Source organism: Amaricoccus sp. W119 (genome assembly GCF_047275745.1).
Lineage (GTDB): Bacteria > Pseudomonadota > Alphaproteobacteria > Rhodobacterales > Rhodobacteraceae > Amaricoccus.
On the sequence record NZ_JBKQWU010000021.1, the window covers coordinates 1 to 54,112 of the forward strand.

General features: G+C 68.3%; 58 protein-coding genes and 1 pseudogene (1 of these 59 cut by a window edge). 37 read left to right on the top strand and 22 right to left on the bottom strand.

Annotated elements, in window-relative coordinates; genetic code table 11:
* From ACLJK8_RS12330 to ACLJK8_RS12340, 3 genes are all read right to left on the bottom strand, one after another.
* Nucleotides 1–184: hypothetical protein (locus ACLJK8_RS12330; protein WP_413150572.1), on the bottom strand; the 184-nt coding region annotated here is incomplete at its 3' end.
* 148 nt (nucleotides 185–332) lie between these two features.
* The gene (locus ACLJK8_RS12335) at nucleotides 333–656 is read right to left on the bottom strand and encodes an FYDLN acid domain-containing protein (RefSeq protein WP_413150573.1); all 324 of its coding nucleotides are present in this window, start codon (nucleotides 654–656) and stop codon (nucleotides 333–335) included.
* A gap of 92 nt (nucleotides 657–748) precedes the next feature.
* On the bottom strand, nucleotides 749–958 hold the full coding sequence (locus ACLJK8_RS12340; protein WP_413150635.1) for a hypothetical protein: 210 nt from the start codon (nucleotides 956–958) through the stop codon (nucleotides 749–751).
* On the opposite strand from ACLJK8_RS12340, the gene ACLJK8_RS12345 reads away from it, so the two are divergent.
* From ACLJK8_RS12345 to ACLJK8_RS12355, 3 genes are all read left to right on the top strand, one after another.
* The gene (locus tag ACLJK8_RS12345; RefSeq protein WP_413150629.1) at nucleotides 909–2,174 is read left to right on the top strand and encodes a polyhydroxyalkanoate depolymerase; all 1,266 of its coding nucleotides are present in this window, start codon (nucleotides 909–911) and stop codon (nucleotides 2,172–2,174) included. The genes ACLJK8_RS12340 and ACLJK8_RS12345 overlap by 50 nt on opposite strands.
* A 37-nt stretch (nucleotides 2,175–2,211) precedes the next feature.
* Nucleotides 2,212–2,961 carry a M48 family metallopeptidase gene (locus ACLJK8_RS12350; RefSeq protein ID WP_413150574.1) on the top strand — a complete coding sequence of 250 codons (750 nt, stop codon included), beginning with the start codon at nucleotides 2,212–2,214 and terminating at the stop codon, nucleotides 2,959–2,961.
* An 80-nt stretch (nucleotides 2,962–3,041) separates the two neighbouring features.
* Entirely contained in the window at nucleotides 3,042–3,665 is a 624-nt protein-coding gene (locus ACLJK8_RS12355) for a GntR family transcriptional regulator (protein ID WP_413150575.1), read from the top strand.
* Nucleotides 3,666–3,784: 119 nt separating this feature from the next.
* Here the strand turns inward: ACLJK8_RS12355 and lpdA are convergent, their stop codons facing one another.
* The 11 genes from lpdA to ACLJK8_RS12410 all read right to left on the bottom strand — a co-directional run bounded on the left by lpdA (nucleotide 3,785) and on the right by ACLJK8_RS12410 (nucleotide 15,458).
* A complete protein-coding gene (gene lpdA, locus ACLJK8_RS12360) occupies nucleotides 3,785–5,173 on the bottom strand; it encodes a dihydrolipoyl dehydrogenase (protein WP_413150576.1) in 1,389 nt (462 codons plus the stop codon).
* 36 nt (nucleotides 5,174–5,209) lie between these two features.
* Nucleotides 5,210–5,611: an MAPEG family protein gene (locus tag ACLJK8_RS12365; RefSeq protein ID WP_413150577.1), complete on the bottom strand. Its 402-nt coding sequence runs from the start codon at nucleotides 5,609–5,611 to the stop codon at nucleotides 5,210–5,212.
* A 1-nt stretch (nucleotide 5,612) separates the two neighbouring features.
* Nucleotides 5,613–5,858 carry a hypothetical protein gene (locus ACLJK8_RS12370; protein ID WP_413150578.1) on the bottom strand — a complete coding sequence of 82 codons (246 nt, stop codon included), beginning with the start codon at nucleotides 5,856–5,858 and terminating at the stop codon, nucleotides 5,613–5,615.
* 108 nt (nucleotides 5,859–5,966) lie between these two features.
* Nucleotides 5,967–6,305 (bottom strand): hypothetical protein, encoded by a 339-nt coding sequence (locus ACLJK8_RS12375; RefSeq protein ID WP_413150579.1) that lies wholly within the window; start codon nucleotides 6,303–6,305, stop codon nucleotides 5,967–5,969.
* A gap of 4 nt (nucleotides 6,306–6,309) precedes the next feature.
* Nucleotides 6,310–7,881 carry a 2-oxoglutarate dehydrogenase complex dihydrolipoyllysine-residue succinyltransferase gene (gene odhB, locus ACLJK8_RS12380; RefSeq protein WP_413150580.1) on the bottom strand — a complete coding sequence of 524 codons (1,572 nt, stop codon included), beginning with the start codon at nucleotides 7,879–7,881 and terminating at the stop codon, nucleotides 6,310–6,312.
* A 4-nt stretch (nucleotides 7,882–7,885) separates the two neighbouring features.
* The gene (locus ACLJK8_RS12385; protein ID WP_413150581.1) at nucleotides 7,886–10,864 is read right to left on the bottom strand and encodes a 2-oxoglutarate dehydrogenase E1 component; all 2,979 of its coding nucleotides are present in this window, start codon (nucleotides 10,862–10,864) and stop codon (nucleotides 7,886–7,888) included.
* 173 nt (nucleotides 10,865–11,037) lie between these two features.
* Entirely contained in the window at nucleotides 11,038–11,925 is an 888-nt protein-coding gene (gene sucD / locus ACLJK8_RS12390; protein ID WP_413150582.1) for a succinate--CoA ligase subunit alpha, read from the bottom strand.
* A 2-nt stretch (nucleotides 11,926–11,927) separates the two neighbouring features.
* Entirely contained in the window at nucleotides 11,928–13,124 is a 1,197-nt protein-coding gene (gene sucC, locus ACLJK8_RS12395) for an ADP-forming succinate--CoA ligase subunit beta (protein WP_413150583.1), read from the bottom strand.
* Nucleotides 13,125–13,422: 298 nt separating this feature from the next.
* A complete protein-coding gene (locus tag ACLJK8_RS12400; protein ID WP_413150584.1) occupies nucleotides 13,423–14,166 on the bottom strand; it encodes an SDR family oxidoreductase in 744 nt (247 codons plus the stop codon).
* Entirely contained in the window at nucleotides 14,166–15,128 is a 963-nt protein-coding gene (mdh, locus tag ACLJK8_RS12405; protein WP_413150585.1) for a malate dehydrogenase, read from the bottom strand. The genes ACLJK8_RS12400 and mdh overlap by 1 nt, the downstream gene beginning before the upstream one ends.
* A gap of 183 nt (nucleotides 15,129–15,311) precedes the next feature.
* The gene (locus ACLJK8_RS12410) at nucleotides 15,312–15,458 is read right to left on the bottom strand and encodes a hypothetical protein (protein WP_413150586.1); all 147 of its coding nucleotides are present in this window, start codon (nucleotides 15,456–15,458) and stop codon (nucleotides 15,312–15,314) included.
* Between the two features lie 252 nt (nucleotides 15,459–15,710).
* Between ACLJK8_RS12410 and ACLJK8_RS12415 the strand changes: the two genes are divergently transcribed.
* The 8 genes from ACLJK8_RS12415 to ACLJK8_RS12450 all read left to right on the top strand — a co-directional run bounded on the left by ACLJK8_RS12415 (nucleotide 15,711) and on the right by ACLJK8_RS12450 (nucleotide 22,088).
* The gene (locus ACLJK8_RS12415) at nucleotides 15,711–16,598 is read left to right on the top strand and encodes an HpcH/HpaI aldolase/citrate lyase family protein (protein ID WP_413150587.1); all 888 of its coding nucleotides are present in this window, start codon (nucleotides 15,711–15,713) and stop codon (nucleotides 16,596–16,598) included.
* Between the two features lie 40 nt (nucleotides 16,599–16,638).
* Nucleotides 16,639–17,199 (top strand): NnrU family protein, encoded by a 561-nt coding sequence (locus ACLJK8_RS12420; RefSeq protein ID WP_413150588.1) that lies wholly within the window; start codon nucleotides 16,639–16,641, stop codon nucleotides 17,197–17,199.
* A 5-nt stretch (nucleotides 17,200–17,204) separates the two neighbouring features.
* Nucleotides 17,205–17,408, top strand: coding sequence for a DUF1737 domain-containing protein (locus ACLJK8_RS12425; protein ID WP_413150589.1), 204 nt, complete (start codon nucleotides 17,205–17,207; stop codon nucleotides 17,406–17,408).
* 27 nt (nucleotides 17,409–17,435) lie between these two features.
* Nucleotides 17,436–18,494 carry a MaoC family dehydratase gene (locus ACLJK8_RS12430; protein WP_413150590.1) on the top strand — a complete coding sequence of 353 codons (1,059 nt, stop codon included), beginning with the start codon at nucleotides 17,436–17,438 and terminating at the stop codon, nucleotides 18,492–18,494.
* Between the two features lie 204 nt (nucleotides 18,495–18,698).
* Nucleotides 18,699–19,088: a succinate dehydrogenase, cytochrome b556 subunit gene (sdhC, locus tag ACLJK8_RS12435; RefSeq protein WP_413150591.1), complete on the top strand. Its 390-nt coding sequence runs from the start codon at nucleotides 18,699–18,701 to the stop codon at nucleotides 19,086–19,088.
* 12 nt (nucleotides 19,089–19,100) lie between these two features.
* On the top strand, nucleotides 19,101–19,481 hold the full coding sequence (sdhD, locus tag ACLJK8_RS12440; RefSeq protein WP_413150592.1) for a succinate dehydrogenase, hydrophobic membrane anchor protein: 381 nt from the start codon (nucleotides 19,101–19,103) through the stop codon (nucleotides 19,479–19,481).
* A gap of 11 nt (nucleotides 19,482–19,492) precedes the next feature.
* Nucleotides 19,493–21,301 (top strand): succinate dehydrogenase flavoprotein subunit, encoded by a 1,809-nt coding sequence (gene sdhA, locus ACLJK8_RS12445; RefSeq protein WP_413150593.1) that lies wholly within the window; start codon nucleotides 19,493–19,495, stop codon nucleotides 21,299–21,301.
* Nucleotides 21,302–21,311: 10 nt separating this feature from the next.
* Nucleotides 21,312–22,088, top strand: coding sequence for a succinate dehydrogenase iron-sulfur subunit (locus ACLJK8_RS12450; protein WP_413150594.1), 777 nt, complete (start codon nucleotides 21,312–21,314; stop codon nucleotides 22,086–22,088).
* Nucleotides 22,089–22,209: 121 nt separating this feature from the next.
* On the opposite strand, the gene ACLJK8_RS12455 is transcribed toward ACLJK8_RS12450, so the two are convergent.
* The 5 genes from ACLJK8_RS12455 to ACLJK8_RS12475 form a co-directional block, all read right to left on the bottom strand.
* Nucleotides 22,210–22,647 carry a hypothetical protein gene (locus ACLJK8_RS12455; RefSeq protein ID WP_413150595.1) on the bottom strand — a complete coding sequence of 146 codons (438 nt, stop codon included), beginning with the start codon at nucleotides 22,645–22,647 and terminating at the stop codon, nucleotides 22,210–22,212.
* Nucleotides 22,648–22,669: 22 nt separating this feature from the next.
* On the bottom strand, nucleotides 22,670–23,071 hold the full coding sequence (locus ACLJK8_RS12460; RefSeq protein WP_413150596.1) for a hypothetical protein: 402 nt from the start codon (nucleotides 23,069–23,071) through the stop codon (nucleotides 22,670–22,672).
* Between the two features lie 131 nt (nucleotides 23,072–23,202).
* On the bottom strand, nucleotides 23,203–25,170 hold the full coding sequence (locus tag ACLJK8_RS12465; protein WP_413150597.1) for a methylmalonyl-CoA mutase family protein: 1,968 nt from the start codon (nucleotides 25,168–25,170) through the stop codon (nucleotides 23,203–23,205).
* 160 nt (nucleotides 25,171–25,330) lie between these two features.
* On the bottom strand, nucleotides 25,331–26,959 hold the full coding sequence (locus tag ACLJK8_RS12470) for a BCCT family transporter (RefSeq protein ID WP_413150598.1): 1,629 nt from the start codon (nucleotides 26,957–26,959) through the stop codon (nucleotides 25,331–25,333).
* Nucleotides 26,960–26,982: 23 nt separating this feature from the next.
* Nucleotides 26,983–27,168: a hypothetical protein gene (locus ACLJK8_RS12475; RefSeq protein WP_413150599.1), complete on the bottom strand. Its 186-nt coding sequence runs from the start codon at nucleotides 27,166–27,168 to the stop codon at nucleotides 26,983–26,985.
* Nucleotides 27,169–27,479: 311 nt separating this feature from the next.
* Here ACLJK8_RS12475 and ccrA point away from each other — a divergent pair, with 311 nt between their 5' ends.
* The 5 genes from ccrA to ACLJK8_RS12500 all read left to right on the top strand — a co-directional run bounded on the left by ccrA (nucleotide 27,480) and on the right by ACLJK8_RS12500 (nucleotide 32,151).
* Nucleotides 27,480–28,775, top strand: coding sequence for a crotonyl-CoA carboxylase/reductase (gene ccrA / locus ACLJK8_RS12480; RefSeq protein WP_413150600.1), 1,296 nt, complete (start codon nucleotides 27,480–27,482; stop codon nucleotides 28,773–28,775).
* Between the two features lie 202 nt (nucleotides 28,776–28,977).
* Nucleotides 28,978–29,190 (top strand): hypothetical protein, encoded by a 213-nt coding sequence (locus tag ACLJK8_RS12485; protein ID WP_413150601.1) that lies wholly within the window; start codon nucleotides 28,978–28,980, stop codon nucleotides 29,188–29,190.
* Nucleotides 29,132–29,869, top strand: coding sequence for a helix-turn-helix transcriptional regulator (locus tag ACLJK8_RS12490; RefSeq protein ID WP_413150602.1), 738 nt, complete (start codon nucleotides 29,132–29,134; stop codon nucleotides 29,867–29,869). The genes ACLJK8_RS12485 and ACLJK8_RS12490 overlap by 59 nt, the downstream gene beginning before the upstream one ends.
* A 73-nt stretch (nucleotides 29,870–29,942) precedes the next feature.
* On the top strand, nucleotides 29,943–30,578 hold the full coding sequence (locus tag ACLJK8_RS12495; protein WP_413150603.1) for an acyl-homoserine-lactone synthase: 636 nt from the start codon (nucleotides 29,943–29,945) through the stop codon (nucleotides 30,576–30,578).
* A gap of 70 nt (nucleotides 30,579–30,648) precedes the next feature.
* Nucleotides 30,649–32,151 carry an ATP-dependent DNA helicase gene (locus ACLJK8_RS12500; RefSeq protein ID WP_413150604.1) on the top strand — a complete coding sequence of 501 codons (1,503 nt, stop codon included), beginning with the start codon at nucleotides 30,649–30,651 and terminating at the stop codon, nucleotides 32,149–32,151.
* Between the two features lie 8 nt (nucleotides 32,152–32,159).
* On the opposite strand, the gene ACLJK8_RS12505 is transcribed toward ACLJK8_RS12500, so the two are convergent.
* Complete coding sequence (locus ACLJK8_RS12505) at nucleotides 32,160–33,239, bottom strand: glycosyltransferase family 2 protein (protein WP_413150605.1); 1,080 nt, start codon at nucleotides 33,237–33,239, stop codon at nucleotides 32,160–32,162.
* Nucleotides 33,240–33,362: 123 nt separating this feature from the next.
* Here ACLJK8_RS12505 and ACLJK8_RS12510 point away from each other — a divergent pair, with 123 nt between their 5' ends.
* From ACLJK8_RS12510 to ACLJK8_RS12595, 18 genes are all read left to right on the top strand, one after another.
* Entirely contained in the window at nucleotides 33,363–34,829 is a 1,467-nt protein-coding gene (locus ACLJK8_RS12510; protein ID WP_413150606.1) for a hypothetical protein, read from the top strand.
* A 123-nt stretch (nucleotides 34,830–34,952) separates the two neighbouring features.
* Nucleotides 34,953–36,206 carry an exopolysaccharide biosynthesis GT4 family glycosyltransferase EpsE gene (gene epsE, locus ACLJK8_RS12515; protein WP_413150630.1) on the top strand — a complete coding sequence of 418 codons (1,254 nt, stop codon included), beginning with the start codon at nucleotides 34,953–34,955 and terminating at the stop codon, nucleotides 36,204–36,206.
* On the top strand, nucleotides 36,203–37,504 hold the full coding sequence (locus ACLJK8_RS12520; RefSeq protein WP_413150607.1) for a glycosyltransferase family 4 protein: 1,302 nt from the start codon (nucleotides 36,203–36,205) through the stop codon (nucleotides 37,502–37,504). The genes epsE and ACLJK8_RS12520 overlap by 4 nt, the downstream gene beginning before the upstream one ends.
* On the top strand, nucleotides 37,501–38,484 hold the full coding sequence (locus ACLJK8_RS12525) for a glycosyltransferase (RefSeq protein ID WP_413150608.1): 984 nt from the start codon (nucleotides 37,501–37,503) through the stop codon (nucleotides 38,482–38,484). The genes ACLJK8_RS12520 and ACLJK8_RS12525 overlap by 4 nt, the downstream gene beginning before the upstream one ends.
* 1 nt (nucleotide 38,485) lies before the next feature.
* Nucleotides 38,486–40,177, top strand: coding sequence for a hypothetical protein (locus ACLJK8_RS12530; protein ID WP_413150609.1), 1,692 nt, complete (start codon nucleotides 38,486–38,488; stop codon nucleotides 40,175–40,177).
* A 75-nt stretch (nucleotides 40,178–40,252) separates the two neighbouring features.
* Nucleotides 40,253–41,107 (top strand): glycosyltransferase family 2 protein, encoded by an 855-nt coding sequence (locus tag ACLJK8_RS12535; RefSeq protein WP_413150610.1) that lies wholly within the window; start codon nucleotides 40,253–40,255, stop codon nucleotides 41,105–41,107.
* A gap of 132 nt (nucleotides 41,108–41,239) precedes the next feature.
* Nucleotides 41,240–41,893, top strand: coding sequence for a 3-oxoacid CoA-transferase subunit A (locus ACLJK8_RS12540; protein WP_413150631.1), 654 nt, complete (start codon nucleotides 41,240–41,242; stop codon nucleotides 41,891–41,893).
* Entirely contained in the window at nucleotides 41,893–42,561 is a 669-nt protein-coding gene (locus tag ACLJK8_RS12545) for a 3-oxoacid CoA-transferase subunit B (protein ID WP_413150611.1), read from the top strand. Before ACLJK8_RS12540 ends, ACLJK8_RS12545 begins: the two co-directional genes overlap by 1 nt.
* Before the next feature lie 29 nt (nucleotides 42,562–42,590).
* Nucleotides 42,591–42,869, top strand: a complete 279-nt coding sequence (locus ACLJK8_RS12550) for a DUF2277 domain-containing protein (protein ID WP_413150612.1) — start codon at nucleotides 42,591–42,593, stop codon at nucleotides 42,867–42,869.
* A gap of 103 nt (nucleotides 42,870–42,972) precedes the next feature.
* Nucleotides 42,973–43,596, top strand: coding sequence for a helix-turn-helix domain-containing protein (locus ACLJK8_RS12555; protein ID WP_413150613.1), 624 nt, complete (start codon nucleotides 42,973–42,975; stop codon nucleotides 43,594–43,596).
* 164 nt (nucleotides 43,597–43,760) lie between these two features.
* A complete protein-coding gene (locus ACLJK8_RS12560) occupies nucleotides 43,761–44,330 on the top strand; it encodes a 2Fe-2S iron-sulfur cluster-binding protein (RefSeq protein WP_413150614.1) in 570 nt (189 codons plus the stop codon).
* The gene (locus ACLJK8_RS12565) at nucleotides 44,327–45,274 is read left to right on the top strand and encodes an FAD binding domain-containing protein (RefSeq protein WP_413150615.1); all 948 of its coding nucleotides are present in this window, start codon (nucleotides 44,327–44,329) and stop codon (nucleotides 45,272–45,274) included. Before ACLJK8_RS12560 ends, ACLJK8_RS12565 begins: the two co-directional genes overlap by 4 nt.
* A 3-nt stretch (nucleotides 45,275–45,277) precedes the next feature.
* Nucleotides 45,278–47,467: an aldehyde oxidoreductase molybdenum-binding subunit PaoC gene (gene paoC, locus ACLJK8_RS12570; RefSeq protein ID WP_413150616.1), complete on the top strand. Its 2,190-nt coding sequence runs from the start codon at nucleotides 45,278–45,280 to the stop codon at nucleotides 47,465–47,467.
* 124 nt (nucleotides 47,468–47,591) lie between these two features.
* On the top strand, nucleotides 47,592–48,467 hold the full coding sequence (locus ACLJK8_RS12575) for an SHOCT domain-containing protein (protein WP_413150618.1): 876 nt from the start codon (nucleotides 47,592–47,594) through the stop codon (nucleotides 48,465–48,467).
* Nucleotides 48,468–48,479: 12 nt separating this feature from the next.
* Nucleotides 48,480–49,256 (top strand): transglutaminase-like domain-containing protein, encoded by a 777-nt coding sequence (locus ACLJK8_RS12580; protein ID WP_413150619.1) that lies wholly within the window; start codon nucleotides 48,480–48,482, stop codon nucleotides 49,254–49,256.
* 175 nt (nucleotides 49,257–49,431) lie between these two features.
* Entirely contained in the window at nucleotides 49,432–49,857 is a 426-nt protein-coding gene (locus tag ACLJK8_RS12585; RefSeq protein WP_413150633.1) for a transglycosylase SLT domain-containing protein, read from the top strand.
* A gap of 89 nt (nucleotides 49,858–49,946) precedes the next feature.
* On the top strand, nucleotides 49,947–50,141 hold the full coding sequence (locus ACLJK8_RS12590; protein WP_413150620.1) for a hypothetical protein: 195 nt from the start codon (nucleotides 49,947–49,949) through the stop codon (nucleotides 50,139–50,141).
* Between the two features lie 42 nt (nucleotides 50,142–50,183).
* On the top strand, nucleotides 50,184–50,543 hold the full coding sequence (locus tag ACLJK8_RS12595; RefSeq protein ID WP_413150621.1) for a hypothetical protein: 360 nt from the start codon (nucleotides 50,184–50,186) through the stop codon (nucleotides 50,541–50,543).
* A 35-nt stretch (nucleotides 50,544–50,578) separates the two neighbouring features.
* Here ACLJK8_RS12595 and ACLJK8_RS12600 read toward each other — a convergent pair whose 3' ends face one another.
* Nucleotides 50,579–50,986 carry a CBS domain-containing protein gene (locus ACLJK8_RS12600; RefSeq protein WP_413150622.1) on the bottom strand — a complete coding sequence of 136 codons (408 nt, stop codon included), beginning with the start codon at nucleotides 50,984–50,986 and terminating at the stop codon, nucleotides 50,579–50,581.
* A gap of 237 nt (nucleotides 50,987–51,223) precedes the next feature.
* Complete coding sequence (gene typA, locus ACLJK8_RS12605) at nucleotides 51,224–53,041, bottom strand: translational GTPase TypA (protein ID WP_413150623.1); 1,818 nt, start codon at nucleotides 53,039–53,041, stop codon at nucleotides 51,224–51,226.
* A 164-nt stretch (nucleotides 53,042–53,205) separates the two neighbouring features.
* Here typA and ACLJK8_RS12610 point away from each other — a divergent pair, with 164 nt between their 5' ends.
* The 3 genes and pseudogenes from ACLJK8_RS12610 to ACLJK8_RS12620 form a co-directional block, all read left to right on the top strand.
* A complete protein-coding gene (locus ACLJK8_RS12610) occupies nucleotides 53,206–53,517 on the top strand; it encodes an alcohol dehydrogenase catalytic domain-containing protein (protein WP_413150624.1) in 312 nt (103 codons plus the stop codon).
* Nucleotides 53,511–53,558 (top strand): annotated as a pseudogene (locus ACLJK8_RS12615) (hypothetical protein); the annotation flags it as partial. The gene ACLJK8_RS12610 and the pseudogene ACLJK8_RS12615, both read left to right, overlap by 7 nt.
* Nucleotides 53,559–53,621: 63 nt before the next feature.
* Nucleotides 53,622–54,112, top strand: the 5' portion of a protein-coding gene (locus tag ACLJK8_RS12620) for a zinc-binding dehydrogenase (protein WP_413150634.1). 145 nt of this gene lie beyond the right edge of the window; only the first 491 of its 636 coding nucleotides appear in the window; its start codon is at nucleotides 53,622–53,624; its stop codon lies beyond the right edge, outside the window.

Here is a 54,112-nt window from a genome sequence, read left to right on the forward strand (position 1 = left end):
TTGACGCGGCCCCGATCGCGAGGGAAAAAATGATCGCCGCCCGATCGGAGGCTGACAGGCGGAACATGACCGACATCCGGACACCAGATGTCAGATCAAGTCTAAACTTATACAAATAAAGCGCTTGAGGTGTCGCCATCCAGGCCCAGGTCGATGCGAGCGGCCTTCGTTCCGCGCGGGGCATCGTGGCGCTCGCAGATGCGATCGCCTGTCGTGCCAGACCGTCGAACGACCGATGGTGACGCTGTTCCGTGTTGCGGGCACGTTTCGCCAGGATAGGCGCCGCCCCGGGCGCGCCACGGGGCGTGCGCTCGTCTCGCGCCCGGCGCGGGTCAGTTCTCTTCCTCGTTCGATCCGACGTCGGCGATATCGTCGATGTCGACGTTGTCTTCCTCGTCCTCAAGGATCTCGTCGTTCATGTCGTCATCGGAATCGATCACGTCGTCGTCGGAATCGAGATCCGGCAGATCCTCGATATCCATCGGCTCGGGCTTGGCCTTTTCGGGCCGGATCGCCTTCGGCTTCGCAGCGGTCAGGCTGTCGACCGAGAAGGTGGCGCCGCATTCGGGGCAGGTCATCGGGTCGTTGCGCAGGTCGTAGAACCGGGAGGCGCAATGCGGGCAGACGCGCTTAACGCCCCATTCGTCCTTGGGCATCAGGAATCCTTCGCGTGCAATGGAAATCGAATCCGGCGTCGCATGCCATGCGTCGGAGGCGATGTCAAAGGGGAAGGAGGCCGCGGCCAGTGCTAACCATACGACCAAAGTGTGCCCGCATCTGCCCTGTAAACGGGCGAATGCCGCTTGTCTTCGGCAACAATCGTATTATTTTTGGGTAACAAAATTTCGTGGAGTTTCGGTATGCTGTTGTACCACGCATATGAGTTGACCCACGCGGCGCTGTCTCCCATGCGCGCCGCGGCGCGAATCAGCCAGGAAATGGTGAGCAATCCGCTCAATCTGTTATCCGAAAGTTACGGGAATCGCGCGGTTTCGGCCGCTCTGGACATGTTCATCCAGGCGACGCGGCGCTACGGCAAGCCCGAGTTCGGGCTCGAAACGACGCTGGTCGACGGCCAGGAGACACCGATCGTCGAGGAGATCGTCTGGACCCGCCCGTTCTGCGAACTACTGCGGTTCCGGCGTGATTCGGCGCAGGCCGCGGCGCGGCGCGATCCGAAGGTTCTCATTGTCGCACCGATGTCGGGCCATTACGCGACGCTGCTGCGCGGTACTGTCGCGGCGATGCTGCCGGAACACGACGTCTACATCACCGACTGGGTCGATGCGCGCCAGGTGCCGCTCAGCCGGGGTGAATTTGATCTCGACGACTATACCGATTACCTGATCGACATGATCCAGACCCTGGGCCGCGATGGCGAGCGTGTGCACGTCATGGCGGTCTGTCAGCCGGGCATTCCCGCGATGGTCGCGGCGAGCGTCATGGCCATGGATCGCGATCCGCTGCGTCCGGCGTCGCTGACGCTCATGGGCTCGCCGATCGACACCGCCTGCAATCCGAAGCAGCCGAACGAACTCGCGCAGAGCCATCCGCTGAGCTGGTTCGAGCAGAACGTGGTCGTGCGGGTGCCGTGGCCGAATCCGGGTGCGATGCGGCGGGTCTATCCCGGCTTCCTGCAGCTCTCGGGCTTCCTGTCGATGAATTTCGACCGGCACATGGACGCGCATATCTCGCAATTCAAGAACCTCGTCCGCGGCGACGGTGACAGCACGGAGGCGCATCGCCGCTTCTATGACGAGTATATGGCGGTGATGGACCTCTCCGCCGAATTCTACCTCCAGACGATCGAGCGGGTGTTCCAGAAGCGGCTGCTGGCCGAGGGGGAATACCATTACCGCGATCGCCACATCGATCCCGGCGCGATGACCGATATCGCTCTGATGACGGTCGAGGGCGAAACCGACGACATCACGGGACTGGGCCAGACCGAGGCGGCGCAGAAGCTCGCGCGCGGACTCCCCGATTCGGAGCGGGACCATTTCGTGGCAGAGGGCGTCGGGCACTACGGTGTGTTCAACGGATCGCGCTGGCGCGGAATCATTCAGCCGAGGGTGCGCGATTTCATCGCGGGCCATCGGCGCGAGGTGGCGCCGGCGCGGCCCGGCCTCGTGGTCTCCGAGAAGATCGCGGCGGCGCCGCGGGCCGAGGTCTGAGCAAGCCGCCCCCGGGGCAGGGCGGGAGCGCACCCGCGTGGCGGGTATCCTCCGGGTCGGGAAGCCGGAAATCGAGGTCCGGCTCCGTCGTGACGCACGCTCGCGGCGGATGACCCTGCGCGTCGCGGGCCTCGCAGCCGGGGGGCCGGTGCTGACGATTCCGACGGCCGCGCCGATCTCGGCCGCCCGCGCATTTCTCGACGACCATGAGGACTGGCTGCGGCGCCATCTGGCAGAGCGGCCGCGCATCGCGGTCCGGGATGGGACGGTGCTCCCTTTCGGCGACGGGGAACTCGCGATTCGCGCCTTGGGCGGCTCCGCGAGTGGTTCCGCGCCGGGTCCCGTGAGCCGGCGCCTCCTGCACGCGGATGGCGTGCTCCATGTCCCGGGTCGTTCAGAGTATCTGCCTGGCCGGGTCGCCGCCTTCCTTCGCGAGGCGGCGCGGGAGGCTTGCGCGGGAGCTTGCGATCGGCACTCGACCGCGCTGGGGCGTCGCGTCCGGCGGATCAGCCTGCGTGATCCGCGTGCCCGTTGGGGCTCCTGCACGACCCGGGGCGATCTCATGTTCTCCTGGCGGCTGGCGCTGGCACCGCGATCGGTGCTCGACTACGTGGTCGCGCATGAAGTCGCGCATCTCGCCGAGATGAACCATTCGGAGCGTTTCTGGGCGGTCGTCGCGCGGCTTTGTCCCGGCTATGAAGGCCCACGCGACTGGCTCCGGCGCGAAGGCGCGCGGTTGCACGGATATGACTTCTCCCGCCCCGAAGCCGGGGAGGCGCGCACTTGACGCGCGGGCCCGCTTCGTGGTCCGCATCGGCGATGATCGACTCGCGCGAACGTCCAAGCCAGACACCGAGCGCCGGGGAAATGTCGCTCACCGCGCATGAGCGGGTTTATCGTGGACTTCGCGCGCGCGTAATGCATGGCCTTGTCGCACCCGGCGCCTCGATGACGCTCCGGGGCATCGCGGCGGAATACGGCGTCTCGACCACGCCGGCGCGCGAGGCAGTCCGGCGGCTGGTCGCCGAGGGCGCGCTGAAACTGTCGGCTTCGGGCCGGGTCTCGACGCCGGAACTGAGCAACGAACGCATCGAGGAACTGGCGAGCCTGCGCGCGCTCCTGGAGCCCGAGCTGGCAAGCCGGGCGTTGCCGCGCGCGCATATCGCGCTCATCGACCGGATGCAGGCGATCAACAACGTGATCGACGAGATGATCGTGAAGGGCGACGCGGCCGGCTATGTCAGGACCAACCTCGAATTTCACCGCACGCTCTACCTCCGCGCGCAGGCACCCGCGATGCTCGGCCTGATCGAAACGGTCTGGCTGCAATCCGGGCCGACGATGCGCGCGCTCTATCAGCGACTGCAGCGGCGGCAGGCGGCGGAGAACCATCGCAAGATCATCGCCGCGCTGAAGGCGGGGGACAATCCGGGGCTGCGTCTGGCCGTCCGGATGGATGTGACGCAGGGCCTGAGGATGCTCGCGGGCTGAGATCGCGTCGTCGATCCGCCGTGGGTGGAGAATGTCCTCACCCCCGCAGGCCAAACCATCAGGCGCGGCCGGGTCGGAAGCCGGCCGCGCCGGGGACCGAAGCCCCCGGACTCTCGCCGTCAGACGTGGATCGCGCCGTCGCCGCAGGCCAGCGCCGCTTCGCGCACCGCCTCGGAGCAGGTCGGATGCGCGTGGCAGGTGCGCGCCACATCCTCCGCCGCCGCGCCGAATTCCATCGCCACGCAGATCTCGTGGATCATCTCGCCCGCCTGCGGCCCGATGATATGCGCGCCGAGAATCCGGTCGGTTTCCTTGTCGGCGAGGATCTTCACGAAACCGTCGGCCATGAAGTAGCTCTTGGCCCGCGCGTTGCCCATGAAGGGGAACTTGCCGACCTTGTAGGCGCGGCCCTGCTCCTTCAGCGTCTGCTCCGTCTCGCCGACCGAGGCGACCTCGGGGCTCGTGTAGATGACGCCGGGGATCACGCCGTAGTTCACATGGCCGTGCTGGCCCGCGATCGTCTCGGCGACGGCCATGCCCTCGTCCTCGGCCTTGTGGGCGAGCATCGGCCCGGGCGTCACGTCGCCGATCGCGTAGATGCCCGCGACGTTGGTGCGCCAGTGCTCGTCGACCTTGACCTGGCCCCGATCGGTCAGCGCGATTCCCGCCTCGGAGAGCCCGAGGCCCTCGGCGTAGGGGCGGCGGCCGGTCGCGACCAGCACCACATCGACGTCGAGCGAGGCTTCACTCTCATCCTTGCGGAGCTTGTAGGTCACGTGAACGCCGTTCTCGTCCGGCACGGCCGATTGCACCGCGGCGCCGAGGACGAAGGTCAGTCCCTGTTTCGACAGCTGCTTCTGCAGCGCCTTGCAGATCTCCAGATCCATGCCCGGCGTGATCTGGTCGAGGAATTCGAGCACCGTCACCTTCGAGCCCAGCCGGGCATAGACCGAGCCGAGTTCGAGCCCGATCACGCCCGCGCCGATCACCGCGAGCCGTTTCGGGATTTCCGGCAGGTCGAGCGCGCCGGTCGAGGAGACGACGGTCTTCTCGTCGATCTCCACGCCCCTGAGCGGCGTCACCTCGGAGCCGCTGGCGATGACGATGTTCTTCGCATTGTGGACCGTGCCATCGACCTCGACCTTGCCGGGGCCGGCGATCTTGCCCCAGCCCTTGAGCCAGTCGATCTTGTTCTTCTTGAACAGGAACTCGATGCCCTTGGTGTTGGTCTCGACGGTGGACTTCTTGTAGCCCTGCATCTTCTCGACATCGAGGGTCGGAGAGGCGCCCATCAGGCCCATCTTCTCGAAGGTGTCATGCGCCTCGTGGTAGAGTTCGGAGGCATGGAGCAGGGCCTTAGACGGAATGCAGCCGACGTTGAGGCAGGTTCCGCCCAGCGTCTCGCGCCCCTCGACGCAGGCGGTCCTGAGGCCAAGCTGGGCGCAGCGGATGGCGCAGACATAGCCGCCGGGCCCCGCGCCGATGACGATCACATCATAGTCTGCCATTTCTCACTCCTCGCGGGCGCTTCGGCGCCGATGGTTTTAGAAGAGGGCCATCAGGATCATCACCAGCGTCGCGGCGAGACCGAGCCCGAATATGACCGACCGCCAGGGCGACCAGCCGAAAGCATAGGCGGGCACGTAGAGCATGCGTGCCACGAGATAGATCCAGGCGCAGGCGGCGGTCAGACCCGAGGCCGAGCCCGAGAGCGTCACGACGACCACCGCGACGGTGAAGAGCGCCAGCGCCTCGAAATGATTGTCGACGGCGCGCCGCAGACGCCCGGCGCGCGGCGAAAGATCCGCCGGCCTGTCGCGGGGGCCGGCGTTGTAGGCCGCCCCCGCGTCGCGGTTCATCATCGCGCCCGCGAGCCCGATCTGCGCCACCTGCAGAAGCGCCGCGAGCGCGAGCGCCAGTAGCTCGGGGGTGAGCCCGCCCGACATGTCAGAAGGCGGTCTCCAGGAATTCCGGCGAGAGACCGCGCCCGAGCTTCTCCTGGTTGTCGAGCCAGCCTTGCGCGCGGTCGCGGTCGCGGACCTCGAAGAGCATGAGCGCGCGGCCGGGCCGGTCGGCGGAGCGCCAGAACTGCAGCAGGCCGAGACCGGCGGCGGAGATGTTCTCCCTCTCGTCGTCGAACTCGGACTTCCAGGCATCGTAATCGGCGGGTTCGATCTGGCAGATCAGTTGCATCGTCCTCTCCCTCGTTCTTCGGCGGGCGCGTGATCCGCGCCTCTGCCGGAACTGAATCTAGCCCGTCCGGAACGGTACGACCATGGCAACGTCGGGGGGCGAGACGGATCAGTCGCCGGTCCCGCCACCGACATTGCCATGGCTATGCCGGAGCCGGAGGATCTGGACCGATCGCGGCGGTTCGATCAGGAACTCCGGGTCGCGCTCCAGATGATGGATCACATCGGGATCGCCTCCCGTGAAGCTCGCCATCGCCTTGAAATCGGCCCAGTACGAGACCGTGACGAATTCGACTTCCCCGTCACGGTCCTCCCGGAAGGTCTGGACGCCCATTGCCTTCTCGATCAGCGGCCGGATGCCCGCCTCGTAGTTGTAGGCTTCATAGGCGTCCGCCACCTCTGGACGGGTCCGGCCGCGCCAGATCCGGGCGATCGTCGGCGCGGCCATCGGCTCAGAGATCCATCAGCAGCCGGCGCGGGTCCTCGAGCGCCTCCTTGACGCGGACGAGGAAGGTCACCGCGCCCTTGCCGTCGACGATCCGGTGGTCGTAGCTCAGCGCCAGATACATCATCGGGCGGATCACCACCTGACCCTTGATCGCCATCGGACGCTGCTGGATCTTGTGCATGCCGAGGATGCCCGATTGCGGCGGGTTCAGGATCGGCGAGGACATGAGCGAGCCGTAGACACCACCGTTCGAGATCGTGAAGGTGCCGCCCTGCATGTCGGCCATCGAGAGCTTGCCGTCGCGGGCCTTGACGCCGAGCTCGGCGATCGTCTTCTCGATATCGGCGAAGGACATCTCGTCGGCGTCGCGGATCACCGGCACGACGAGGCCGGTCGGGGTGCCGACCGCGATCCCCATATGGACGAAGTTCTTGTAGACGATGTCCGTGCCGTCGATCTCGGCGTTGACCTCGGGAACCTCCTTCAGCGCGTGACAGCAGGCCTTGGTGAAGAAGGACATGAAGCCGAGCTTCACCTTGTGCTTCTTCTCGAACAGGTCCTTGTACTCGTTGCGCAGGTCCATCACGCCGGTCATGTCCACCTCGTTATAGGTGGTGAGCATGGCGGCGGTGTTCTGCGCTTCCTTGAGGCGCCGCGCGATGGTCTGGCGCAGCCGGGTCATCTTCACCCGTTCCTCGCGCTCGGCATCCTGGGCCGCCACGGCGGCGCGGGGGGCCGGGGCGGGCGCGGGCGCCGGCGCGGCGGCGGCCGGCTTGGGCGCCTCGGCCTTCCGCACGTCCTCCTTCATGATGCGTCCGTCGCGTCCGGTGCCGGTCACCTGATCCGGGGAGAGCCCCTTGTCGGCCATCATCTTCTTCGCCGAGGGCGCATCCTCGACATCGCGGCCCCCGGCCTTCACCGGCGCCTCGGCCTTCGCCGCGGCGGCGGACCCGGAGGAGGCGGAGGCGCCCGCGGCTTCGCCGCCGCCGATCACGCCGAGCTTGCCGCCGGCGGAGACGGTGGCGCCCGCCTCGGCCAGGATCTCGCTCAGTACGCCGGCCGCGGGCGAGGGGACCTCGACCGAGACCTTGTCGGTCTCGAGCTCGCAGAGGAGTTCATCCTGCGCGACCGCGTCGCCCACCTTCTTGAACCAGGTCGAGACAGTGGCCTCGGTGACGCTCTCGCCGAGGGTCGGAACCATGATCTCGACCGTCCGGTCGTTGGCTGGAGCCGACTCGGCCGTTTCGGAGGCCGCCTTGCCGGGTTCGGGGGCGTCCTTCGCCTCGGGCTTCGGCGCCTCGGCCGGAGGCTTGCCCGCGCCGCCCGCGGGTTTCGCCTCGGCCTTCTCGTCGATCGTCGCGAGCAGCGCGTCGACGCCGACGGTCTCGCCCTCCTTGGCGACGATCTCGCTCAGCACACCGGCCGCGGTCGCCGGAACCTCGACGGTGACCTTGTCGGTTTCGAGCTCGCACAGCATCTCGTCCACGGCGACGGCGTCGCCGACCTTCTTGAACCAGGTTGCGACGGTCGCTTCGCTGACGCTTTCGCCCAGCGTGGGCACGCGAATCTCGGCCATGGTCTTATCGGTCCTTCTTCAGGGTCAGTGCCTCGTCCACCAGCTGGTCCTGCTGGAGCTTGTGCTGTTTCGCGAGGCCGGTCGCGGGCGAGGCCGACGATGGCCGCCCGGCGTAGGTTGGCCGATGATGCTTCGCGCCGATCCGGCCGAGCACCCATTCGATATTGGGCTCGACGAAGGTCCAGTAGCCCTGGTTCTTGGGCTCCTCCTGGCACCAGACGACCTCGGCGTCCTTGAACCGGCCGAGCTCCTTGGTGAGCGAGAGCGCGGGGAAGGGATAGAACTGTTCGAGGCGCATGATGTAGACGTTGTCGATCCCGCGGGCGTCGCGCTCCTCGAGCAGGTCGTAGTAGACCTTGCCCGAGCACATCACGACCCGCTTGATCTTCTCGTCGGGCACCAGCGCCCCCGCCTTGTCCGGCCCGGTGTCGGCGCTGTCCCAGAGCACGCGGTGGAAGCTCGATCCCTTGGCGAAATCCTCGATGTCCGACACGGCGCCCTTGTGGCGCAGCAGCGATTTCGGCGTCATCAGGATCAGGGGCTTGCGGAAGCTGCGGTGCAACTGCCGGCGCAGGATGTGGAAGTAGTTCGCCGGCGTCGTACAGTTCGCGACGATCCAGTTGTCGGCGGCGCACATCTGCAGGAAGCGCTCGGGGCGGGCGGAGGAATGCTCCGGCCCCTGGCCCTCGTAGCCATGCGGCAGCAGCATCACGAGCCCCGACATCCGGAGCCACTTCGCCTCGCCCGAGGAGATGAACTGGTCGATCATGATCTGGGCGCCGTTGACGAAATCGCCGAACTGCGCCTCCCAGAGCACGAGCGCGTTCGGCTCGGCGAGGCTGTAGCCGTATTCGTAGCCGAGCACCGCGTATTCCGAGAGCATCGAGTCGACGACTTCGTAGCTCGCCTGCTTGTCGTCGATGTGGTTGAGCGGGTGGTAGCGTTCCTCGGTCTTCTGGTCGATAATGCCCGAATGGCGCTGGCTGAAGGTGCCGCGGGTCGCATCCTGACCAGAGAGGCGCACGGGATAGCCTTCGGTCAGGAGCGTGCCGAAGGCGAGCGCCTCGGCCGTGGCCCAGTCGATGCCCTTGCCCGAGTCGATCATCTGCCGTTTCGCGTCGAGCATGCGCTGCACGGTGCGATGCGGGTTGTAGCCCTCGGGAAGCTTGGTGAGCGCCGCGCCGACCTTGCGGAGCCGGCTCATCTCGACGCCGGTCTTGCCACGCTGATAGCGGCCCTCGCGCTTGCCGAGCCCGGACCAGCGTCCGTCGAGCCAGTCCGCCTTGTTCGGCCGGTAATCCTTGCCCGACTCGAACTCGGCGTTCAGATGCGACTGGAACGCCCCCTTCATGTCCTCGATCTCGCCCTCGGGGATGAGGCCGTCGGCGACGAGCCGCTCGGTGTAGATCTGGAGCGTGGTCTTGTGACCCTTGATCGCCGTGTACATCAGCGGCTGGGTGAACATGGGCTCGTCGCCCTCGTTATGCCCGAACCGGCGGTAGCAGAACATGTCGATCACGACATCCTTGTGGAACCGCTGCCGGAACTCGGTCGCCACGCGGGCGGCGTGGACCACGGCCTCCGGATCGTCGCCGTTCACATGGAAGATCGGCGCTTCGACCATGAGCGCGATGTCTGTCGGATAGGGCGAGGAACGCGAGTTGTGCGGCGCCGTGGTGAAGCCGATCTGGTTGTTCACGACGATATGGATGGTGCCGCCGGTCCGGTGCCCCCTGAGGCCCGAGAGGCCGAAACACTCCGCGACCACGCCTTGGCCCGCGAAGGCCGCGTCGCCGTGGAGCAGGATCGGCAGCACCTTGCGGCGCTCGTCGTCATGCATCTGCGCCTGCTTGGCGCGGGCCTTGCCGAGCACGACGGGATCGACCGCCTCCAGATGGCTCGGGTTCGCGGTGAGCGAGAGATGCACCCGGTTGCCGTCGAATTCGCGGTCGGAGGAGGCGCCGAGGTGGTATTTCACGTCGCCCGAACCTTCGACTTCCTCGGGCTTGAAGCTGCCGCCCTGGAATTCGTTGAAGATCGCGCGATAGGGTTTGGCCATCACGTTCGCGAGCAGACTGAGGCGGCCGCGATGCGGCATGCCGATCACGATCTCCTCGACGCCGAGCTGGCCTCCGCGCTTGATGATCTGTTCCATCGCGGGGACGAGCGCCTCGCCGCCGTCGAGGCCGAAGCGCTTGGTGCCGGTGTACTTGATCTGCAGGAACTTCTCGAAGCCCTCGGCTTCGACGAGCTTGTTCAGGATCGCCCGCCGCCCCTCCTGTGTGAAGCGGATCTCCTTGCCGTAGCCCTCGATCCGCTCCTTGAGCCAGGCGGATTCCTCGGGGTCGGAGATATGCATGTACTGGAGCGCGAAGGTGCCGCAGTAGGTGCGCTTCAGGATCTCGAGGATCTGGCGCATCGACCCGGTTTCGAGGCCGAGCACGTTGTCGAGAAAGATCGGCCGGTCCATGTCCTGGGCGCCGAAACCGTAGGATTCCGGCCGGAGTTCCGGATGCGGCGTGCCCGCGGTCAGTTTCAGCGGGTCTAGATCGGCGATCAGGTGGCCCCGGATACGATAGGCGCGGATGATCATGAGCGCGCGGAGGCTGTCGAGAACCGCCTGCTGGACCTGCGACTCGGAGAGGGTCACGCCCTTCTCGGCGGCCTTGGCCTGGACCTTCTCCGCCACCTTGCGGGCGGGTTCGGCGCCCTTCGGGCTCTCTCCCCACTGGCCGTCGAGCGCCGCGGTCAGCTCGTCGTTCGGCGCCGGCGGCCAGTCGGCCCGGGCCCAGCTCGGCCCCTCGGCGCCCCGGATCGCATCGGCGCTCGCATCTCCGAGACCCGCGAAGAATTCCGCCCAGCTCGCATCCACCGAGTTCGGGTCCTGGGCGTGACGCGCCTGAAGCGCCTCGACATATTCCGCGTTCTGCCCCTGCAGGAACGATTCATTCCGGAAGACCGTGTTCTGCGACTGTTCGGTCATGTCTCTCGCGACGGGACTTGCCCGCTCCTTTTCGTGTCCGGGCGCCCCGCGCATCGAGGTACCGGTTGTGAAGGTCCCCGCCCGGCCCGCATGGCCGGACGGGGAAAGTCCTGCTCGGCTCCGGGTCGGCCCGAGGCCACCCCCGGCGCGCGCGCCCGCAGGTCAGTCCCGGGTCATCCCCGGCCGATCGCCTTCAGGACCGCCTCGCCGAGACCGGCGGGGCTGTCGGCGACGACGAATCCCGCGGACTTCATCGCCTCGATCTTGTCCTCGGCGCCGCCCTTGCCGCCGGCGACGATCGCGCCCGCGTGGCCCATCCGGCGGCCCTTGGGAGCCGTCCGGCCCGCGATGAAGCCCGCGATCGGCTTCGCCCGGCCGCGCTTCGCCTCGTCCTTGATGAACTGCGCCGCGTCTTCCTCGGCCGAGCCGCCGATCTCGCCGATCATGATGATCGACTCCGTCTCGGGATCGTCAAGCAGCCATTCGAGCACATCGAGGTGTTCGGTGCCCTTGATCGGATCGCCGCCGATACCGACGCAGGTGGACTGGCCGAGCCCGGCGGCGGTGGTCTGCGCGACCGCCTCGTAGGTCAGGGTGCCGGAGCGCGACACGACGCCGACCGAGCCGCGCTTGTGGATGTGGCCCGGCATGATGCCGATCTTGCAGGCGTCGGGCGTGATGACACCGGGGCAGTTCGGCCCGACGAGGATCGAGCGCGAGCCCTGGAGTGCCCGCTTCACCTTCATCATATCGAGCACCGGAATGCCCTCGGTGATCGCGACGATGAGCTCCATCTCGGCGTCGATCGCCTCGAGGATCGCATCGGCGGCGAAGGGGGGCGGCACGTAGATCGCGGTCGCGCCGGCGCCGGTCTTCTCCTTCGCCTCCGCGACGGTATTGAACATCGGCAGGCCGATATGCTCGCCACCGCCCTTGCCGGGCGTCACGCCGCCGACCATCTTGGTGCCGTAGGCGATCGCCTGTTCGGTGTGGAAGGTCCCCTGCGAGCCCGTGAGGCCCTGGCAGATCACCTTGGTATTCTCATCGACGAGGATCGACATTCTCAGGCACCTTTCACGGCTTTGACGACCTTCTCCGCCGCGTCGGCGAGGTTGTCCGCGGCGATGACCGCGAGGCCGCTTTCGTTCAGGATCTTCTTGCCGAGCTCGACGTTCGTGCCTTCGAGCCGGACGACGAGCGGGACCTGCAGGCCGACCGTCTTCACCGCCTCGATCACGCCCTCCGCGATCACGTCGCAGCGCATGATCCCGCCGAAGATATTGACGAGGATGCCCTTCACGTTCGGATCGGAGGTAATGATCTTGAAGGCCTCGGTCACCTTGTCCTTCGTCGCGCCGCCGCCGACGTCGAGGAAGTTCGCCGGTTCCGAGCCGTAGAGCTTGATGATGTCCATCGTCGCCATGGCGAGGCCCGCGCCGTTCACCATGCAGCCGATCTCGCCGTCGAGCGCGATGTAGTTGAGGTCGAACTTCGACGCGGCGAGTTCCTTCGGGTCTTCCTCGGTCTCGTCGCGAAGCGCGAGCACGCCCGACTGGCGGTAGAGCGCGTTCGAGTCGAAGCCGAGCTTCGCGTCGAGGCAGCGGAGGTCGCCGTCGGTGGTGACGATCAGCGGGTTGATCTCGATCATCTCCGCGTCGCGCTCGTTGAAGAGCCGGTAGAGCTTGTTCACGAGATCGACGCACTGCTTGACCTGCTTGCCTTCGAGGCCGAGCGCGAAGGCGACGCGGCGACCGTGGAAGCCCGAAATGCCGGAGGCCGGATCGACCGAGAAGCTGAGGATCTTCTCGGGGGTCTTCGCCGCGACTTCCTCGATGTCCATGCCACCCTCGGTGGAGCAGACGAAGGAGATGCGCGAGGAGCCGCGATCGACGAGCAGCGCGAGGTAGAGTTCGCGCGCGATGTCGGAGCCGTCCTCGATATAGACGCGGTTCACGACCTTGCCGGCCGGGCCGGTCTGATGCGTGACGAGCGTGCGTCCGAGCATCCGCTGCGCTTCCTCGGCCGCCTCGGCGACCGATTTCGTGACGCGCACGCCACCCTTCTCGCCGGCGCTCGCTTCCTGGAACTTGCCCTTGCCGCGGCCGCCGGCGTGGATCTGCGCCTTGACGACCCAGATCGGCCCGCCAAGCTCGCCCGCCGCCGATTTCGCCTCCTCGGCGCGGAGTACGATCCGCCCGTCGGATACGGGCAGGCCGTAGTCCTTCAGAAGCTGCTTGGCCTGGTATTCGTGAATGTTCATCTGCCGCCCATCCCCGGCCCCAGCCGGGGCCTCAATATCGGCCGGACGGAACCCGCAGGCCCGCGCGATGGCGGCCTTCCCGTCTCGACGCCGACTTGCGTAGGCGCGGTTTCCGGGCGATGCAAACGAATTACACGCGGCCCGCGTGGTTTCGCGAGAAAACCCGACATTTGTGATCACATGAATTTTTCCTGTGATCACACTGACCCCCGATTGCATCGCGGGTTGGTGTCGGTGGCTGATTCGACATGGAAAAACCCGGACGGGTCCGCGCGGCGCGAATTTGGGGGATAGAGACTCAGCGCCCGCCCGAGACGTCGATGAAGGAGCCGGTCGTGTAGGAGGCCGCGTCCGACAGGAGCCAGAGGACCGCGCCGGCGGCCTCCTCGGCTGTCCCGGCCCGTCCGAGCGGGGCGGCGGCGCCGAGACGGGCGGCTCGATCCGGCGCGCCGCCCGAGGCATGGATCTCGGTGTCGATCAGGCCCGGCCGGACGGCGTTGACGCGGACACCCTCCGCCGCGATCTCCCTGGCGAGGCCGATCGTCAATGTGTCGAGCGCGCCCTTGGACGCGGCGTAGTCGATGTATTCATCGGGCGAGCCGAGCCGGGATGCCATCGAGGAGACGATGACGATCGCGCCGCCCGGACCGCCGCGGACGGTCGAGAGCCGCCGGGCGGCCTCGCGCGCGGTCAAGAGCGTGCCCATCACATTGACATCGATGACGCGGCGCATCCGCTCGGCGGTCATGTCGGCGAATTTCGACGCGGGCGCGACGATGCCCGCGTTGGCGACGACATGGGTCACGGGGCCGAACGCGCGGGCGGCTTCGTCGAAGAGCGCGATCACATCCGCCTCGCGGGTGACATCGCCCTTCACCACCACCGCGCGACCGCCCGCGGCGCGGATGGCGGAAGCGGTCGCCTCGGCGGCGGCCGCGTCGTCGCGGTAGTTGACCGTCACCGCCCAGCCCCGGGCGCCGGCGAGGCGGCAGACCGCGGCGCCGATGCCCCGCGAACCGCCGGTGACGACGAGGTGGGCCATCAGGCGAGGGTCGAGTCGATGCCCTTGCAGGCTTCCACGAGGCCCTTCACCGCTTCGATGGACTTGTCGAACATCGCACGTTCGGACTTGTCGAGATTGATCTCCACGACCTTCTCGATGCCGCCCGCGCCGATCACCGTCGGAACGCCGACATAGATGTCCTTGAGGCCGTAGGGGCCGTCGAGATAGGCCGCGCAGGGCAGGACGCGCTTCTGGTCCTTCAGATAGGCCTCGGCCATCTCGATCGCGGAGGCCGCCGGCGCGTAGAAGGCGGAGCCGGTCTTCAGGAGCCCGACGATCTCGGCGCCGCCGTCGCGCGTGCGCTGCACGATCGCGTCGAGCTTCTCCTGCGTGGTCCAGCCCATCTTCACCAGATCGGGGAGCGGGATGCCCGCGACGGTCGAATAGCGGGTCAGCGGCACCATCGTGTCGCCATGGCCGCCGAGCACGAAGGCGGTCACGTCCTTCACCGACACGTTGAACTCGGAGGCGAGGAAGTGGCGGAAGCGCGCGCTGTCGAGCACGCCGGCCATGCCGCAGACCTTCTCGGTCGGGAGACCGGAGAATTCGCGCAAGGCCCAGACCATCGCGTCGAGCGGGTTGGTGATACAGATCACGAAGGCGTTCGGCGCGTGCTGGGCGATGCCCTCGCCGACCGATTTCATGACCTTGAGGTTGATGCCGAGCAGGTCGTCGCGGCTCATGCCCGGCTTGCGGGCGACGCCGGCGGTGACGATGCAGACATCGGCGCCCGCGATCTGCTCGTAGGAATTCGCACCCGAGAGGTCGGCGTCGAAACCGTCCACCGGCGCGCTTTCCGCGATGTCGAGCGCCTTGCCCTGCGGCGTGCCCTCGGCGATGTCGAACAGCACCACGTCGCCGAGTTCCTTGAGCGCGGCCAGATGCGCGAGGGTGCCCCCGATCTGGCCCGCGCCGATGAGCGCGATCTTCGGTCTTGCCATGAGCCCGTTCTCTCTCGTTGAGGAAAAAACCGCGATTTGGCTAGCCGCTCGCCAAGCCATTAGCAAGACGCAAAAGCCTCCCGGCCCGGGAAGGGCGTGGGTGGAAGCGACGCGGCGACCGGGGGGGAGTGGCCGCGTTTTCTCGCAGCGTTTCAGGTGTTTGAGCGCCGATGCCCGAGACGCTCAACGGGTGGCGCAAGCCGCGACAAAATCGACCGAAGCGGCGACGCGCGACGGCCCGGAGCCGGATTCGGAGGCCTCCGCCGGTGGCGTCGCGGCGAAGAGCGCGAGGCCGATGAGCGCGCGTATCAGGCGGCAAAGCAGGATCATCCGCTGGACCTTCTCACTGTTCCGGGGGCTTCTGCCCGGGCGGCTGGGAGTTTGGCCAAGCCTTGGACGAACCTCGGGAAAATCCGCTTAACGGCCACCGCGCGCCCCGTTGGGCACCGCGGCAACACCGGGCGAGCAGCCTCCGGCGGAAAGCCACCGCCTGCCACGCGTGCCGGCGGAAACTTGCCCTTTGGTCTTGTCATCCCGGGCGCGGGCGGGCATCTTTCGCGCCGCAACAAGAGAATGTATGCGATGGAACACAACACCCAACCGTACCGGTCCGTTCTCTACATGCCCGGCTCCCGGCCGCGCGCGCTCGAAAAGGCGCGGAGCCTGCCTGCGGATGCGCTGATCCTCGATCTCGAGGACGCGGTCGCCCCGGCCGAGAAGGAACGCGCGCGCGAACTGGTGGCCGAGGCGGTCGAGACCGGCGGCTATGGCATGCGCCGGCTGCTGATCCGCGTGAACGGGCTCGACACGCAATGGGGCGAGGCCGACATCGCCCGCGCGGCGAAGGCGGGCCCGCATGCGATTCTCGTACCCAAGGTCGAGAAGCCCGAGGACATTCACCGCGTCGCCGATCTGATGACGCGGAATGGCGCGCCGGAGCGCACGCGCATCTGGGCGATGATGGAGACGCCGCGCGGCATGCTGAACGCGGGCATCATCGCCACGGCGCATCCGCTGCTCGAAGGCTTCGTCATCGGGACCAACGATCTCGCAAAGGATCTCGGCGCGGCGCATACGGCCGACCGGCAGCCGCTGATCGCGAGCCTGTCGCTCTGCCTGCTCGCGGCCCGGGCCGAGGGGCTCGTCTGCGTCGATGGGGTCCACAACGCCTTCCAGGACAAGGAGGGACTCCGCGCCGTCTGCGTCCAGGGCCGCGACATGGGGATGGACGGCAAGTCGCTGATCCACCCCGACCAGATCGCCATCACCAACGAGGTCTTCGCGCCCTCGGCCGCGGATCTGGAACTCGCCTCCGCGCAGGTCGAGGCTTTCGAGGACGCCGAGGCGCGCGGCGAGGGGGTCGCGGTGCTGAACGGGCGGATCGTGGAGAATCTGCACGTCGCCTCCGCCCGGCGGCTGCTCGCCCGCGCCGCCGCGATCGAGGCGATGAGCGAACAGGTGACCGCCTGATCCGGCGGCCAGCGATCAGGAACCGGGGAGGAGAACCTGAATGGCACTTCTCGTCATTGGACTCGCACTCTGGATCGCCGCGCATCTCTTCAGGCGGCTGGCACCCGACGCCCATGCCGGACTGGTTGGCCGGCTGGGGAAGGGGCCGGTCAGGGGACTGACCGCGGCGGTGATCGGCGTCGGGCTGATCTTCGTCATCATCGGCTTCCGCTCGAGCCCGTATGTCGCGCTCTACACGCCGCCGGGCTGGGCGATCCACCTCAACAACCTCCTGATGCTGATCGCCGTCTTCCTCTTCGGCGCCGCCAACGCGCCAAGCCGGGTGAAGCGGTACCTGCGCAATCCGATGCTGACCGGCGTCCTCGTCTGGGCGGCGGCGCACCTGCTGGTGAACGGCGATCTCGCGTCGCTGATCCTGTTCGGCGGGATGGCGCTCTGGGCCGCCGCCAGCATCGTCGCGATCGACCGGGCGACGCCGCGCGCGCCGGTGGCGCCGGTGCCGGCCAGAGCCGATCTCAAGCTCGCCCTCATCGCCGTCATCGTCTTCGCGGCCATCACCGCGCTCCACGCCTGGCTCGGCGTCTGGCCCTTCCCGAGGTAGATCCCATGCTCGCCTATCGCTTTCTCACCGAGGACGACACCTCCGCCTTCTGCCACAAGGTGACGCGCGCGCTCGATGCCGGATGGGCGCTGCACGGCGCTCCGACCTATGCCTTCGACGCCGCGCGCGGTGTCATGCGCTGCGGCCAGGCCGTCGTGAAGGAAGTGGAGGGGGTCTACGATCCTTCGATCAAGCTGGGCGATCTCTGACAGGGACTCGAGAACAGGGACCAGACCATGGACCAGACCAACACGAAGCCCGTTTCCAAGACCAATGCCGGGAATTTCTTCGAGGATTACCGCGTCGGCCAGGTAATCCGGCACGCGGTGCCGCGCACGGCGACCGAAGGGGATCGCGCGCTCTACACCGCGCTCTACCCGAGCCGCTTCGCGCTCCATTCCTCCGACGAATTCGCGAAAGCCTCGGGGCTCGCCCGGGGGCCGCTCGACGATCTGATCGGCTTTCACATCGTCTTCGGCAAGACCGTGCCCGACATCAGCCTGAACGCGGTGGCCAACCTCGGCTACGCGGAATGCCGGTTCCTCGCGCCGGTCCATCCCGGCGACACGCTGACCTCGGTCAGCGAGGTGATCGGGCTCAAGGAGAATTCGAACGGCGCGAGCGGCGTGGTCTGGGTGCGGACGACCGGGCACAACCAGACCGGCGCCCCGGTGCTGACCTATGTGCGCTGGGTCATGGTGCGCAAGCGCGACCGCGCCGCCCCGGCGCCGGAAACGGTGATCCCGAAACTCGCTCCTGCGGTGACGGCGGGTGATCTCGTGGTGCCGGAGGGGCTCGACTTCTCGACCTACGATTTCGAACTCGCCGGCGCGCCGCATCGCTGGTCGGATTACGCGGTCGGCGAGCGGATCGACCACGTCGACCGCGTCACGATCGAGGAAGCCGAGCACATGATGGCGACCCGGCTGTGGCAGAACACGTCGAAGGTGCATTTCGACGCCACGCTGCGCGAGGATGGCAAGCGGCTGATCTATGGCGGCCATGTGATCAGCCTCGCCCGCGCCCTGAGCTTCAACGGCCTCGCCAACGCGCAGATCATCGCGGCGATCAACGCGGGCGCCCATGCCAATCCCTGTTTCGCGGGTACGACGGTCCGGGCCTGGTCGGAGGTTCTCGACGCGGCCGAGACGGCGAATCCGAGTGTCGGGGCGCTTCGCCTGCGCCTGGTCGCGACCACGGCCGAGACGGAGCCCTTCGTGCTGCGCGACGATGAAAAGCGCTACCTGAAAGGTGTGCTGCTCGATCTCGACTACTGGGCCCTGATCCCGAAATGATGCGCGCCCGAGGCTTGTGATCACAGCCCGGAAGCCTGTGATCACAAAGCGAATTCACCCTTGCGTTCTCGAAAAAAACAACGGAAACAGGGATCGCTAGGCGCCGGATGGCGCGGACTCAGGTCGTGTCGGTTTCGGCTCACGAAACACGTGTTGAACTTGGTCGGACGGCGGCCGGGGCGGCGACGGTAGGGAGGCATTTGAATGGCAGACGTGAACCCCCCAAATCGGCCACTCTCGCCATTCATGATAGGCCAGGTCTACCGGCCGCAGATCACCTCCATGGTGTCGATCTTCCATCGGGTCTTCGGGATCGGCTTGACGCTCGCCGCGGTGCTTGTGGTCTGGTGGCTCCTCGCGCTCGGCGCCGGGCCGGAGAGCTTCGCGCGGGTGGACGGGATCCTGACCTCCTGGATCGGCGGGTTCATCCTCATCTGTTCGCTCGCCGCCTTCTGGTACCATTTCTGCAACGGCATCCGGCACCTGTTCTGGGACGCGGGCTACGGGTTCGAGCTTGAGACCGTGCACAAGACCGGGAAGGCTGTGATCATCGCGGCGGTGGTGCTCACCATCCTGACCATCATCCTGGCCTGAGGGGAGCGCGAGATGAGCTATCGTACCGATCAGCAGCGCGTGCAGGGACTGGGCTCGGCGCATGAGGGGGTCGGCCACTGGTGGAGCCAGCGCGTCACCTCGATCGCGCTGGTGCCGCTGACGCTTCTCTTCATCTTTCCGTTCGCCCGCAATCTCGGCGCGGATTACGAGACGGTCCGGGCCGCGTACAGCCATCCGTTCAACGCGATCGTCACCGTCCTGCTGATCGTCACGGTCTTCATCCATCTGCAACAGGGGCTGCAGGTCGTGATCGAGGATTACGTCCACGGCAAGGTCACGCGCACCGCGCTCCTGCTCGCCAACACGCTCTTCTGCTGGGCCATGGGCCTGACCGGCGTCTTCGCGGTCGCCCGCATCGCCTTCGCCGGCTGAAAGGACGCCCAATGTCTGCCTACACCTTCATCGACCATACCTATGATGTCGTCGTGGTCGGCGCCGGCGGCTCCGGGCTTCGCGCCACGCTCGGCATGGCCGAGCAGGGGCTGAGGACGGCCTGCGTCACCAAGGTCTTCCCGACCCGCTCGCACACCGTGGCGGCGCAGGGCGGCATCGCCGCCTCGCTCGGCAACATGGGGCCCGACAGCTGGCAGTGGCACATGTACGACACCGTGAAGGGGTCGGACTGGCTCGGCGATACCGATGCGATGGAATATCTCGCCCGCTCGGCGCCCAAGGCCGTATACGAACTCGAACACTATGGCGTGCCGTTCAGCCGGACGGAATCCGGCAAGATCTACCAGCGCCCCTTCGGCGGCCATACGACCGAATATGGCGAGGGCCCGCCGGTGCAGCGCACCTGCGCCGCCGCCGACCGCACCGGCCATGCGATCCTGCACACGCTCTACGGCCGGTCGCTGAAGGAAAAGGCCGAGTTCTACATCGAGTATTTCGCCACCGACCTCATCATGGCCGAGGACGGCTCCTGCCAGGGCGTGCTCGCCTGGAAGCTCGACGACGGCACGATGCACCGGTTCAACGCCAAGATGGTGGTGCTCGCGACCGGCGGCTATGGCCGCGCCTATTTCTCCGCGACCTCGGCGCATACCTGCACCGGCGACGGCGGCGGCATGGTCGCCCGCCAGGGGCTGCCGCTGCAGGACATGGAATTCGTGCAGTTCCACCCGACCGGCATCTACGGCTCCGGCTGCCTCATCACCGAGGGCGCGCGCGGCGAGGGCGGGTATCTCACGAACTCGGAGGGCGAGCGGTTCATGGAACGCTACGCGCCGACCTACAAGGACCTCGCCTCGCGCGATGTGGTGTCGCGCTGCATGACGATCGAGATCCGTGAGGGTCGGGGCGTCGGCGACAAGAAGGACCACATCTTCCTCAACCTCAACCACCTGCCGCCCGAGGCGCTGCACGAGCGGTTGCCGGGCATTTCGGAGAGCGCGAAGATCTTCGCCGGCGTCGATGTGACCAAGGCGCCGATCCCGGTCCTGCCGACCGTGCACTACAACATGGGCGGCATCCCGACGAACTACTGGGGCGAGGTGCTGAATCCGACCGAGGACGATCCGGACCGGGTCCTGCCCGGGCTGATGGCAGTGGGCGAGGCGGGCTGCGCCAGCGTTCACGGCGCGAACCGGCTCGGCTCCAACAGCCTGATCGACCTCGTGGTCTTCGGCCGCGCCGCCGCGATCAGGGCGGGCGAGATCGTCGATCCGAAGCTGCCGAACCGGCCACTGAACGAAGCTTCGGTCGAGCAGGCGATGGACCGGTTCGACGCGCTCCGCAACGCGGCTGGCGACATCTCGACGGCGGAACTGCGCGACACGATGCAGCGGACGATGCAGTCGGACGCGGCGGTGTTCCGCACCGACAAGACCCTCGCCGAAGGTGTCGAGAAGATGAAGGCGGTCGCCGATCAGATGGCCCAGATCAAGGTCACCGACCGCTCGCTGATCTGGAACAGCGACCTCATGGAGACGTTGGAGCTTACGAACCTGATGCCGAACGCGCTCGCGACCATCGTCGCGGCCGAGGCGCGGAAGGAGAGCCGCGGCGCCCACGCCCATGAGGACTACCCGAACCGCGACGACGAGAACTGGCGCAAGCACAGCCTCGCCGTGGTCGGCGACGACAATTCGGTCACGCTTAGCTACCGGCCCGTGCACCTCGACCCGCTGACCACGCACGACGAAGGCGGCATCGACCTGAAGAAGATCGCGCCCAAGGCGCGCGTGTACTGAGGAGGGTCCGATGGCCGAATTCCAGCTGCCGAAGAACAGCCAGGTGACAGTCGGCAAGACCTGGCCGAAGCCCGAGGGCAAGAACGTCCGCGCCTTCAAGATTTACCGCTACGATCCGGATTCGGGGCAGAACCCCCGGATCGACACCTATTTCGTCGATCTCGACACCTGCGGGCCGATGATTCTTGACGCGCTGATCAAGATCAAGAACGACATCGATCCGACGCTGACCTTCCGCCGCTCCTGCCGCGAGGGGATCTGCGGTTCCTGCGCGATGAACATCGGCGGGATCAACCGGCTGGCCTGCATCTGGGGCATGGACGAGGTGAAGGGCGACATCAAGATCTACCCGCTGCCGCACATGATGGTGGTGAAGGATCTCGTCACCGACCTCACGCATTTCTACGCCCAGCACGCCAGCATCATGCCGTGGCTCGAGACCTCGACCAACGAGCCGGCGAAGGAATGGCGGCAGTCGATCGAGGACCGCAAGAAGCTCGACGGGCTCTATGAATGCGTGATGTGCGCCTGCTGCTCCACCTCCTGCCCGAGCTACTGGTGGAACGGCGACCGCTATCTCGGCCCGGCGGCGCTCCTGCACGCCTATCGCTGGATCATCGATTCCCGTGACGAGGCGACGGGCGAGCGGCTGGACGAGTTGGAAGATCCCTTCAAGCTCTACCGCTGCCACACGATCATGAACTGCACGCAGACCTGCCCGAAGGGGCTGAATCCGGCGAAGGCGATCGCCTCGATCAAGCAGCTCATGGTCGAGCGGCGGCTCTGACGCGCGGAGCCCGGGTTCTCGCAGCCCGGGAACTCACCGCCAGAATGACGAGAGGCCCGGTCAGTGCTGACCGGGCCTCCTCCGTTTCAGGCTATGGGCAGAAAGCCCTCGCGGATCGCGCCTACTGGCCCTCGGTCGGCTCTCCCTCCTCGGGGCTCGGCGACGGGGTCTGCGGGGTCGGCGCTTCCGAGGCGTCGGGTTCAGCCTCGTTCGGCTCCACGGCCGCGGGCGGCATGTCCGTCGACGGCTCGGCCGGGGCGGGCGTGGCAGGCGCCGCGGGAGGCGTGGTCGGCTCGGCAGGCGCGGCGGGTTCCGCCGGTGTGGCAGGCGCCGCGGGCGTGCTTGGCTCCGCGGGCGTGGCGGGTGCCGCCGGTGTCGAGGTTTCCGACGAAGTCTCCGCCGGGGCCGCGGGCGGCGGCGCTTCCGGCGCGCCTCCGAACAGGCCGGCGAGCCAGAGAATGACGACGAGCGCCACGGCTGCGACGGCGATCCAGATCCAGCGGGGCATGCCGCTTCCTCCCTTTACCTTGGTGACCTTGGGGTTGCGATAGTCGGTCATCACCTCCTCCTGTCGCCCACCCCTAGCGCCCGACCGGCATCGGCGGGTCGAGCGGCCTGGCCTCGAGGCCGGGGTCGGTTGGGACCACCGGATCGACGGCGCCGGCGGCGCGCTCATATGTCTCGGGGGCCCGCATGATCTCCTCGACGCGCGGAACATGCGACGAATCGACGGTGGCCGAGACGACGAAATCGCCGCGCCGCACCGCGTCCTGGTAGGCGCGGGCATCGGCATCGGGCAGGCCGAGGTCTTCGATGACATTGTCGTAGAGTCCGAGATCGGCCGCGTCGTCGATCCCTGCGACACGGTCGGGCACGACATGGACGCGGGCGATATCGATGCCCTCGTCCTGCAGGGCGGCGCGGACCAGATCGGCGCTTTCGAAGCTGTCATAGACAGCGGTGACGTTGCGCTCCTGTAGCATTGGTTTCCTCCTCGCGGGAACTATGCCGGATGCACAGGCAATGCGCTCCGGAGCGGGTCGGTTCCGCGAGGGAAGGGGGGCGGCGGTTTATGGCCGGTCGCCGCCCCCGGGTCGCACGGGCGGGAGAGAGGTCAGGCGGCGGCGCGCCCCTCTCCGTCGACCAGCGCGACGATGTCGAGCATGATGCGGTTCAACTCGAAATCCTTCGGGGTATAGACGCGCGCGACGCCTTCGCCCCGCAGCGTTTCCGCGTCGGATTCCGGAATGATTCCGCCGACGACAAGCGGTACATCCTCAAGCCCGGCGTCCCTCATCCGCGTCAGGACCTCCTCGACCAGCGGCAGGTGGCTGCCCGAGAGGATCGAAAGCCCGATCACATGCACCGATTCCTCGACCGCCGCGTTGACGATCTGCGCCGGGGTCAGGCGGATGCCCTCGTAAAGTACCTCCATCCCCGAGTCGCGGGCGCGCACCGCGATCTGCTCGGCGCCGTTGGAATGGCCGTCGAGGCCGGGTTTGCCGACGAGGAACTTGATGCGCCGGCCGAGCTTGCTCGACGCCGCGTCGACGGCGGCGCGGACCTCGGCGAGATTGCTCGCCGGGGCGGAGGCGGCCTTGCCGACGCCGGTCGGCGCGCGGTATTCGCCGAAGACCTCGCGCATCGCGCCACCCCATTCGCCTGTGGTGACGCCCGCCTTCGCCGCGGCGATCGAGGGCGGCATGATATTGCCTCCGCTCCGCGCGGCCTCCTTCAGCGCCTCGATCGCGGCTTGCGCGGCCGCCTCGTCCCGGTCCTCGCGCCAGGCGTTCAGGCGGCCGATCTGATCCGCTTCGACCGCGGGATCAACGACGAGAATGCCGCCCTCGCCGGAGGTCAGCGGACTCGGTTCGCCATCGGGGTACTTGTTCACGCCGACGACGACCGTGGTCCCCGCCTCGATCCGGCCGAGGCGCGCGGTATTGGCGGCGACGAGCTGCGATTTCATGTAGTCGATCGCGGCGACCGCGCCGCCCATCTCGTCGATCCTGGCAAGCTCCTCGCGCGCGCCGTCCTTCAGCGCCTCGACCTTCGCGTCGATCGCCGGGTTGCCGTCGAAGAGATCGCCGTATTCGAGCAGGTCGGTCTCATAGGCCATGATCTGCTGCATCCGGAGCGACCATTGCTGATCCCAGGGCCGGGGCAGGCCGAGGGCCTCGTTCCAGGCGGGAAGCTGCACGGCGCGGGCGCGGGCCTTCTTCGAGAGCACGACCGCCAGCATCTCGATCAGGATGCGGTAGACGTTGTTCTCCGGCTGCTGCTCGGTCAGGCCGAGCGAATTGACCTGCACGCCGTAGCGGAAGCGGCGCTGCTTCGGATTCTCGACACCGTAGCGGTCGCGGGTGATCTCGTCCCAGAGATCGACGAAGGCGCGCATCTTGCACATCTCGGTCACGAAGCGGATACCCGCGTTGACGAAGAAGGAGATGCGGCTGACGACTTCGGGGAAATCCTCCTCCGGCACCTGACCCCGCACCTGATCGAGCACCGCGCAGGCGGTGGCGAGCGCATAGGCGAGCTCCTGCTCCGGCGTCGCTCCGGCTTCCTGCAGGTGGTAGGAGCAGACGTTCATCGGGTTCCATTTCGGAACCGCCTGGTAGCAGTATTCCGCCACGTCGGCGATCAGCTTCAGGCTCGGCGCCGGCGGGAAGACATAGGTCCCGCGCGAGAGATATTCCTTGATGATGTCGTTCTGCACCGTGCCCTGCAGCCTGGTGACATCGGCGCCCTGTTCCTCGGCGACGGAGATATAGAGCGCCAGCAGCCAGGCGGCGGTGGCGTTGATCGTCATCGAGGTGTTCATCACTTCGAGCGGGATCTCGTTGAAGAGCGCCCGCATGTCGCCGATATGGCTCACCGGCACGCCGACCTTGCCGACCTCGCCCCGGCTCAGCACGTGGTCGCTGTCGTATCCGGTCTGGGTCGGGAGGTCGAAGGCGACGGAAAGCCCGGTCTGGCCCCGGGCGAGGTTCTGGCGATAGAGCGCGTTCGACTTCTCGGCGGTCGAGTGGCCGGCGTAGGTGCGAAACAGCCAGGGCTTGTCACGTTGCGTCTCGGTCATGCTTTTCCCCTGCGTGGGGCAGTCGCCCCGCATTGTATCCCCGTATCCCGCGCGGGGGGTCCCCGCGTTTTGCTGCGGTGCAGGATACCCGGCAGCCGTCCGCGCGCAAGAAGATTTCGCGCGGACGATGGGTGAAGAAAGGTTGTTTTGCGACCAATGTCTAGCGGGGTTCGTCCATCAGCCCCTTCACGATGGCGTAGCAGGCGAGGAGCAGAACGATCGTGAAGGGGAATCCGGTCGAGACCGCCATCGCCTGCAGCGCGGTGAGTCCGCCGCCGAGCAGCAGCGCGATCGCGACGAGTCCTTCGAAACTCGCCCAGAACACGCGCTGCGGCACCGGCGCGTCGATCTTGCCGCCCGCCGTGATCGTGTCGATGACGAGGGAGCCGCTGTCCGACGAGGTGACGAAGAAGACGATCACGAGCACGATGCCGATGAAGGACGAGATCGCCGCGAGCGGCAGGGCGTCGAGCATGACGAAGAGTTGCAGCTCCAGCGGCGCGCCGACCACGGCGTCGTAGCCGTCGTTGACGATCTGGCTGATCGCGGTGCCGCCGAAGGCGGTCATCCAGAGGACCGACACCGCCGAGGGGATGACGAGCACGCAGATGATGAACTCCCGCACCGTGCGGCCGCGGCTCACACGGGCGATGAACATGCCGACGAAGGGCGACCAGGAGATCCACCAGGCCCAGTAGAACGCGGTCCAGCCCTCGCGGAAGTTGTCGTCGTCACGGCCGAACGGGTTCGAGAGCGCGGGCAGGTATTCGAAGTAGTTGACGAGATTGCGGAAGAAGCCCGTCAGGATCGAGAGCGTCGGCCCGGCGAGGATGACGAACAGGAGCAGCAGCGCCGCGAGGACCATATTGATCTCCGAGAGCCGCCGCACACCCGCGTCGAGACCGGCGACGACGCTGAGAAGCGCGACGCCCGTGATCGCGATGATGAGGAACACCATCGTCACGTCGTTGACCGGGATGCCGAAGAGGTAGTTCAACCCCGCGTTCGCCTGCTGCGCGCCGAAACCGAGCGAGGTGGCGAGCCCGAAAAGCGTGGCGAAGACGGCGAGGATGTCGATGACATGCCCGACCCAGCCCCAGACCCGTTCGCCGAAGATCGGGTAGAACACCGAGCGCATGGTGAGCGGGAGCCCCTTGTTGTAGCTGAAGATCGCCAGCGCCAGCGCCACGATGGCGTAGATCGCCCAGGGGTGCATGCTCCAGTGGAAGATGGTCGCGGCCATCGAGAGCCGCCGCGCCTCGGCATTGTCGCCGGCGGCGCCTCCGAGCGGCGCCCAGTCGGTGCGGGCGCCGTTCTCGTTCACGGCCCCGCCAAGCGCGGCGTCGAAATGCGAGATCGGTTCAGAGACGCCGTAGAACATGAGGCCGATGCCCATGCCCGCCGCGAAGAGCATCGCGAACCAGGCGGAATAGCTGAAATCCGGCGTCGCATCGCGCCCGCCGATCCGCACCCGGCCGAGCGGGGTGACGATGAGCGCGAGGCAGAGCACGACGAAGACGTTGCCGGCGATCAGGAAGAAGGCGTCGAAAGTCGATGTCAGCCAGCCGCGCAACGCCTCGAACATCGGCCCGAGGCTTTCCTGGAACGCGAGCGTCAGGATCACGAAGGCGACGATGGTCAGGCCCGAGATCATGAAGACCGGGTTGTGAATGTCTAGGCCGAACGGCCCGATGCGGGTCTGGATGTTGTCCTGTCCGATCTCGTATTCCGTCACGATGACGTTCGCCGGCCCCTCCGGCGCCGGGATGGTCGGGTCGTCGTCTGCCATGGTGAAGTCCTCCGGGCCGGTTCTCAGGCGGTGTTCAGCGGATTTGTCGTCACCCGGGCGCGGGACCGGCGAATGCCGCGCGCGGTCGAAATCGCTGCGAAACGGGAAGCGGCCGTGCCGTAAAGCGTGGCGCCTGCGAAGTTCACGCCGAGTACTGTCCGGAACCTCTTGAGCTCCGAACCGATCGGAACCATGATCTCGCCGTGCATGCCCATTCCAATTGCTCGTCCGGAACTATTGCGTCCCGGCATCGTTTCCGGTCGTGAATGGCCATACTGGGCGACGCCCGAGCCGCGTGTCTACCCCGCCCGCCGCGGTTTTTCCGCGCGGGCGCCACCTTCGCCGCGGCGCAGCGCATCGGCGGGCGTGCGACCAAAGGAGCACCGTCCAAGGGTAGATAGCCTTCATCAAAGCGGTTGCGTGCGCCGCGGGATAATGTAATGCATGCACGGGACGATCTGACGAAAGATTATTGCGCGGTTCTTGAGGTTCGGGACCGCGCGGCAGGAGGATGGACACGATGGCACCGCTTGAAGCGCTGGACACCCAACCAGATTATGATGCGCCGCAAAAGGATCTCTACGAGATCGGAGAGATCCCGCCGCTGGGGTATGTTCCCAAGCAGATGTACGCCTGGGCAATCCGGCGCGAGCGGCATGGCGAGCCCGACGAGTCCTTCAAGGTCGAGGTCGTGGACACACCGAAGCTCGACTCGAACGAGGTTCTCGTCTTCGTGATGGCCGCGGGCGTCAACTACAACGGCGTCTGGGCCGGTCTCGGGATTCCGATCAGCCCGTTCGACGTTCACAAGGCGCCGTTCCATATCGCGGGCTCGGACGCCTCGGGCATCGTCTGGGCGGTCGGCGACAAGGTGAAGCGCTGGAAGGTCGGCGACGAGGTCGTCATCCACTGCAACCAGGACGACGGCGACGACGAGCACTGCAACGGCGGCGACCCGATGTATTCGCCGAGCCAGCGGATCTGGGGCTACGAAACCCCGAACGGCAGTTTCGCGCAGTTCACCAATGTCCAGAGCCAGCAGCTGATGCCGCGGCCGAAGCATCTGACCTGGGAGGAGGCGGCCTGCTACACGCTGACGCTCGCCACCGCCTACCGGATGCTCTTCGGCCATTCGCCGCATGAGCTCCGCCCCGGCCAGAACGTCCTCGTCTGGGGCGCCTCGGGCGGTCTCGGCTCCTTCGCGATCCAGCTCGCGGCGACCGCGGGCGCCAATGCGATCGGCGTCATTTCCGAGGAGAACAAGCGCGACTTCGTGATGTCGCTCGGCGCGAAGGGCGTGATCAACCGCAGGGACTTCAACTGCTGGGGTCAGATGCCCAAGGTCAATTCCGAGGAATACAAGGCCTGGCTCGGCGAGGCGCGGAAGTTCGGCAAGGCGATCTGGAACATCACCGGCAAGGGCGTGAACGTGGACATGGTCTTCGAACACCCCGGCGAGGCGACGATCCCGGTCTCGGTCCTGATGGTGAAGAAGGGCGGCATCGTCGTCATCTGCGCCGGCACCTCGGGGTACAACCTGACGATGGACGCGCGCTATCTCTGGATGAACCAGAAGCGCGTCCAGGGCAGCCACTTCGCGAATCTCAAGCAGGCGAGCGCCGCGAATCAGCTTGTGATTGAGCGACGGATCGACCCCTGCATGTCCGAGGTCTTCTCCTGGGCGGAGATCCCGGACGCCCATGTGAAGATGCGCAAGAACGAGCACAAGCCGGGCAACATGGCCGTCCTCGTCAGCGCGCCGCGCACCGGGCTCAGGACCTTCTCCGACACGATCGAGGCCAGCCGGGAGGCATAAACTCGCGGCTGACGCGAAGGTTCCAACAATCGGCTCAACCTAGGGTTTATCCACCTGGCGTTGAGCCGTTTTCAATTGAATCAATACTTTAGCGACAACGCCCCCCACCATTTCGGGGGTAACAATATTGGTGAATTCATCGGAGCGGACAGATCTGCTATTAACCCTTCTCGCAGCCCGTTGGCGCGAAGGAGTTCCTGCGATGAAGGCCTACTGGGTGATTGATATTCTCAAGGATATCAGGCAGTTTTCGGAGAAGAGCGGAATGTTCGAGTTGGCTGAGCGGCTCGATGACGCGATCTTCGTGGCTGCCAGCGAGATAGCCCAGGCTCTCGATGGCTCGGGAACAGGCGGCGGTGTACCGGGACAAACTGGAACTTACCCTGGAGCGGTTGCAGACCACGAACTCCATTGAGGACCTGGGGGTCTGGGCCCACGAGCTGCGCGACCAGCTCGAGGTCACGCATCTGATCTACCACACCGCCAACCTCAAGGGTGAGCAGGTCGGCGCCTTCACCTATGACATCGCCTGGGTGCGCCACTACATCTCCAGGGATTACCGGACCATCGACCCGGTTGTGCTCGGCGCCCTGAAACGATTTCATCCGATGAACTGGAAATCGCTCGACTGGTCGAGCGCGCAGGCCCGGCAGATGATGCGTGAGGCGATGGCGGCCGGGCTCGGCAACCAGGGCTGGTCGGTGCCGATCTGGGGGCCGAGCGGCGAGTTCGCGATGTTCTCGGTCAACCATCATGCCACGGACGAGGAATGGGAGGCCTACACGCGCTCCTGGGCGAAGGACATCCTCCTGATCGCGAATCTCGTCCACCAGCAGGCGAAGCGGATCATCAGCGGCGAGGGCGATCCGCCCGCCGCCGATCTGTCGCCGCGCGAGCGGGAGGTGTTGGCGCGGCTCAGTTTCGGCGAGAGCCGGGCGCGGGTCGCCGACGGGCTGCATATCTCCGAGAACACGCTGCGCGCCTATATCGATTCCGCGCGCCACAAGCTCGGGGCGATGAATGTCACCCATGCCGTGGCGCTGGCGACCGCGCGGGGAATCATCGTCCCGAACGGGGTGTTGCCAAAATATTGAAGTGCCGCGCGGTCGGCCTTTCTTAAGGCGCGTCACCAAAACCTGCCTCCGTGTTCAAGACAGTGGAGGCAACATGATCCGTTTCATTTACGCCGAGGATCTCAGCGCGTTTCCTGTGCTTGCCGAAGGCATGTTTCGTGACCGCGCCGATCAGTTCAAGACGCGGCTGGGCTGGGATGTGAAGATCAACGAATACGGCTGGGAACGCGACGAATATGACGCGCTGAACCCGCTCTACGTCATCGCGGAGGATGCGCGCGGCCGCCACGCTGGATCGATGCGTACGCTGCCGACCCTCGGCCGCACGATGATCAACGAGCATTTCACCCATCTGACCGGCGGGGTCCGGATCACCAGCCCGCTGATCTGGGAGTGCACCCGCTTCTGCCTCGCGCCCGGCGCGCAGGGCCGCGTCGCGGCGGCGCTCCTGATGGCGGGGCTGGAGATGGGGCTGCGTTTCGGTCTCGACCAGGCGATCGGCGTCTTCGACGCGCGGATGCCGCGGATCTACGGCAGGCTCGGGCATAGTCCGGAGGTGATCGGCTCGGCGGGCGAGGGCCGCGATCTCATCAGCGTCGGGATCTGGCGGATCACGGAAGAGGCGCTTGCGACCATCGGCGCCCGTTCCGGCATCCGCCCCTCGGAGGCCGCGGACTGGTTCGACGCGGCCTTCTCGGCACCGGCCGTCCCGGAGGCGCGCGTCGCGTGAAAGCGGCGCTTTCGGCTGGCTTCGCCTTTGCCTGCCACGTATCACCGGCGGGACAGGTGAGAGGCCCGGCATGGAACTATCGGCGGATCAGACGCGCGCCCGCGCGCGCATCCTGGCCGCGCTCGCGCAGGCCGGGGTCGATCTCGACCTCGGGACTGTCAGCCCCGACGGGGCGAAGTCCGAGCGGATCGCCGTGCTCGGCAAGGCCGGCTCGGGCAAGACGCTGCTCCTGTCGGAGATCGTGAAGGGGCTGATGGCGCTGGGCGTGAAGCCCGTGACCGGCGATTTCGAGAGCCGGAACACCAAGGCGCGGACCTTCTCGGTGCTCGCCCCGACCAACAAGGCGGCCGGGGTGCTGCGGGGCCGCGGCGTTCCCGCGACGACAATCCATCGCGTGCTGTATACGCCGCTCTACCATCCGGACTACGAGGCGATCGCCGAATGGCTGCTCGGCGAGGGGGAGCGGCCGACCGCCGACACGCTGAGCGACGAGGCGCTCGACCGGGCGAAGGCGTTCTACGCGCGCCATCCGTCGATTCCGGGCGCGCTCGCCTCCGCCGGGCTCCGGGGCTCCGATTTCATCAAGGGCTGGAAGCGACGCGACCAGCCGCTCGACATCGGGTTGATCGACGAGGCCTCGATGCTCGACGCGACGCAGTTCGAGGATCTGAGCCAGCTCTTCTCCACTCTCGTCCTCTTCGGCGATCCGGCGCAGCTCGCGCCCGTGGGCGGCGGTGGCGACATGGTCTTCAACGCGATGCCCGAGGATACGAAGCTCATGCTCGGCCGGGTGCACCGGCAGGCGGCGGACAATCCGATCCTCGATCTCGCCCATGCGCTTGGCGATCCTGATCTGGAATTCGGGGCGTTCGAGGACATGATCCACGCCGCGGCCGGCCGGGACGACCGTGTCGTCGTCGCCCAGCGCGCCGACGCGGCGGCGATGGCGCGCGCGCCGGTGCTCGTCTGGCGTAATGCCACGCGGGTGCGGCTGATCCAGGGGTTCCGCGCGGTGCATGGCGCGCCCGCCGAGGATCTGCTGCCGGGCGAGCCGCTCATCTGCGACGGGGTCGAACTGCCGCTCAAGCATCGGCGCAAGCGGATGGACCTCGAGGCGCGCGGGCTCATAAAGGGCGCGCAGGCGATCTACCTCGGTCCCGGCCGCAAGCCCGGCTTCAGCCGCCTCCATCTGCCGGGCAGCGAGGAGGGCGATCTCAGCGTCGCCAGCATTATCCAGATCGAGGTTCCGGGCCAGGAGGAGCCGGTGATCCCGACGGCGGCCAGCATGGGCGTGCTGTTCCTGCATGGCGCTGCGGTGACGATCCACAAGGCCCAGGGCTCGCAATGGCCCGAGGTGCAGGTCTTCGCCCCGGATCTCTTCGCCGCCGCCCGGGCGGGCCGTGTCGAGGCGGGGATCGCGCTCTGGAAGCGTCTCGCCTATGTCGCCATCACCCGCGCGGAGCAGCGTCTTCACTGGGTGACGCGCTACATGCTCTCGCGCCCCGCCGAACCGCTCGGAACGGGTGATCTGATCCGCGTCGCGCCGACCCTCGCGCTCGAAGCGGGGGACTGAGGCTCCCGCTACTTGTATTCGATCAGCTTCGCGCGGCCGAGCAGCCGGAATTCGAGGACGCCGAGCGCCTCGGGGAACTTGCCGAGCACGGTGAAGACGCCGCGCTCCATCCCGGTTCGCCGCCCGCCCTCGCGCCGCGCGATCCGGAGCGCCTGCGCCGGGTAGACGGCGAGGGCCAGCCCGGCCGTGAGGAGCAGCGGCGGGACGAACGCGCCCGCGAACACGGCGCCCGCCGCGACGGTGGGCAGCACCGCGCCCCAGAGCAGCGACCGGCGGGTCTCGGCGACCCAGGGCCGCTCGGAGCCCTTGCCATGAAGCGCGGCGCCGGCGGCGAAGGCGTAGCCCGCGCGCCGCGATCGCCGCCACCACTGGCCGAAACGCGATATGGCCGCGTCGTGCCAGCACATCTCGGCGTCGAGGCGCCAGATCTTCCAGCCAAGCGCGCGAAGCCTGAGGCAAAGCTCCGGCTCCTCGCCCGCGATCAGCTCGTCGCGATAGCCGCCGGCGGCGATGAGCGGCTTGACGCGGAACAGCGCGTCGCCGCCGCAGGCTCGCGTCTCGCCCGGCGGCGTGTCCCATTCCCAGTCGCAGAGACGGTTGTAGACCGAAGCTTCCGGGAAGCGTTCCCGCCGGCGGCCACAGACCGCCGCGACATCCGGATTCGCATCGAGAAATTCGCGCGCGCGTGCCAGCCAGCCGGGTCTCAGCGCGCAATCGCCGTCCACGAACTGCAGGTAGGGCGGCAATGGCGCCTGGCGGGAACGGAGCGCCGCCAGCCCGGCGTTGCGCGCCCGCGCCGCGGTGAACGGGCGCGCGAGGTCGAGCATGACGACCTCGGCCCCCATCGCGGCCGCGAGATCGGGGCTGCCGTCCGTCGAGCCCGAATCGACATAGATGACCGGCCTAGCCTCGCCGAGGACCGAGGCGAGGCAGGCGCGCAGCCGCTCGCCCTCGTTCCGGCCGATCACGATCGCGGCCACCCGCGTGATCGCGTGGCCTTCGGCGGGTTCGCCCGCGCGGAGATCGGCGCGGCCGTTCGGATGTTCGGAAGCAGCCGGGGGCGGCGGGGCGCTTAAGCGATCGGTCATCTCGCGGGGCCAGTTTGGGGACGCAACGAATCACAGGCTAGGCCGCGGGTGATTGACGGGCCTCTAACGACGGCCCTCGAAAGACGCGGCGCCCGGACGACAGGACGCGGGAAGACCAGAGCCATGCCGAACCCGATCGCCTATCTGGCGCTGATCCTCTGGCCCGTCGTGGCCGTCATCCTCTACCGGCGGTTGCCGCTCGAACGCGCCGTGATCTGGTCGGTGCTCGGCGCCTATCTCATCCTCCCGCCGGCGGTGGCGATCGACTTTCCCCTGATCCCGCAGCTCGACAAGGTGTCGATCCCGAGCACGGTGGCCTTCCTGATCCCGGCGCTGATGCTCGGGCACCGGATTCCGATGTTTCCCCGCTCACCGCTCGCCCGCGTGCTCGTGGTGCTCTTTCTCGCCACGCCGATCGCCTCGGTTCTCACCAACGGCGATCCGATCTGGTTTGCGAGGGGCGGCCTGCCGGGCCTGCGGATGCATGACACGATCGGCACCGTCATGCTGCAGATGATCGAACTCGTGCCGTTCCTGCTCGGGCTGCGGTTCCTTCGGTCCGAGGCGGCGCAACGGGAGCTTCTCATCGCCCTGGTGATCGCCGGCCTCGTCTATTCGATCCCGATGCTGATCGAGGTGCGCATGAGCCCGCAGATCAACACCTGGGTCTACGGCTTCTTCCAGCACGACGACTTCAGCCAGATGATGCGCGGCGACGGCTTCCGTCCGATCGTCTTCCTCTACCATGGGCTCTGGGTCGCGTTCCTGACCTTCATGACCCTGATCGCCGCGGTCGCGCTCTGGCGCTGGCCACCCCCGGGATCGAGCCGGGCGCGATATCTGATGGCAAGCGGCTATCTCGCGGCGCTTCTCGTGCTTTGCAAGAGCGCCGCGGTGCTGATCTACGCGGCGGCCGCGCTGCCGCTCACACGGTTCGCGAGCGTCAGGACGCATCTGCGCCTCGCGGCCCTGCTCGGCCTGATCGCCGTCAGCTATCCGCTCCTGCGCGGCGCGGGGCTGGTGCCGGTCGATCAGATCGTGGCGCAGGCCGAGGCGATCAACGAGGATCGCGCGCGCTCCGTCGCCTTCCGTTTCGCGAACGAGGAGAGCCTGCTCGCGCATGCCCGCCAGCGCCCCCTGTTCGGCTGGGGTCCCTGGGGGCGGAACCAGCTCTACGACACCTGGTCCGGCGAGATGATCTCGGTCTCGGACGGGCGCTGGATCATCGTGATCGGGATGTTCGGCTGGTCGGGCTATCTCGCCGAATTCGGTCTCCTGGCCCTGCCACTGCTTCTGCTGGCGCGACGATCTTTCGGGAGGGGCGGGGATGCGATTCCCGTCCATGCCGGGCCGCTGGCGCTGATCCTCGGCTTCAACATGATTGACATGCTGCCGAATGCGACGCTGATCCCCTTCACCTGGCTGATCGCCGGCGCGCTTCTCGGGCTCGTGGAGGAGCGGGCGGCGGGCCCAGTGAAACGGCCGGCGGCGAGACAGCCGCTGGTAGGCCAGGCGGCGGCGAGGGCGGCGGCTCCGGAGAGGCCCGCGCCCGAGACGGCGGTGCCGGCCAGACCGCGGACAATTCTCTGATCTCCGACCGGATCTCCGCCGCGCTCTTCACCGCGCGTTAAGCGGGCCACGATAGCCGGTTCGAGGGGACGCCCGGCCGGGATGTCCGGGGCGCGGCGAGAGAGGGCAGGCGGGATGAGCGGGATCAAGATCGGCTACATGGTTCCGCAGTTTCCCGGCCAGACCCATGTGTTCTTCTGGCGCGAGATCGCGGAACTGGAACGGCTCGGCGCCGAGGTCGAACTGCTCAGCACCCGGCTTCCGCCGATCGGCCTGATCTCGCACGGCTGGTCCGGCGAGGCGATCGCACGGACCGAGTATCTCGGCCGCCCGAAACTGGCCGCCAGTCTCCCCGCGCTCGCGCGCATCCCCGCGCGGGTCTGGACCGAGGCGCGCCGGGGCGGGTTTCTCAGCGATCTCATCCTCTGCGCGGAACCGGCCCGGCGGCTCGCACGGCGCTGCGCGGCGCGCGGCATCACGCATCTCCACGCCCATTCCTGCGGACGGGCGGCGATGATCGCCGCGCTGGCGCGGCTCTGCCATGGCGGGCCGACCTACAGCGTCACGCTGCACGGTCCGCTCTCGGACTACGGTCCGGGCCAGGCGCTGAAATGGCGCGGCGCGGCCTTCGGAACCGTGATCACCCGCAGGCTGCTCGCCGAGGTCGGGGCCGAGCTCGGACCCGAGGTCGCCGGGCGCTGCGTGGTGCGGGCGATGGGGGTCGATACCGAGCAGTTTGTCCGGAATGTGCCCTATGCGCCGCCCGTGCCGGGGGCGCCGCTCCGGATCTTCGCCTGCGCCCGGCTCAACGCCGTCAAGGGACATGCCGAACTCATGGAGGCGGTGGCACTGCTCGTCGCGCGCGGCATCGATGCGCGGCTCGACATCGCCGGAGAGGACGACGACGGCGGGGTCGGCTACCGAGGGATGCTCGAGGCGCGGATCGCCGAACTCGGCCTCGGCGATCGCGTGAACCTCCTCGGGGCGGTCGACGAGGCGGAGGTGCTCGCGCGGATGAACGCGGCGCATGTCTTCGCGCTCGCCTCATGGCACGAGCCGCTGGGGGTCGCCTACATGGAGGCGATGAGCTGCGCCCTGCCGGTCGTCGGCACCGCCGCGGGCGGGGTGGCGGAACTCATCACCGATGGCGAGGACGGGGTGCTTGTCCCGCCGCGCGATCCCGAGGCGATGGCCGCCGCGATCGCTGGCTTGGCCGCCGACCCCGAACACTGCCTGAGGCTCGGACGCGCGGCGCGGCTTCGGGTCGCCATGGCCTTCGATGCGCGCCTCGGCGCCCGCGCGATCTTCGACCGGGTGGCGGCCACCGCGCGCGCGACGGCGCGAAGCGACCGCCGCGCCGTGCCGCCCGCGCATGCGCTCGCGGAGGCGCGGTCATGAGCGGGGGCATGAACGCGCCGATGGTCGGCACGCTCGCGCGGCTGACCCGCCCGCGCGTGCTCGTGATCGCCGAGGCGGCCAATCCGGAATGGGTCAGCGTGCCGCTCGTCGGCTGGTCGCTCGCGAATGCGCTCCGCGATGTCGCCGATGTTCATATCGTGACGCAGATCCGCAACCGCGATGCGATCCGGCGCGCCGGGCTGGTCGAGGGCGTCGATTTCACCGCCATCAACTCCGAGGCGCTGGCGGCGCCGCTCTGGCGCCTCGCGAAACACCTGCGGATGGGCGAGGGCCGCGGCTACACCATGGTGCAGGCGGTGGGCGCGATGGCCTATCCGTGGTTCGAGCACCTCGTCTGGCGCAAGTTCGGCGCGCGGATCCGCGCGGGTGAATTCGACATCGTGCACCGGATCACCCCGCTCACGCCGACCGTGCCGAGCCCGATCGCGGCGAAGTGCCGGCGGGCCGGAGTGCCCTTCGTGATCGGACCCCTCAACGGCGGCGTGCCCTGGCCGAGGGGGTTCGAGGCGGCGCGGCTTCGGGAGCGGGAATGGCTCTCCTATTTCCGGGGCGCGCACCGCCTCCTGCCCTACCGCGCGGCGACGCTGGGCGCGGAGGCGGTGATCGTCGGCTCGCGCCATACCGAGAGCGAGATGCCCCCGGGCGCGCGCTGCCACTACATGCCGGAGAACGGCGTGGATCCGGCGCTCTACCCCGCGCGCGCGCGGCGGGCGCGAGGGTCGCTCCGCGCCTGTTTCATCGGCCGGATGGTCCCCTACAAGGGCCCCGACATGCTGCTGGAGGCGGCGGAGCCGTTGGTGCGCGAAGGTTGGCTCCAGATCGAGATGATCGGCGACGGACCGATGCTGCGCGACCTGCGCTGGCGCTGGGAGGGATCGGGGGTCCGCTTCCGGGGCTGGCTCGACCACGCCGGCGTGCGCGCCATCGCCTCCGGTTGCGACCTGCTCGCCTTCCCCTCGATCCGCGAGTTCGGCGGCGGCGCCGTTCTCGAGGCGATGGCGCTTGGCCTCGCGCCACTCGTCGTAGACTACGCCGGGCCGGGGGAACTGGTCGGCCCCGGCCTCGGCTACAAGGTGCCAATCGGGCGCCGGTCCGAGATCGTCGACCGCTTCCGCGCCGCGCTCTCGACGCTGGTCGAGGACCGGGCGGGCGTGGCCGCGGTCGGCGCGGCGGCGCGCGCGCATGTGCTCGCGGAATTCAGCTGGCCGGCGAAGGCGGCGCGCGTGGCCGAGATCTACGCCGAGGTACTGGAGCGGTCGATGGAGCAGCGGGCATGAACGGGCCGACGGTGCTGGCGGTGATCCTGAACTACCGGACGGCGGAGATGACGCTGCGCGCGCTCGGCGCGGCCGTCCGGGCGATGGAGACGATCGCGGGCGGGATCGTCGTCGTGGACAACGACTCGCGCGACGGGTCCTTCGAGCGGATGCGCGACGCGGTGGCGGCCGAGGGCTGGGATCGCGAGGGTCGGGTCCGGGTCATCGCCTCCGGCCGGAACGGCGGCTACGGCGCCGGGAACAACGCCGGGGTCCGCGCCGGGCTGCCCGATGGAACGGCGCCGGATCTCGTGTATGTACTGAACTCCGACGCCTTCCCGGAACCGGATGCCATCACCCGGCTGCTCGACCACCTCGACGCGCATCCCGAGGTCGGTTTCGCCGGCAGCCGGATCGTCGGCGAGGACGGTGCCTCGTGCCGCTCGGCCTTCCGCTTCCCCTCCATCGCAGGCGAGTTCGAGGCGGCGGCGCGCACCGGGCCGGTCTCGCGGCTCCTCGCGCGCCACATTGTCGCCCCGCCGATCCCGGACGGGACGGCGTGCGTCGACTGGCTGATGGGCGCTAGCGTGATGATGCGGCGCGCGATGCTCGATGAGATCGGCCTCTTCGACGAGGGCTTCTTCCTCTATTTCGAGGAAACCGACCTCTGCCTGCGGGCGGCCCGTGCCGGCTGGACCTCGGTCTACGTTCCGGAGAGCCGGGTCCTGCACCTCGGCTCGGTCTCGACCGGCATGGGAAGCTGGCGCCGGACGCCGCGCTACTGGTTCGACTCGCGGCTGCGCTATTTCGTCAAGAACCATGGTCCGGCCTATGCCGCGGCGGCCACGGTCGCGCATGTCGTGGGCGGGCTCATCTGGCGCGCGCGGCGGCTCCTGACGGGGCAGCCGCCCTGTGATCCGCCGCGGTTCCTGTCGGACCTGACGGGGCACGCTCTCACCCGCGGTTTCGCCGCCGCGACCGGGCCGCGAAGGACGGGCTGAGATGTTCGAGGTCTTCGCGCTGCCACCCGCGCCGTCCCATGCGCCGGTCGAGATCGTGGCGCCGCTCCGCGTGGCGGCGGCCGGGGATTTCGTCACGCGGTCCGGCCCGCCCTCCATCGGCATGGGGCTGAACGGCATCTCCGACTGGTCGACCGAGCATCCGTTCCTCGATCTGATGAAGTCCGCGCGCCCCTGGGTTGGCCATCTTCCGGGCCAGTGGGGCGGCTGGGAACACGCGGATCTGGAGCGCGCGGGGGCGCTCGACGCGGACGGCTGGCCGCGACGCATCCCGCGCGAACTCGCCGGGATCTCGACCCTGATCCTGACCGACCAGCCCGAAGCGGGCCGAAGCCTCGCTGGCCGCTACCTCCTGCGGTATCGCGGCACCGGCGAGATCGAGGTCGATGGCCGCGTAAGTCGGGTGGAGCGGCGGCCGGGAGAGATCCGCTTCGACTACACCCCCGGCCCCGGCTCGGTCATCGTCACGATCAAGGCGACCGATCCAGGGGCGCGCGGCGACCATGTCCGCGACATCCGGATCACCGCCGAGCGCGACACAGCCCACGCGGACGCGGGCGGGCTTTTCAATCCCCGCTGGCTCGCGCGTGTGGGTGGTATCCGGGCCGCGCGGTTCATGGACTGGATGGATACCAACAACTCCACCCAGACCGACTGGGCCGACCGGCCGAAGCCCGGCGACTACACCTATGCCCGCGCTGGCGTGCCGGTCGAGGTGATGGTGGCGTTGGCGAACCGGCTCGGCGCCGATCCGTGGTTCAACATGCCGCATCGCGCGAGCGACGCCTATGTCGCGGCCTTCGCCTCGTACGTTCGCGATCATCTGGACCCGCGGCGCCGCGCGCATGTCGAATATTCCAACGAGATCTGGAACTGGCAGTTCGATCAGGCGGCCTTCGCGCGCGATCAGGCGCGCAGCCGCTGGGGCCGGAGATCGGGCGACGACGCCTGCATGCAATACGCGGGCGTGCGCGCGGCGGAGGTGGCGGAGATCTGGCGCGAGGTCTTCGGTGCCGGATCGGACCGGCTGGTGCGCGTGATCGCGACCCAGACCGACTGGCCCGGGCTTGAGACCCCGCTGCTCGAAGCGCCGCTCCATGCCGGCGGAGGCGGCGCCGGCGCCCCCTTCGACGCCTATGCCGTCACCGGCTATTTCGGCGGCGCGCTCGGCGGGGACAAGGCGCCGATGGTCCGAGGCTGGCTCGCGGAAGGCGAGCGCGGGGCGCTCGCCAGGGCGCTCCGGGAACTCGACGACGGGCGATTGTCCGGGGACCCGTCGGATTCGATCAAGCGGCTGACGGGCGAACTCTGGCCCTATCACGCGCGGGTCGCACGGGCGCACGGGCTCGATCTCGTCATGTACGAGGGCGGCACGCATGTCGTGGGGCAGGGGGATGCGACGGAGGACGCGGCGCTCACCGCCTTTTTCGCAACGCTGAACTATTCCGAAGGCATGGGCGCGCTCCATGCGCGGCTGCTCGAGGGCTGGCGGTCGGCGGGGGGTACGCTCTTCACCGCCTTCGTCGATGTCGCGGGCCCGAGCCGCTGGGGCAGCTGGGGGGCGCTGCGCCATCTCGACGACGACACGCCGCGCTGGCGGGCGCTGCGGAGCTTCAACACCGACAATCCCGCCTGGTGGGACAGCCGCCCCGCCTCCGACTTCACCCCGCGCTAATTCCGGGGTGGTTCCATCGCCTCACGCTCTTCGTCTTCAACTCATCGTCTCGAACTCCATCGGCTTGGGACCGTCATGCTCAGCATCATCATTCCCGCCTATAACGAGGCCAGCGTGATCGGACGCTGCCTCGCCTCCGTGCTCGCGGCCGACGATCCCGGCTGTCCCGTCGAGATCATCGTCAGCGCCAATGCCTGCCGTGACGGCACGGTGGAGCGCGCCCGCGCCAACGCGGCCGTGGCCCGCCGGCGGGGATGGCGGCTCGTGGTGATCGACCGCGCCGAGCCGGGCAAGCCGGGCGCGTTCAACGCGGGCGACGCGGCTGTGCAAGGCATGAGTGTGCAAGGCGGGGGCGCGCAGGGTGGGATACGGCTCTATCTCGACGCGGACGTGGCGATCGAGCGCGGCATGCTCCGCGCCCTCGTCGCCGCCCTCGACGTGCCCGAGCCGCGCTACGCGAGCGGCAGGCTGATGATGGAGGCGCGGGGCGGGCGTTTCACCCGCTGCTACGCCCGGCTCTGGTCGCGGCTGCCGTTCATGGCGCGCACCGTGCCCGGCTGCGGGCTTTTCGCGGTCAACGCGGCGGGTCGCGCCCGCTGGGATGCCTTTCCCGACGTGCTCGCCGACGACATCTACGTTCGCCTGCTCTTCGCACCGGCCGAGCGCGTCGCCGTCGCCGCGCGCTACCACTGGCCGGTCGCCGAGGGTTTCGGCGCGCTGGTCCGCGTGCGCCGCAGGCAGCGCGCGGGTGTGACCGAGATCGCAGGGCGCTTCCCCGAGCTGATGGCGAACGAGGACAAGACGCCGCTCGGCGCGGGAGGCACGATGCGCCTGGCGCTCGGCGATCCGCTCGGCTTCGCCGCCTATTCTCTCGTCGGATTGGCGGTGCGGGCGCGGCGGCCGTCGCGGGAGTGGAGCCGCGCCCGATAGCTCTCCCGTCCGGCCCTCGGTCCCGCCGCGCTACCCGCGTTGCAATGCCCGGCCGATTGAGCGCAAATGGCACGGGGCCGGCCATTCCGAGGGGCGGGCGCGACGGACAGCGGGAGGTCACCGATGAAGGCGATGAGGAAGGCGATCAGGCCGGAGCAGGCGGCGGAGCTCATACCCGACGGCGCGGTGGTGATGATCGGCGGCTTCATGGGCGTCGGCACGCCGGAACGCCTGATCGACGCGATGATCGCCCGGGGCATCCGCGATCTCACCGTGATCGCCAACGACGCCGCCCTGCCGGGCAAGGGAGTCGGCAAGCTCGTGTCCGCCAAGGCGATCAGCAAGGCGATCATGTCGCATATCGGGCTCAACCCCGAGATCCAGCAGCAGACGATCGCAGGCGATGTCGAGGTCGAACTCGTCCCGCAGGGCACGCTGGTCGAGCGCATCCGCGCGGGCGGCGTCGGCCTCGGCGGGGTCCTGACCGCCACGGGGATCGGCACGCCCGTCGCCGAGGGCAAGCAGGTGATCGAGCTTGGCGGCAAGTCCTATCTGATCGAGACGCCGCTCAAGGCGGATTTCTCGCTGATCCGCGCCTATCAGGCCGATTACGCCGGCAACCTCTGCTATTCGTTGACCGCGCATAACTTCAACCCGGTGATGGCGCTCGCGGGCCAGACCGTGCTGGCCGAACCCGAGGTGATCGTGCCGATCGGCGTCATCCCGCCCGACACGGTGAAGACGCCCGGCGTGCTCGTGCACCATCTGCTGACGAGGGCCGCGTGATGGACAAGACGACGCTCAGCCCGAAGGACATCATCGCGCGCCGGGTCGCCCGCGAGATCGAGCCCGGCATGCTGGTCAATCTCGGCATCGGCCTGCCGAGCATGGTGGCGAACCATATCCCCAGCGACGCCGGCGTGTTCTTCCAGGCCGAGAACGGCGTGATCGGCCTCGGCTCCCGCCCCCCTGAGGGGATGGAGGACCCGAACCTGACGGACGCGGGCGGCGGTTTCGTCACCGCCGTGCCGGGCGCCGCCTCGATCGACAGCGCGATGAGCTTCGGACTGATCCGGGGCGGCCATCTCGACATGACGGTGCTCGGCGGATTGCAGGTGGACGAGCGCGGTTTCCTCGCCAACTGGATGGTGCCGGGACAGATGGTGCCGGGCATGGGGGGTGCGATGGACCTGGTGGCCGGGGCGAAACGCGTGATCGTCGCCATGGTGCATTCGGCCAAGGGTTCGCCGAAGATCGTCCCGGAATGCACGCTGCCGCTGACGGCCGCGCGGCGTGTCAGCCTGATCGTGACCGAGATGGCCGTGATCGAACCGACGGAGGAGGGGCTGGTGTTGCGTGAACGCGGCCCCGGCGTCGGCGTCGAGGCGATCCGGGCGGCGACCTCCGCGACCCTCCTCGTGCCGTCGGAGCCGCCGGAGATGACGCTGGCCTGAGGGGGCCGGCAAAGGCAGGGAGAACGCCCATGTGCCGCAACATCAGACCGCTCTTCAATTTCGATCCGCCCGCGACCCAGATGGAGATCCGGGCGGCGGCGCTGCAATACGTGCGCAAGATCAGCGGATTCCAGAAACCGTCGGCGGCCAATCAGGCCGCCTTCGACAAGGCGGTGGACGATATCGCCGCGTCGTCCTCGGCGCTCATCTGGGCGCTCGTGACCAGCGCGCCGCCGCGCGACCGGGAGATCGAGGCGGAGAAGGCGCGGGAACGCTCCCGCCTCCGCTTCGGCGAGGAGCGCGCCTAGCTCGGCGCACGCGGCCCGCGGCGATTTGACCCTCGGGAGGGTGATTGAGTTTCCGGAGGGGAGACAGCTACTTGCACTCTCGGAAGCGGACCAGGGGGGTGCCATGACAGTCGAGCTGGCGCGGAAGCAGCGCGTCGTTCGAGAGTCGCGCGAGAACCGTCTCGAAATGGCGATCGGACACGAGGTGCGCGCCCAGCGCAAGCGGCTCGGGATCACCGTCACCGATCTCGGCGCCGCGACCGGCCTCTCGGTCGGGATGCTCTCCAAGATCGAGAACGGCAATATCTCGCCCTCGCTGACGACCCTCCGGGCGTTGACCGCCAGCCTCGGCGTCTCGCTCGGCGCGCTCTTCCGGCGCTATGACCAGCCCCGCGCCGCGACCTTCGTCAAGGCTGGCGAGGGGCAGGAACTCGAACGGCGCGGGACGCGGGCGGGCCACCGGTACAGCCTGCTCGGCCAGTCCGGCGATGGCGCGGACGGCGTCGTGGTGGAGCCCTATCTGATCTGCCTCACCTCCGGTTCCGACGCCTTTCCCTCCTTCCAGCATCAGGGGACGGAACTGATCTACATGCTCGAAGGCGCGGTCTCGTATCGCCATGGCGACACGCTCTATCCGATGGGGCCGGGCGACAGTCTCCATTTCGACGCCGACACCCCGCACGGTCCGGAAGTCCTCGACGAACTTCCCGCGCGCTACCTCTCGATCATCTGCTACGCGAAGACCTGAGGCGGACCGGCGGCGGGCCCGCTGGCGGAGGGCTTTGCTCCCGACCTTTTCCGTGCGACCTTTCCCCCGCGACCGCGGGGCCTATCTGTGCCCCATCGCGCCGGGAAAGCGGCGCGCCGAGCCAATCCGGCATGGTCCGGACAAGTCAGGGGGGCAAGGGCCGCATGGCATCTTCCGATCTCGAAACCGTCCCGAGCGGGACACGCGGCGCGGAGGGACCGCCGCGATCCGAACTCAGCCTCACGATCAACGGCCAGCCATGGTCCGGCGTCATCGACAACCGGGTGAGCCTGCTCGACCTGCTCCGCGAGGAAATCGGCCTCACCGGCACCAAGAAGGGCTGCGACCACGGCCAGTGCGGCGCCTGCACCGTCTTCGTCAACGGGCGCCGGGTGAACGCCTGCCTGAGCTTCGCCGTGATGCACCGGGGCGATGATGTCACGACGATCGAGGGGCTCGGCACGCCCGGCGCGCTCGATCCGCTGCAGGCGGCCTTCGTCGCGCATGACGGATTCCAGTGCGGCTACTGCACGCCCGGGCAGATCTGTTCGGCGAAGGCGGTGCTCGAAGAAATCGCGGCCGGCGTTCCGAGCCACGTCACGCGGGACCTGGAAGGCACGATTCCGGTGAGCGAGGCCGAGATCCGCGAGCGGATGAGTGGCAATCTCTGCCGCTGCGGCGCCTATGCCAATATCCTCGCCGCGATCCGCGAAGTGGCGGAGGGCGCGCGATGAGAGCCTTCACCTACGAGAAGCCCGGGACGCTCGCCGAGGCAGCCGCGGCGGGCGCGCTGGAGGGGGCGAAGTACATCGCCGGCGGGACCAATCTCATCGACCTGATGAAGCTCGAAATCGAGACGCCCACGCATCTCGTCGATGTGAACGGGCTGGCTCTCGATCGGATCGAGGAGACGGAGGCCGGCGGTCTCAGGATCGGCGCGCTCGTGCGGAACACCGATCTCGCCGCCGATCCGCGCATCCGCCGCGACTACGCGCTGCTCACCCGCGCGCTGGTCGCGGGCGCCTCGGGGCAGCTTCGCAACAAGGCGACGACGGCGGGCAATCTGCTGCAGCGAACGCGCTGCGCCTATTTCTACGACACGAACATGCCCTGCAACAAACGCAGGCCCGGTTCCGGCTGCGCGGCGCTCGACGGGGTGAACCGGCAGCTCGGCGTGATCGGCACGTCGGAGGCCTGTATCGCCACGCATCCGAGCGACATGGCGATCGCGCTCCGCGCGCTCGACGCGGCCGTGGAGACCGTGCGCGGCGATGGCGAGACCCGAACGATCCCGATCACCGATTTCTACCGCCCGCCGGGCGACACGCCGGAGATCGAAACGGATCTGGCGCCGGGCGAGTTCATCACCGCCGTGACCCTGCCGCCGCCGCTCGGCGGGGCGCAACTCTATCACAAGGCCCGCGACCGCGCCTCCTATGCCTTCGCGCTCATCTCGGTCGGGCTGGTGCTGCGCGAGGACGGTACGGGCCGGGTCGCGGTGGGCGGCGTGGCGCCGATGCCGTGGCGCATCGAAGCGGCCGAGGCCGAGCTTGGTCAGGGCGCCGCCGCCGTTTGTGAAACGCTCTTCGCCGGCGCGCGGCCGACGAAGCAGAACGCCTTCAAACTGCCTCTCGCGGAACGCGCGCTCGCCGCGCTGCTCGCCGAGGCGAGGAGCTGAGCGATGCTGTTCGACACCCCGGCTACCGAGAACCCGATCGACCGGCTGCGCGAGATCGGCCAGTCGCGCGCCCGCGTCGATGGGCCGCTCAAGGTCTCAGGCACCGCGCGCTATTCCTATGAATACCACGATGTGGCGCCCGACATCGCCTATGGCTATCCGCTGGGCTCGGCGATCGCCAAGGGCCGCGTGCGCGGCATCGACACCGCCGCGGCCGAGGCGGCGCCCGGCGTGATCGGTGTGCTGACGACGCTTGAGGCCCCGCGTCACGCGCTTGGCCCGATGAACACCGCGATGCTCTTCGGCGGCGACGAGGTCGAGCATTACCACCAGGCGATCGCGGTCGTCGTCGCGGAGAGCTTCGAACAGGCCCGCGCCGCCGCCGCGCTGCTCGGCGTGGATTATGAGGCACAGCCCGGTTCGTTCGATCTGGAGGAGGCCGCGCGGGAAGTCGCGGACGAGCCGCTCGGCAACGATGCCTCGCATGGTGATTTCGAGACCGCCTTCGCGGATGCACCGGTCCAGCTTGACGTGACCTACCGCACGCCCGACCACACCCATGCGATGATGGAGCCGCATGCGACGCTCGCGGCCTGGGACGGGGACGAGCTGACCGTCTGGAGCGCGAACCAGATGATCGGCTGGGGCACGCGGGACCTTTCCGCCGCGCTCGGTATCCCGCGCGCCAAGGTCCGTCTGCTCGCGCCCTTCATCGGCGGCGGCTTCGGCGGAAAGCTCTTCGTGCGCTCCGACGTGGTGATGGCCGCGCTCGCCGCGAAGAAGTTCGGGCGCGCGGTCAAGATCGCGCTGCCGCGGCCGCTCGTGATCAACAACACGACCCATCGCCCGGCGACGATCCAGCGGCTTCGGCTCGGCACGGACCGGGACGGCCGGCTGCTCGCCTTCGGCCATGAGAGCACCTCGGGCAATCTGTCCGGCGGCGGTGGCGAGACCGCGACGCAGCAGTCGGCGTTCCTCTACGCCGGGGCGAACCGGCGCGTGGGCGAGCGGCTCGGGCTGCTCGACCTGCCCGAGGGCCATGCGATGCGCGCGCCGGGCGAGGCTTCGGGCATGATGGCGCTCGAAGCGGCGATGGACGAGATGGCCGAGAAGCTCGGGATCGACCCCGTCGAATTCCGGATCATCAACGACACCCAGGTGGTACCCGGCGAAGAAACGCCCTTCTCGGAACGGCGGTTCGCTGAATGCCTGCGGACCGGCGCGGAAAAGTTCGGCTGGTCTGATCGCTCCGCGAAACCGGCCGAGCGGCGGGAGGGCCGCTGGCTGATCGGCATGGGGGTCGCCGCCGCCTTCCGCAACAACCTGCTCATGCCCTCGGGGGCGCGGGCGCGCCTCTCGCCGGATGGCACGGTGGTGATCGAGACCGACATGACCGATATCGGCACCGGCTCCTACACGATCATCGCGCAGACGGCGGCGGAGATGATGGGCGTGCCGCTCGACCTGGTGACGGTCAGGCTGGGCGATTCCCGCTATCCGGTCTCGGCCGGGTCGGGCGGCCAGTTCGGCGCGAATTGCGCGACCTCGGGCGTCTATGCCGCCTGCGTGGCGCTCCGGACGAAGATCGCGGAGCGGGTCGGCACCGATCCGGACGGGGCGGTGTTCGAGGAAGGCGAGATCCGCTGGGGCAACAGCGCCGTGCCGCTCGCGGAAGTCGCGGCGAAGGGCGAACTCGTCGCCGAGGACACGATAACCTTCAAGAAGCTCGGCCAGCAGTACCGCCAGTCGACCTTCGGCGCGCATTTCTGCGAGGTCGCGGTCGACGCGGCGACGGCGGAGATCCGGGTGCGCCGCATGCTCGCCGTCTGCGCGGCCGGGCGCATCCTGAACCCGCTCACCGCGCGAAGCCAGGTGATCGGCGCGATGACCATGGGCGTCGGCTCCGCGCTGATGGAGGAACTCGCGGTCGATACCACCCGCGGCTTCTTCGCGAACCATGATCTCGCGGGCTACGAGGTGCCGGTCCATGCCGACATCCACGAGCAGGAGGTGATCTTCCTCGACGAGGTCGATCCGATCTCCTCGCCGATGAAGGCGAAGGGCGTGGGTGAACTCGGGCTCTGCGGGGTTTCCGCGGCGGTGGCGAACGCGGTCTACAACGCGACGGGCGTGCGCGTGCGCGATTACCCGATCACGCTCGACAAGCTCCTGCCGGAGATGCCGCCGTTCTAGGTCTTTCCGCCCGCTTTTTTCCGCCTCGGGGCTGGAACAAAACCGCGCGGGGAACGATAGCTGAGCAAGAAGGGGCCGCCCGTCCCGGAAGGAAGGGCGGCCCTCTCTCATGGAAGGGAACGAGATGCGAAACCTCTCCGATCAGGGCCAGGAAATCGCCCGCCGCGCCGCCGAGCGTCATGGCGTCAGCCCCGAGGCGGCCGCGGAGATGCTCCGCGCGCTCGCCGTCGGCCATGGCAACCAGGCCCAGTTCAGCCATCCCGAGCTCGGCGGGATGGGACAGTGGTCGCGCGGCGGCATGCTGATGATCGGCGACATGTTCAACAACGCGCTGAAGGCGCGCGTCGACGCGCTCGCGAACGATCTGGCCTTCCAGCTCGGCGGGGTCGAGGTTCTGCGTCGCGCGGAGGGAACGGGCTTCGGCTTCGCTTCCGGCCCCGCCTGGCCGACGGAATTCGGCTCTCCCTCCTCCAGCGGGGCGCAGAACGACATGCGCTACGCCTTCTTCCCCGAGACGCTCCGGCTCGCGATCGTTCGGGGCGGCGAGATGGAGGTCTATGACAGCGGCGAGCACCGGATCACCGGCGCCGGACAGCAGCAGGGCGGGGGCCAGACGCTCAGCTTCTCGACCCCGACGGGTCCCGTGAGCCTCAGCGATCTGCGCCGGATCGATCGTTCCGAAGCGGCGTCCGCGCCATCGGCCGAGACAATGCCCAAGACACTGCCCGAGACATCGCCACGGACCCCGCCCGCGGCGCCTCCCGAGCCGCCCGCCGCGGCGGGGGCGGCCCCGATGGCGGTCCCCATGCCATCCGAGCCTCCGCGTCCGGCATCCTCCGCGACCTCGTCCGCCAGCGCGGCCCCGTCCGCGCGGCCATCCGGCGGCGGGCACCATGACATATTCGACGCGCTGGAGCGGCTCGCCGATCTCAAGGCGCGCGGCATCCTGACGGAAGAGGAATTCGCCGAGAAGAAGCGGGATCTTCTCTCGCGGATCTGACAAGAGGACAGAATGATCATCGATATCCACGCGCGGCTCGACTACAAGCTCGCGCCGAATACCACCGTGTTGCTGCAGATCGAGACCGCGTCGCTGCCCGATCAGCGCATCGTCGACACGACGACCGATGTGCCCGACCCGGAGATCTTCGTCCGGGTGCCGGCCGAGGACCAGATCGGCGAGCGCTCCTGGATCGTGCCGGGCGAGCGGTTGCTCTGCGACTATCGCGCGCGCGTCGAGATCGACCGGCCGAGGGTCAAGCTGGCCGGGCTCGCGGTGACGCCGTCGCATGAACTGCCGGGCGAGGTGGTGAAATACACGCTCGGCTCCCGCTTCATCGTGCCGGAGCTTTTCGCCCCCTTCGTCGCGAAGCAGTTCGAGGGCCTGGAGGGCGGCGATCTGGTCGCCAAGGCGCGGGACTGGATCGAACGGAGCCTCTCCTATGTCCCGGGCGCGAGCAACGGGACGACGACGGCGGCGGATACGTTCATGACGCATCAGGGCATCTGCCGCGACTACGCGCATCTGATGGTCGCCTTCGCCCGCGCCGGCGGAATCCCGGCGCGCATGGTCAGCGTCTACGCGCCGAGCGTCGAGCCGCCGGATTTCCACGCCGTGAGCGAGGTCTTCCTCGACGGCGCCTGGCATCTCGTTGATGCGACCGGCATGGCGGATGCGGCCAGCATGGCGAAGATCGGCGTCGGGCGCGACGCGGCCGACATCGCCTTCCTGACGATCATGGGCGAGAACGAACTCGTGGAGCAGGATGTCATGGTCAAGGAGGTCTGAGGCACGGTGATCCGAGGCACGGTGATCCGAGGCACGCGTTCACGGCTTGATGACTTACGCGCGCGGGCCCCGGGCTTGACTTCCGCGCCCCGACCGAGGGGTACTGGCGGCGGGGAAGCGAGCGGGAGTCCGGGGGATGGGTGGTCGCGCGTTCCGGTTCTTGTCGGCGCTTGCGATGCTCGGCTTCGCGAGCGGTTGCGGCTCGTCCTCGCCGGCCGGGTCCGAGGCATCGTCTCCGGCGCTCTACCCCAACGAGACGCCGGAGCTCCGCGCGTTGATCAACGAATACGCCGACGGCTACGGCGTGCCGCGCGATCTGGTGCAGCGGGTCGTGATCCGGGAGTCGGACCACCGGCCGGGTGTCCGCAACGGCCCGTACTATGGGCTGATGCAGATCCTGCCGGAGACCGCCCGCACCATGGGCTACAGGGGGGCGCCGGATGGGCTGCTCGATGCCGAGACCAACTATGGCGTGAAGTACCTCCGCGGCGCCTGGATCGTCGCGGATGGCGATCGGGACGAAGCGGTCGGCTGGTACGCGCGCGGCTATTACTACGAAGCGAAGCGGAAGGGCCTGCTCGAGGAGACCGGGCTCAGGTAGACGAGAGGCGCCCGGGCTGGGAGCAAGCGAAACACACGCCCGGAAAGCCCGCATCGAGGCTCCGCGCTGGCGGGGAATGGAGGTTGGAGATGAAGAATCCCTGGATGAGCGCCTGGCTCAGCGCCGCCAATACGGTCGCGAACACGGCTGCGGGGCAGATGCGCGGCGCCTGGATGGCCGAGGCCCAGCGGCAGCAGAAGGCCTTTCTTGACCAGTGGACGAAGGCCTGGATGTCCAGCTGGACGCCGGCACCGCGCGAGAAGCGCCGTTCGCGGAAGCGATAGCACCGGGGTCGGGCCTCCCCTCGGCCGTCCGGTGACGATCCCTTGCTGACGCGCTCCTGGCTGCGGGGCCGAGGCCCGGCGGCGCTGCTGCTCGCCGCGGTCCCGTCGGAAGTCCCAGCGGTGGAGTTCGGGAACCTGTCCGCGCTGGACCTGCGGGCGGCCTGTGTCGCCTATCTGCAGATCGACCTCGGCGCCCGCTACCGCGCGGGCGCGTTGAGCCAGCGCCACTATGGCGCCGAGGCGAGCGCGCTGGCCTCCCTGATGCGCGGCGAGGGCGGGCGCCCGAACGCCGGGCTGGAGCGCCGGATCGACGCGATGATGGAATGGATCGCCGCCGAACGCCCGGGCGACGCCGAGGTCGCCGCGAAGGCGGAGCAGTGCCGGGGCGTTCTGGGTCTCTAGTCGCCGGCGCGGCCGCGCCGCGGGACAATCTCGGGCTATTTCTTCGAGATCGCCTCGATCGTCTCGCCGCTCAGCTTGTCGGCCCCCTGGCGGGCCACGTCGGCCATCGCGACGATGCCGACCAGCTTGTCACCCTCGGTGACATAGAGCCGCCGGATCTGCTTCTCCTGCATCAGTTCCGCGGCGGCCTCGACATCGGAGTCGGGTTCCACGCAGACCGGATCGGGCGTCATCACGTCGCGGACGGGCGTGTCCGGACCGGAGCCCCTGGCAACGCCCCGCACCACGATGTCGCGGTCGGTGACGACTCCGACCAGCCGGCCCCCGTCGAGCACGGGCAGCGAGCCGAAGTTCCCGCTCTCCATCCGCGCCGCGACCGTGGCGATGCTGTCGCCGGCCTCGGCGGTGTCCGGGTTCGCGGTCATGACTTCGGAAATGCGCATGGGTTTTGCCCTTCTTCGGCTGAATATGCCGAATCAACACGCGCGGGAGAGGTCCGGTTCCAAGGGGAGGGGGCTGACCCCGCGCGTGAGCGGCGGGCCGCCGAAGCCGCCTCCGCGCAGGCTTGGCGACCGCCCGGAAGCTGGAGACAACCCAGGCGGCCGCGTCCCTCAGCGGTTCACAACCACTCTGGCGTTCTCGAACGGCGAACCGAACCCCGCCCCGCGCCGCTCTCCGCCTCAGCCCGCCGCGCGGGACTGGCGCTTGCGCTCGTGCGGGTCGAGGTGGCGCTTGCGGAGCCGGATGTGGCGCGGTGTGACCTCGACGAGCTCGTCCGGCTCGATATAGGCGATCGCCTGTTCCAGCGTGAGCCGGATCGGCGTCGTCAGCCGAACCGCCTCGTCGGTGCCCGAGGCGCGGACATTGGTGAGCTTCTTTCCCTTGAGCGGGTTCACTTCGAGATCGTTGTCGCGGCTGTGCTCGCCGAGGATCATCCCGGTGTAGACCTGCTCGCCCGCGCCGATGAAGAAGCTGCCGCGGTCTTCCAGATTGAAGATCGCGTAGGCGACCGAGGTGCCGTCCTCCATCGAGATCAGCACGCCGTTCCGCCGCCCCGGGATCGGCCCGCGATAGGGCGTCCAGTCGGAGAAGACGCGGTTCATGACGCCGGTGCCGCGGGTGTCGGTCAGAAATTCGCCGTGATAGCCGATGAGGCCCCGGCTCGGCACCAGCGCGACGATGCGGGTCTTGCCGCCCGCGCCGGTGCGCATCTCGGAAAGCTCGGCCTTGCGCTGGCTGAGCTTGTCGACGACGACGCCGGAATATTCCTCGTCCACGTCGATCGTGACTTCCTCCAGCGGCTCGTGGCGCTCGCCGTCGCGCTCCTCGAAGAGCACCTGCGGTCGGGAGATCGAAAGCTCGAAACCCTCGCGGCGCATGTTCTCGATCAGGACGCCCATCTGCAGTTCGCCGCGCCCCGCGACCTCGAATGCGTCGCCGCCGGCCGTGTCGCTCACGCGGATCGCGACATTGGTCTCCGCCTCGCGCATCAGGCGGTCGCGGATCACCCGGCTCTGCACCTTGTCGCCGTCCCGGCCGGCGAGCGGCGAATCATTGATCCCGAAAGTGACGGAGATCGTCGGCGGGTCGATCGGCTGCGCCGGGATCGCCTCGCTAACCGAGAGATCGCTGATCGTGTCGGCGACCGTCGCCTTCGACATGCCGGCGAGGCTCACGATATCGCCCGCTTCCGCCTCGTCGATCGGCTGGCGCTGCAGCCCGCGGAAGGCGAGCACCTTCGAGACGCGGAAGCGCTCGATCTCCTTGCCCTCGCGCGAGAGCGCCTTGACCATCTGCCCGGTCCTGACTTTGCCGGTCTCGATCCGGCCGGTCAGCAGCCGCCCGAGGAACGGATCGGCGGCGAGCGTCGTCGCCAGCATCGAGAAGGGCTCATCGACATGTGCGAGCTGTTTCGGCGCCGGCGCGTGGTCGAGGATCAGCTGATAGAGCGCGTCGAGGTTCTCGCGCGGCCCGTCCAGTTCCTGATCGGCCCAGCCGGCGCGGCCCGAGGCGTAAAGCACCGGAAAGTCGAGCTGCTCCTCATTCGCATCGAGGCTCACGAAAAGGTCGAATACCTCGTCCAGCGCCCGGTCCGGCTCGGCATCCGGCTTGTCCACCTTGTTCAGCACCACGATGGGCCTGAGGCCGAGCCGGAGTGCCTTCGCGGTCACGAACTTGGTCTGCGGCATCGGGCCTTCGGCCGCGTCGACCAGCAGCACGACGCTGTCGACCATGGACAGGATGCGCTCCACCTCGCCGCCGAAATCGGCGTGGCCGGGCGTGTCGACGATATTGATCCGATGCCCCTGCCACTCGACCGAGGTCGCCTTGGCGAGGATCGTGATCCCGCGTTCGCGTTCGAGATCGTTCGAATCCATCGCCCGCTCGACGGTTGCCTGGTTGTCGCGGAAGGTACCCGACTGCTTGAGCAGCTGATCCACCAACGTCGTCTTGCCGTGGTCGACGTGGGCGATGATCGCAATGTTTCTCATATCCATCGGGCAAATCCTCGGCGGGGCCCCTTGCCCCGGCGTGCCCATAGTGCCGCGGCGGCGAAAAGGCAACCGCGCTGACCCATTCCGCCAGCGAGAAATGCGGGTGATGACAGGGCCCGCGGACTGTGCCTAGGGTCCGGGCGGGGCAGCGACAGGAAGGAAACTACATGCTTGCGGCGCGGATCTCGACCCTCGGCGAACCCCTCGAACTGGTGGAGACGCCCCGCCCGGACCCGGGCCCGGGCGAAGTCCTGATCGCCGTGCGGGCCTGCGGGGTCAACTTCGCCGATACGCTGATGGTCGCGGGCAAATATCAGGAGAAGCCGGACCTGCCGCTCACGCCAGGGCTCGAGGTCGCGGGCGAGGTCGTCGCGCATGGGGCGGGGGTGAGCTATCCGCCCGTGGGCACCCGCGTCGCGGCCCTGCCGCGCTNGGGCTCGAGGTCGCGGGCGAGGTCGTCGCGCATGGGGCGGGGGTGAGCTATCCGCCCGTGGGCACCCGCGTCGCGGCCCTGCCGCGCTCGGGCGGGTTCGCGGAATGCCTGACCGTCGCCGCCGACCGCTGCGTGGCCGTGCCCGATGCGATGCCGGATACCCATGTCGCGGGCTTCCTGATCGCCTATGGAACGAGCCATGTCGCCCTCGCGCATCTCGCCGCCCTCCGGCCCGGCGAGCGGCTCGCCGTCCTCGGCGCCGCCGGCGGGGTCGGGCTGACCGCCGTCGAGATCGGCGCGCGGATGGGAGCGGAGGTCATCGCTGTCGCCCGCGGGGCCGAGCGGCTCGCCATCGCGTCCGCGGCCGGTGCGCGCCATGCGATCGACGCGGACAGCCCCGACCTGAAGGATCAACTGAAAGCGCTCGGCGGCGTCGATGTGCTCTACGACGCGGTCGGCGGCGCGCTCTTCGAGGCGGGGTTCGGCGCCTGCCGCCGCTTCGCGCGCGTGCTGCCGATCGGTTTCGCCGGCGGGGGTGTGCCGAAGATCCCGGCCAATATCCTGCTCGTGAAGAACATCTCCGTCCACGGGCTCTATTTCGGCGGGCTCGTCGAGCACCGCCCCGAGATCGCCGCCGCGAG

What these genes read in the sequence shown, in the direction of transcription:
- ACLJK8_RS12560 (WP_413150614.1), top strand. Translation starts at nt 43,761, where the DNA reads ATGGCATCTTCCGATCTCGAAACCGTCCCGAGCGGGACACGCGGCGCG.
- paoC (WP_413150616.1), top strand. Translation starts at nt 45,278, where the DNA reads ATGCTGTTCGACACCCCGGCTACCGAGAACCCGATCGACCGGCTGCGC.
- ACLJK8_RS12345 (WP_413150629.1), top strand. Translation starts at nt 909, where the DNA reads ATGCGCGCCGCGGCGCGAATCAGCCAGGAAATGGTGAGCAATCCGCTC.
- ACLJK8_RS12415 (WP_413150587.1), top strand. Translation starts at nt 15,711, where the DNA reads ATGGAACACAACACCCAACCGTACCGGTCCGTTCTCTACATGCCCGGC.
- ACLJK8_RS12375 (WP_413150579.1), bottom strand. Translation starts at nt 6,305, where the DNA reads ATGGCCGCGCCGACGATCGCCCGGATCTGGCGCGGCCGGACCCGTCCA.
- ACLJK8_RS12575 (WP_413150618.1), top strand. Translation starts at nt 47,592, where the DNA reads ATGCGAAACCTCTCCGATCAGGGCCAGGAAATCGCCCGCCGCGCCGCC.
- ACLJK8_RS12460 (WP_413150596.1), bottom strand. Translation starts at nt 23,071, where the DNA reads ATGCTACAGGAGCGCAACGTCACCGCTGTCTATGACAGCTTCGAAAGC.
- ACLJK8_RS12365 (WP_413150577.1), bottom strand. Translation starts at nt 5,611, where the DNA reads ATGTCGGGCGGGCTCACCCCCGAGCTACTGGCGCTCGCGCTCGCGGCG.
- ACLJK8_RS12420 (WP_413150588.1), top strand. Translation starts at nt 16,639, where the DNA reads ATGGCACTTCTCGTCATTGGACTCGCACTCTGGATCGCCGCGCATCTC.
- ACLJK8_RS12555 (WP_413150613.1), top strand. Translation starts at nt 42,973, where the DNA reads ATGACAGTCGAGCTGGCGCGGAAGCAGCGCGTCGTTCGAGAGTCGCGC.
- ACLJK8_RS12455 (WP_413150595.1), bottom strand. Translation starts at nt 22,647, where the DNA reads ATGACCGACTATCGCAACCCCAAGGTCACCAAGGTAAAGGGAGGAAGC.
- ACLJK8_RS12550 (WP_413150612.1), top strand. Translation starts at nt 42,591, where the DNA reads ATGTGCCGCAACATCAGACCGCTCTTCAATTTCGATCCGCCCGCGACC.
- ACLJK8_RS12600 (WP_413150622.1), bottom strand. Translation starts at nt 50,986, where the DNA reads ATGCGCATTTCCGAAGTCATGACCGCGAACCCGGACACCGCCGAGGCC.
- ACLJK8_RS12355 (WP_413150575.1), top strand. Translation starts at nt 3,042, where the DNA reads ATGTCGCTCACCGCGCATGAGCGGGTTTATCGTGGACTTCGCGCGCGC.
- ACLJK8_RS12505 (WP_413150605.1), bottom strand. Translation starts at nt 33,239, where the DNA reads ATGACCGATCGCTTAAGCGCCCCGCCGCCCCCGGCTGCTTCCGAACAT.
- ACLJK8_RS12510 (WP_413150606.1), top strand. Translation starts at nt 33,363, where the DNA reads ATGCCGAACCCGATCGCCTATCTGGCGCTGATCCTCTGGCCCGTCGTG.
- sucC (WP_413150583.1), bottom strand. Translation starts at nt 13,124, where the DNA reads ATGAACATTCACGAATACCAGGCCAAGCAGCTTCTGAAGGACTACGGC.
- mdh (WP_413150585.1), bottom strand. Translation starts at nt 15,128, where the DNA reads ATGGCAAGACCGAAGATCGCGCTCATCGGCGCGGGCCAGATCGGGGGC.
- ACLJK8_RS12545 (WP_413150611.1), top strand. Translation starts at nt 41,893, where the DNA reads ATGGACAAGACGACGCTCAGCCCGAAGGACATCATCGCGCGCCGGGTC.
- ACLJK8_RS12335 (WP_413150573.1), bottom strand. Translation starts at nt 656, where the DNA reads ATGCCCAAGGACGAATGGGGCGTTAAGCGCGTCTGCCCGCATTGCGCC.
- ACLJK8_RS12370 (WP_413150578.1), bottom strand. Translation starts at nt 5,858, where the DNA reads ATGCAACTGATCTGCCAGATCGAACCCGCCGATTACGATGCCTGGAAG.
- lpdA (WP_413150576.1), bottom strand. Translation starts at nt 5,173, where the DNA reads ATGGCAGACTATGATGTGATCGTCATCGGCGCGGGGCCCGGCGGCTAT.
- ACLJK8_RS12430 (WP_413150590.1), top strand. Translation starts at nt 17,436, where the DNA reads ATGGACCAGACCAACACGAAGCCCGTTTCCAAGACCAATGCCGGGAAT.
- ACLJK8_RS12530 (WP_413150609.1), top strand. Translation starts at nt 38,486, where the DNA reads ATGTTCGAGGTCTTCGCGCTGCCACCCGCGCCGTCCCATGCGCCGGTC.
- ACLJK8_RS12500 (WP_413150604.1), top strand. Translation starts at nt 30,649, where the DNA reads ATGGAACTATCGGCGGATCAGACGCGCGCCCGCGCGCGCATCCTGGCC.
- ACLJK8_RS12580 (WP_413150619.1), top strand. Translation starts at nt 48,480, where the DNA reads ATGATCATCGATATCCACGCGCGGCTCGACTACAAGCTCGCGCCGAAT.
- ACLJK8_RS12425 (WP_413150589.1), top strand. Translation starts at nt 17,205, where the DNA reads ATGCTCGCCTATCGCTTTCTCACCGAGGACGACACCTCCGCCTTCTGC.
- ACLJK8_RS12400 (WP_413150584.1), bottom strand. Translation starts at nt 14,166, where the DNA reads ATGGCCCACCTCGTCGTCACCGGCGGTTCGCGGGGCATCGGCGCCGCG.
- ACLJK8_RS12450 (WP_413150594.1), top strand. Translation starts at nt 21,312, where the DNA reads ATGGCCGAATTCCAGCTGCCGAAGAACAGCCAGGTGACAGTCGGCAAG.
- ACLJK8_RS12535 (WP_413150610.1), top strand. Translation starts at nt 40,253, where the DNA reads ATGCTCAGCATCATCATTCCCGCCTATAACGAGGCCAGCGTGATCGGA.
- ACLJK8_RS12385 (WP_413150581.1), bottom strand. Translation starts at nt 10,864, where the DNA reads ATGACCGAACAGTCGCAGAACACGGTCTTCCGGAATGAATCGTTCCTG.
- ACLJK8_RS12525 (WP_413150608.1), top strand. Translation starts at nt 37,501, where the DNA reads ATGAACGGGCCGACGGTGCTGGCGGTGATCCTGAACTACCGGACGGCG.
- typA (WP_413150623.1), bottom strand. Translation starts at nt 53,041, where the DNA reads ATGGATATGAGAAACATTGCGATCATCGCCCACGTCGACCACGGCAAG.
- odhB (WP_413150580.1), bottom strand. Translation starts at nt 7,881, where the DNA reads ATGGCCGAGATTCGCGTGCCCACGCTGGGCGAAAGCGTCAGCGAAGCG.
- ACLJK8_RS12465 (WP_413150597.1), bottom strand. Translation starts at nt 25,170, where the DNA reads ATGACCGAGACGCAACGTGACAAGCCCTGGCTGTTTCGCACCTACGCC.
- ACLJK8_RS12520 (WP_413150607.1), top strand. Translation starts at nt 36,203, where the DNA reads ATGAGCGGGGGCATGAACGCGCCGATGGTCGGCACGCTCGCGCGGCTG.
- sdhD (WP_413150592.1), top strand. Translation starts at nt 19,101, where the DNA reads ATGAGCTATCGTACCGATCAGCAGCGCGTGCAGGGACTGGGCTCGGCG.
- ACLJK8_RS12470 (WP_413150598.1), bottom strand. Translation starts at nt 26,959, where the DNA reads ATGGCAGACGACGACCCGACCATCCCGGCGCCGGAGGGGCCGGCGAAC.
- ACLJK8_RS12590 (WP_413150620.1), top strand. Translation starts at nt 49,947, where the DNA reads ATGAAGAATCCCTGGATGAGCGCCTGGCTCAGCGCCGCCAATACGGTC.
- sdhA (WP_413150593.1), top strand. Translation starts at nt 19,493, where the DNA reads ATGTCTGCCTACACCTTCATCGACCATACCTATGATGTCGTCGTGGTC.
- ACLJK8_RS12485 (WP_413150601.1), top strand. Translation starts at nt 28,978, where the DNA reads ATGAAGGCCTACTGGGTGATTGATATTCTCAAGGATATCAGGCAGTTT.
- ACLJK8_RS12410 (WP_413150586.1), bottom strand. Translation starts at nt 15,458, where the DNA reads ATGATCCTGCTTTGCCGCCTGATACGCGCGCTCATCGGCCTCGCGCTC.
- ACLJK8_RS12475 (WP_413150599.1), bottom strand. Translation starts at nt 27,168, where the DNA reads ATGCACGGCGAGATCATGGTTCCGATCGGTTCGGAGCTCAAGAGGTTC.
- ACLJK8_RS12565 (WP_413150615.1), top strand. Translation starts at nt 44,327, where the DNA reads ATGAGAGCCTTCACCTACGAGAAGCCCGGGACGCTCGCCGAGGCAGCC.
- ccrA (WP_413150600.1), top strand. Translation starts at nt 27,480, where the DNA reads ATGGCACCGCTTGAAGCGCTGGACACCCAACCAGATTATGATGCGCCG.
- ACLJK8_RS12495 (WP_413150603.1), top strand. Translation starts at nt 29,943, where the DNA reads ATGATCCGTTTCATTTACGCCGAGGATCTCAGCGCGTTTCCTGTGCTT.
- ACLJK8_RS12585 (WP_413150633.1), top strand. Translation starts at nt 49,432, where the DNA reads ATGCTCGGCTTCGCGAGCGGTTGCGGCTCGTCCTCGCCGGCCGGGTCC.
- ACLJK8_RS12540 (WP_413150631.1), top strand. Translation starts at nt 41,240, where the DNA reads ATGAGGAAGGCGATCAGGCCGGAGCAGGCGGCGGAGCTCATACCCGAC.
- sucD (WP_413150582.1), bottom strand. Translation starts at nt 11,925, where the DNA reads ATGTCGATCCTCGTCGATGAGAATACCAAGGTGATCTGCCAGGGCCTC.
- sdhC (WP_413150591.1), top strand. Translation starts at nt 18,699, where the DNA reads ATGGCAGACGTGAACCCCCCAAATCGGCCACTCTCGCCATTCATGATA.